Here is a 57,253-nt window from a genome sequence, read left to right as displayed (position 1 = left end):
AGCCCGGCCAAAAGCACCAAAAACATAGAACGGCATCCTGCGCTTGGCGCGTTCGGCGAGGTATCCCACCGGCAGCTGCGGCAGAAGCCATCCCAGCCGCAGCACGGCGCTGGCATAGCCGACGGCCAGCGCGCTGCCTGTCAGCATGTGGGTCAGGCTGGCTACAACTGTTGCGCTGTCCACTGCCGCGGATCCGCCCTGAAAAGCCGCGCCCGCACCGGCAATCCGCCAGAACCCCCGCCGGCGTACGGCTTCTTGCGCTTCATGGCCCGGCATTGCCTGTCTCCGCCTTTACACGGGCATGGCGGATGTCGAGACCCGATTGCCAAAGCACAACAAGCCCGATGCCGACCACAAGAATAATCGTGAGGATATAGCTGAAAAGGATCATCAGAAGCGCAGGCTCGTCAGCAACCCCAAGCGCCTTGAGCGCAAAGCCCGCACCGAACACAAAGCCCGCCGGGATCCGCACGAACCGCCCGAGGACCATGGCAAAGCCTGAGAATACCATCAGAAAGAGGTAGTCCCAGGGCCTCAGGAGCACTCCCACCGCAAGTCCCGCCCAAAGGAAATGCGTCGCCGCCACCAGCTTGCCCGCGACGGCCGCGATGATAGCCGCGATGCGCCGCGCGCGCGCCCTTGGCCAGACGATGCCCGCGCCTAGCGATGCCCGCAGCCCCGGACCGCTCGCGCCCATGCGTTCGGTGATCCAGTCGAAGAGACGGCAGATCAGCGGTTCCTCGCGGTTGAAGAGGTCACGGAAACGAAAGAGCACCCAGAGCAGCCCGCCGAAGAGCAGCAGATTCAAGGCACCCGCAACGCTAAGACCGAGGCGCAGATCCCCCTCAATCTGCGGAATGCGCCCTGCGGCAGCCACCGCTCCGGCAAAAAGCGCGAACACGACTCCGTCGAGAAACCTGGCGATGACTGCTGTCGAAAGCACCGTGGCCATTTTTAACCCGTGCAGGCGCGCGACCAGCCAGGCCCGCACCAGCGGGCTGACGCCCAGCGGTACAAGCACGTTCACGCCGTACCCAGCGAGCAGCGCACCTGTCAGTGGCAACGAACCGACCGGTTTCACATCAAAGAGGATTTGCCGCCACTTCCAGCCGCTTAATACCTGTTCAAGCAGGATCGTGGCCGCCAGCACAGATAGCCAAACCGGGTTGGCCTGGCGCAGCCCGTCAAGGAAGCGTGCGAAGTCAAGGCTCCCGTACAGCCGGAAGATCAGCCAGAGCGCCAGTGCTGCACCCAAGACAGGAAGAAGCCAGCGTTTGATGAAAGGTCCCATGCAAATCCCGCTTGCCGGATATGCTACCCTCTGTATCATGGTACGGAGTCAATGGTTGATCCTGAGAGGAGGCTGCCATGGCAACTCTGACGATTGGAAAAGCCGCTCGTTCGGCGGGGATCGGAGTGGAAACTATCCGTTTCTATGAGCGCAAGGGGTTGATCCGCCAGCCGCCGCGGCCAACCGCTGGCGGTCCGCGGGACTATGGCGGCGGAACGCTGCAGCGGCTCAGGTTCATTGCGGGGGCCAAGCGGCTCGGCTTTTCGCTGGCAGAGACCGCCGGCCTGCTCGCGCTTCTGGAAGCGCCCGGCGCGAGCTGTAAGGACGTGCAGGCGCAGGCAAAAGCCAAGCGCGGCGAAGTTCAGGCCAAAATCGAAGGTTTAATCCGCATCCGGGATTCGCTTGACCGCCTCCTTGGTGCTTGCCCTGGAAAGGGAAGTCTTGCGGACTGCGCGATCCTCGAGGCGATTGAGAGTGCTGAGAACTCAGGAGGCACTTCCTGACAAGAGTACAAGTTGATGACGATGGTATGATAACTGGCTGTCAGGGACGGAAGCAGCTTCGCTGCCGCAGCGGATGAGTGCTTTCGTCAATGCCGTTCTCTGCCCGCCCTTTCCTGAATATGTTGACGGATAACCTAACTGGTAGAACAAAACGTTTTGAGGACTATGAGCGCCGCCCATCGGCTTCGTGCCGGAATGGGTGGCAATGCGCTGTGCAATGAATACATACTTCAGCATCAATATGCCTGCCTGGAAATTTGTCCGCAACACATTGGTTGTCAGTTGTGCAGGCCTGTTTCCGCTACTGCTGCTCTATATCGCCCTCACGCCGGGCTTCGGGGCATTGCTTTTGGAAAGTGGGCCCGCGTTCAGCCGGTTTCTGCGGCAGGTCGTGACAAATGGTGTACCTGTTGTATTTGCCGTCAACTACGTGAGCTTCTTTCTTTTTGCCGTAAGTACCGCCAAGCAGCGTGAAGCAGCCATGCAGGCCCGTATCCTCCTGATCGACCTGCCTGCAAGGGTCGTCATTTTCGTCCTGTTGCATGGAGTAATATATTTCATTTCGGCTGACTGGTTCGGCTCGTTCGGAGGGGATCACTGGCAGGCGTTGCAGGTGGTTGGGCCCACACTTGTCCGGTCCGCCTTCTTTGAGAACATTTCCGGTGTTTACCTTTACGCGACGCTGGTCAGCGCCTTGCCCCTATACGCAACAGTGATCGACAGCAGTCTTGAAAGGTGCTCCAGGCGATGGGAATGGCTGCGCGGCTTGGTATGCAAGCTGCCGGGCAAGCTCGGGCCGATCCTGCTTGCGCTGGTTTTCTTCGCAATATTCACGCTTGCTTTGACGGGTGCCGCAGCGGTGATCATGAATCTGCAATCGGTTTGGATCTGCAGCGGATGAGACCCGTGGCGCTATGGCGGGCGGGGCGGGCCCGGGCGGTGGCGGGCAATACTGCAACGGCTGGCAGCGCCGCCGCAAATGTGAACGCCGCGCTTGATGAGTGACCCGCCCCGAGTTTGCCTGTGGCAGCGGATCAGCGGCGCGGCGTTCATGCCCCGAAACCGGAATTTCGGGGCTTCTGGCGCGGCTTCAATGCCGCGCCGGTCAATTCGGCATGATGGCACCGATTGCGTACATTCCGTCAGCGCCCTTGAACAGCATAAGGGTGACTTTGTCGCCGGGTGCGACGTCTCCCATGATCTGCGCGCCGGCCTGCAGTGGCAGGTCCATCGTCATGCCGGGCCAGCCGATTTCGGGAATCGGGTCGTGGCTGACATTTGCGGAACCCTCGCTGATCGCGTTGAGGACGGCGGTGGCGTGTACTGCACCCTCGATCTGGCTCTCGCTCATGTGCATGCCGGAGTGATCCATGCCGTGGGTTGTTTGCGCGAAAGCACCGCTGGCGCAGAAGGCCAGGACAATGCTGGAGAAGGTGAGGTTCTTCATTGGTTTTCCTCTCATGGGTCAGAATTTGGTGCGTTTCATTCGGCCGGAACGGCCGCTTCGTCTGCTGCTGGAGGGGCGCTGATCTCACGATTGACGCGCCGCAAGGCCAACCGCTTCCAGATGACGAAGATTGCGGGGATGACGAAGAGCGTCAGCAGCGTCGCCGTGACCATGCCTCCGACCATCGGCGCCGCAATGCGCTGCATGATTTCCGATCCGGTGCCGTGGCCGTACATGATCGGGATCAGGCCGGCGAAAATCGTCGCAACCGTCATCACCTTGGGACGGACGCGCAGCAGTGCCCCTTCGAACACGGACTCCTCGATGTCGAATGGCGTCAGGCTTCGGTTTTCCGAGATCGCAAGTTTCTTCCTCTTTTCCCAAGCCAGGTTGAGATACAGGAGCATCACGATCGCAGTTTCGACGGCGACACCGGCCAGCGCAATGAAACCCACCAGCACGGCGACTGAAATGTCGAAGCTGAGGTACCACAGGAACCAGACCCCGCCTGCCAGAGCCACTGGCAGCGCGGCAAGGATGATGCCCACCTCGATCACGCGGTTGAATGCCAGGAACAGCATCAGCGTGATGAGCAGAAGTGTGGCAGGTGCCACCAGTGTCAACCGCTCTTGCATCCGCTGAATGTATTCGTACTGGCCCGACCAGGTGATAGAGTAACCTGGCGGGAGCGCTACCTCATCCGCGACGCGGGCGCGTGCCTCAGTCACGTAGCTGCCAAGGTCTCGGCCAGCGATGTCGATGAAGACGAAGCCGGTGCGCCGGGCGTTTTCGGACCGGATCATGCCCGGGCCGTCAACGATGCGGACCTCGGCAAGGGCACCAAGGGGGATGTGCGCCCCCGAGGGAGTCACAACCGGCAGACCCTGAAGGCGTTCAGGGCTGTTTCGCCATTCCTGCGGATAGCGCAGGTTGATCGGGAAGCGTTCGAGGCCCTCGACCGTTTCCGAGACCTGCATGCCCCCGATCGCTGTCTGCACGACATCCTGAACGTCACGCACGCTCATCAGGTAACGCGCGGCGGCTTCGCGGTTGACATCGATTTCGATGAAACGCCCGCCCACGGGCCGTTCGGCATAGGCCGATGCCGTGCCCTCGATCCCGGTCACGGCACGTTCGATTTCAACCCCGATCCCTTCGATGACAGAGAGATCCGCACCCGATATCTTCACCCCCACAGGGGTCTTGATACCGGTCGCCAGCATGTCGATCCGGTTCTTGATCGGCTGAATCCAAACGTTTGTCACCCCCGGCACCTGAACCGTGCGGTCGAGTTCCTCGCGGATCCGTTCCATCGTCATTCCCGGCCGCCATTCGGACTCCGGCTTCAACTGGATTGTTGTCTCGATCATTGTCAGGGGCGCGGGATCGGTCGCCGACTCGGCGCGGCCCAGCTTGCCGTGGACCGTCTTCACCTCGGGCACCGTTGCGATCAGCCGGTCTGTCTGCTGCAGGATCTCGCGCGCCTTGCCGATGGACACGCCCGGATACAGAGACGGCATATAGAGGAAGTCGCCCTCGTTGAGTTCCGGCATGAATTCGGTGCCTATCCGCTGAAGCGGCCACCACATCGAGGCGACCAGCGCCACCGACAGCAGCGTTGTTGCCCAGGGCCAGGCAACCGCGGCGTCGAGAAACGGGCGATAGGCCCAGATCACCATGCGGTTAAGCGGGTTTTTGTGTTCCGGCATAATCCGCCCGCGCACGAAGTACCCCATCAGGACCGGAACCAGAGTAATCGACAGGATCGCCGCCGCGGCCATAGCGTAGGTCTTGGTAAAGGCCAGCGGTTTGAAAAGCCTGCCTTCCTGGCTTTCCAGCACGAAGACCGGGAGGAAGCTTACAGTGATGATCGCCAGAGAATAGAACAGTGCAGGCCCCACTTCGGACGCGCATTCGCCGACGATTCGCCATCGGTTCTGATCGGTCAGCTTTTCCCGTTCCAGCCTGCGGTGCATTGCCTCGATCATCACGATCGCTGCGTCCACCATGGCGCCGATGGCAATGGCTATGCCGCCCAGAGACATGATGTTGGCATTAACGCCCTGCAGTTTCATGACAATGAAGGCCGCGAAGATCCCGAGAGGCAGAGACAGCAGGATCACCAGCGCCGAGCGCAAGTGCAGCAGGAACGCCGCACAAACGAGCACGACGACGATGAACTCCTCGGTCAGCTTGTCCTGCAGGTTGTCAATAGCGCGCTCGATGACGCCAGCGCGGCTGTAGGTAGTCACCAACTCGACGCCTTCAGGCAGGTTCGGGCGGATCTGCTCAATCCGCTCCTCGACGTTTTTGATCGTGGCAAGCGCGTTGCCGCCCCAGCGCAGGATCACGACGCCCCCCACGGCGTCGCCTTCTCCGCCGAATTCGCCAACGCCGCGGCGAAGCTCTGGGCCAAAGCGGATATCGGCGACATCTCCAAGTGTGACTGCCGCGCCTCGCTCGTTCACCATTAGAGGTGCGCGAGCGAGATCCGCCAGTTCATCGACATAACCGGTCGAGCGCACCATGAACTCGGCTTCGCCCATTTCAATGACACTGCCGCCGGTTTCCCGGTTCGCTGCCTGAATGGCGCCCCGCAGTTGCGGAAGTGTGATGTCGTAGGCACGCAGCTTGTCCGGGTCGACCACGACTTGGTACTGACGGACCATACCGCCGATGGTGGCGACTTCTGACACGCCATCGACGGTCTGCAGTTCGTACTTCAAAAACCAATCTTGCAAGGTCCGGAGCTGTGCCAGATCGTGGTTTCCGCTCCGGTCGATCAGTGCGTACTGGTAGATCCAGCCAACGCCGGTCGCGTCGGGGCCCAGCTGCGGAGACACTTCTTCAGGCAGGCGGGATGCGATTTGCCCGAGGTATTCCAGGACGCGGGTCCGCGCCCAGTAAAGGTCGGTGCCGTCCTCGAAGACAATGTAGACATAGCTGTCGCCGAAGAACGAGAAGCCGCGCACATCGCTAGCGCCAGGGACGGCAAGCATCGCGGTGGCAAGCGGGTAGGTGATCTGGTCCTCGACAACCTGCGGCGCTTGCCCAGGGTATGGGGTGCGGATGATCACTTGGACGTCCGAAAGGTCGGGGATGGCATCCACCGGGGTTTCGCGGATCGCCCATACCCCGGCAATTCCGATCATCACAGCAAGCGCAAGGATCATGAACCGGTTGACCAGGGAAAGACGGATGATAGCGGGTATCATTAGCTCACCTCCGGCACAGCTGTGATGCCGACCAGCGTCAGCGAGAAATCGGGGTTACGGCGGAACAGAAGGCCTACTCTCTCGCCGATCGGCAGGGTTGCCTGATCCAGGGTCTCATCCACCGCGAAATCCATGGTCATTCCCGGCATCCCGATCTCGGTCATGGCGTCATGGGTGATGTTCACCATGCCCCGCTCCGGATCCGCCGAGTTGATGGTGCCTGCGACTTTCATCGGGGCGATGACAGGTTCGGCATTCGCCAGCACCAGCGTCATCCCGTCGGGTCGGGCAAAGGTTAGGGTCATCTCGGTCCCAGTGGCCAATGCCGCCGGTTCCAGCTCCTCGGAGATGGGAAAGTCCATCGTCATGCCGGGCATCCCGAGTTCGGTCATCGGGGCATGGCTTATCGTCGCCGTGCGTTCAGCGGGGTCGACGGCGTCGATGGTGCCGCTGACGACGATTGGTGCCGCTGCCGCCATCTCGGTTTTCCCGGACGCCGGCGCCGCAGTGGCAGCTTTTTCCCGGACCGCGATAATGCTGAACATGCCCGCGTCGTTCTTGGCCAGATCGAACTCGACTGGTCTGTCCAGAACGACCGCCTCGGGATCCAGCCCGGCCACCTCGAACTCCATTTCCATTTCGGGCCAGCCAAGCGCCGGAATCGGATCGTGCGACACGGTCAGTGTGCCGTCCGGGTTCACCTCGTGGATCGTGCCAGTCCCCGTGGCGGCAATCCCGTCATCGGCACCGATCTCTATCAGTGCAAGAAGGTTATCCGCGCCCCGGGCAACCGTGAAAGCGATCCCGGAATCTTCGGCCAGATGATCAAGCGGCACATCTGCCCGCACTGGGAAAACGGAGGTCATTGCCGGCCAGTCGAGGCTGTCGAGGGGGCCGTGCTTGATCGTCGCCAGCCGGGTTTCGTGGTCCAGCGTGACAAGCCTGCCAGCGCCGTGCGCGGGCTCTTCGTCTGTTGGCGCCATGCGCATTAGACCGGCGCTGAGCGCGCTTTCGCTGTCAATCAGGAACTGCGCCGACGCGACGACTTCCTCACCCGGCGCGAGCCCTTGTACGATTTCAGTCCGGCCGCCCTCACCGAAACTGTCGCGCAGGCCGGATGTAACCAGCCGCGGTTTGAAGGTTCCTTCACCGGTCTTCAGAATCACGCGCTCGGCCGAACCGGTCCGGATGACCGCCTCGGACGGCACGGTCAGCGCTGTTCGTGTCCGGGACGGAACAAGACTGACGGTTCCAAACATGTTGGGCCGCAAAAGCCCCGCAGAGTTGTCGAACTTTAGCCGAACCGGCAGCGTGCGGGTTTTGGGGTCGAGTTCGGGATAGATATAATCGATTTCGCCTTCGAACGTGCGCCCGGCCAGATGCTCGAAGCGGGCGACCGCGCGCATGTCTTCGCTGAGCCGCGCGATGTCCCGCTCGAATACGTCAACGATCAGCCAGACAGTTTTCAAGTCGCTAAGTGAAACTGCAAGCGTTCCCGGCTGAAGGTACATGCCATCGGCAGCCGAAAGCGAGATCACGACGCCGTCTTGCGGAGCTTCGATCCTGATAGTCCGTGCAAGCTCGCCGCTAGCTTCGATCTCCGCAATCTGAGCCTCCGACATGCCGTGGCTAAGAAGCTTGTTCCGGGCGGCGTCGAGGATCCTGGCGTCTCCGGCCTTGACCGCGCGGACCAAATCTCCGGTCGCCGCGCTGATCACTGGCGAGAACATCTCGAACAGGACATCGCCTTTGAGCACGCGATCGCCGATGGCTCGGGTTTTTAGTTTCTCAATCCACCCGTCTGCACGGGTATGGACATGGCTCGTGCGATGCTCGTCGTACCGCACGAAGCCGACGGTCTCTATCCTCGACGATATGTCCGACATCCGTGAAACAGCGGTGCGTACACCGATTGCGTTGACCTCGGCCGGTGAGAGCGACACTTCAGCGGGATCACCTGCGGGCTCATGGCCGGCATAGACAGGGATCAGGTCCATGCCCATCGGCGATTTCCCGGGCTCGTCGCGCCGGTAGTTCGGATCCATCGGAGCAACCCAGTACAGGATCTCCGGGTCGCCCGAGGTCGGGCTTTCAGTGAGGTTGAGATATGTCCGTTCCAGAAGAACCCCGCCCACCGTTCCTGCGGCAAGGGCAAGGATGCTGAGCGCTGTGTAACGTCCGCGCATGATATCCTCCAGGCTGATCTTCCCGAAGCAGCCTACATAGTTGACAAATTACCGGCGCGTCTCATGAGCTCCGCCGGAAGCGAAATTTGTCAAACGTGCTTTGGAGGCCGGACCGGCGGCGGTGTTTCCAGGTGAACACCGAAATTACCCGCACCAGCTTTCAGGTGGAGCGAGGAGGCTGTCTGGGCTGCAGACGGGATGGCCGCGGACGGCAAGTCGGAGCTGAAGCATGAGCTGCCGATGCAACGGGAAGAAACCTGATCGTTTGCACAGCATGCAAGGTCAAGACTTTGCGATGGAGCCGCCAGGTGCAGGGAATGACCGGACCCGGAATGTGATGAGGGACTGGCTTCTTCCGCGAGGCTTTCCTGGTGCGGCATGTGCATGGCCATCGCTGACGTAAAATTCGCCGCAAAGGAGAAAGCCAGTGCGACGAGAATGATGGTCACGCGCCGTGCCAGACATATCAAGAATCTTCTGCCCACTGTCTGCATATAGCTGCGCTTTGTCTGGTTGCCAAGCTGTCCCGCTAAGGATCCTGTCTCCCAGAGTGCCGACCGCTGTCACAAACCGAGCGGCAGTTCACTTCGCGCTCTTCCAATGGGATGTGTTTCGTGAGTTGGAGCTGCTGGGGAACCTGGCGTGAGTTAGAGTGAGAAGAGGCCGCGCAAGGAACGTACCGGGAAGCTCGGTCAGATTTTGGAAGCTGGGCGTCGAGGCAAGAGTCCTTTCATTGTTACGAACAAAGCATCGGGTGCCCGCTTTTAGGATTTCGGTTTGCGCGATCCGTGATTTTCTATGCCTTTTGGGTTTGCCGTCGTTTCGTGCTGAGACTACGTGGCCTTAACGATGTGTGGGTGGAACGGGGTGTAATCTCCTCGTATGGATCTATCCGCTCGTGGTACAGGTGTTTCGGGTTTGATTTCGCTCTGTGGACACTCTCGGTGCATGCTGGAGCTGCGCAAACACCTCGCGGCTGCGACGACCATGTTTCCGCTCTCCTTCGAACCAGATCGGGCCAAAACTCGCCAGTTTGTACGCCGCCCGCAGCAAGGCCATGGATTCGCTGCCCTGGCAGGCTTTCGCACCGCTGCTTTCTCCCCCATGACCTGTTGCGCGTTGATGCGGCTCCAAGTATTGCGCTGGTTCAGCCACCGTTCACAACGTGGCACTGTCTACTTCCCATTCCGCTTTTCAGAGTTCCGCTTCGGTCTGGGTTTCGCAGAAAACCCGAAAGTGCTCTTCATCGTCCCAATCGTCTGCAACAAATTGCACCAACGAGCTCAGGTTGTCGGGATCCTGCACTGCGTCCAAGAGTATCTCAAAAGCTTCAGGGCTCTCGGCGGCATTGTAACGGGTCAAATAATGCTGGTCATTTTCGGCAATGTCTGAAGAAATCGAGACACCCCAGTTCACCTCCATATCACCATCGCTGTCTGCTTGTACGATTTTATCGACAAACAGGAACTGGGTGGACAGCCTGGCGATGGCAGATTCACGGCTACCGCACTCCCATACGTATTCAGAGAGTGCTTCCTCGCAGACCAGGTGGAGAAGATTTTCCGCGCGCATGATGCGGACAAGGTTTTCGTTCATCTGGTGGTTCACCTTTCATCCTGAATTTAGACTTGGGAGTAATGTGGGCGATGAGGTCGAAAATCCAAAGAGGCATTTGTCAGTTCTCCACAAGTCACGGGAGACATGAACCGCAGCCCCCGTTAACCTTCGAGGATCCCGCGCCGAGACCTGCTGCTGTTGCGGCAAGACCAGGGCAGGCTGCCTTTCAAGCCGGCCATTGCCCCCAGATGGCGCTTTCCCTTCTGTTCAACACAGGCATCAGGGCTCGATTAGCATGCAGGTTCCGTTACATCTTTGAAAACATTTGGTGATTGTCTTTATTTCATTGGCCGCCATACACCGAGGAGCTTGAAAATGCGATGTTCCTACCGCAGGCGGGGGCAGTGGCTCTGAAAAAAGTCATTTAAAATCAACGATGTAACGGTGTTACGCTGAGCGTTACACGCCTGTTACGGGGTTAAGTTATTGAAAATACTGGAAGTTTGTATGTATGTCTATGTATGTAACAAATAAATAGTTATATATATAAAGAGAGAAAGAGATATCCTGCCGGAGAGAGTAAGAGGTATACACTCTCCCCCGCCGTTACAGGCGTTACGGCGTTACGCTTTGTCTAAGCCATTGAAATTATTGAGGCGGTCCGTAACGCTCCAGCTCGATAAACATGAACGTAACCCCTGATATGTAACGCGGGGGTAGCTTCCCGCTGTACCGTGGCGACCAAATCACCGCCCTTCATGCACAGAGGGGATTGCGGATGTTTCCCAAGACGACGGAAGGCAGTTCTTCTGTCATCCGTACCAAGCGCACACTGCTGCAGACGCGGCATTCCCGGGTCGCCTTCCCGGAAGCGGAGGCCCGGTGAGGCGGTACAGCATACTTTGATGCTGTCGGCTGCAATGGCGTCAGCGAAGCGCAATAGGCGTGCATTACATGGTCCAGGCGCAAGTACCTATCTGCCGAAGCGCTTGCAGCGATGGCCTGCGGTTTCCACTATCGCCAGGGGATAGTCTTTCGTCTCCATGTGCGGCCTTTGGAATGCGGTTTGGTGATTTGGCGACTCTCATTGCGACCGGAGCAGGGGAGGGAATCAAATTTAGATCGATTGCCGTGAACATTGCGCGAACACGGCTGCACGGATTTTGCACGTGAATCACGTGCAGTTCCGCAAAGGTTCCCTGAAAACCGGGGAAACTCCCTGTTTTGCTGGCGCGGAAAAAAATTGAAAAAACGCCTTGTTTCTCTGGGTTGCGGCACATATACGGGTCAGCGGAGACGTGGCCGAGTGGTCGAAGGCGCTCCCCTGCTAAGGGAGTAGGCGGGAAACCGTCTCGTGGGTTCGAATCCCATCGTCTCCGCCATTACCCCGAAATTTGAGATGGCTGAATAGGTGAGTCCTGGCCCCGCAAGGGTTTGCGCTTGGCCTGAATCACAAGGGCTCCACTTGGGGGCGGCCGGCCGCGGTCGGCGGCAGGCCTTGGCTTGGCACCCTTGCATTCGACTGCCTGCCTGGCGGAAGGCAGTCTCGCATATTCACCCTTTGGGTTCAGAAGCGCAGGGACAGGCAGGACATGCCTCCGTCCAATTTGGCGCACTCGGAGTTGTCGATCTCCGCGATCTCAAAACCTGCCTTATCCAGCATTTCTGCCGTGCGCGGGAAGCCTGCGGCCATCAGCACCAAATTGTTGAAGCGGATGGCGTTGGCCGCGGCTTCCTCGCCTTCGGGCACATGCATTACCTTGTAACCCTCAAAACAGCCGGAGGCGTCCAGGCGTGTCGTGGACAGGATAGTCTCCGCATCCATCAGAGAGCAGTCGGTCTTGAAGTGGAGAACGCCCTCGGGAGTGAAGACTTCGCGCAGGGAGTGGCCCCATTCGGCGGCGATCTCGGCCAGCTCCGCGACACCTGCGGCATCGGTTCGGTCAGAGCGGCCGACAAGGATCTCCTTTCCAGTCACCAGAATGTCGCCCCCTTCGATGTGGCCGGGTCCGGTGATTTCTCGCACATCGCCATAGCAGGCCCGCAGGGTGGGGGCCATTTCCGCCACTTCGCCTAAACGGGACGGCGCGCCGGGGCGCATCAGGATTGCACCCTCGGGCAGGCAGAGGGCAGTGTCCTCTACGAACTGAGCGTCAGGGAAGGCCTCCAACGGTTCCAGCTCAATCACCGCCGCGCCAGTGCTGCGCAAGGCGGAAACATAGGCTGCGTGCGCCTTCAGCATTCCCTCGAGACTCGGGTTACCGATGTCCTCGGCGCGCAAGCCCTGCGCGATGCTGGACGCAGGACGTCGGGTGATGGCGCGGGTGAATTCAAAGGTGGGGTTTCGCATGGGGTTACTCCTGTCCCTGAGCGGGTCCGGTGATTTCGATTTCGACGATGGATGGGATGCCGCTGAGGCTGGCCTCGCTAAGGGCAGCGGCAACCGCTTGCGGGTCCATCGGAATGCGGGTGTAGGGAATGCCGAAGGACGCGGCGGCGGGACCGAACTCCGGCGGGGTAGGGTCGCAGCCAACGACGGGGACATTGACAGCTTCCATTGAGGTGGCGATTTCACCGTAACCGCGGTTGTTCCAGATCACGAAGGTGATGGGCAGCTTCTCATCCGCCGCGGCCATGATCTCGGGCAGGGAGAATTGCGCGCCGCCGTCGCCGGCGATGCAGATCACCGGAGTGTCCGGGGCCGCAATGGCGGCACCGATAGCGGCGGGGATGCCATAGCCGAGAGCGCCGTAGCCGGTGGCGGCATTGAACCAGCCGCCGGGGCGGTCGTGGTCGTAGTAGAGGTTGCCGGCATAGATCGGCTGGGTGGAATCCCCGACCATCAGCGCATCCGGCACAGCGTCGCGCATGGCGTTCAGCACCTCGACCTGGCCGCGGTAGTCCGCGCCGATCTCGTCAAAAGCAGCAGCGCGGGTGCGGTCTGCGCGGGCCGCGCCTTGGCTATCTTTCGGGTTTGCGGGCAGGGCCGTGAGCAAGGCGGCGATGGCTTCAGCGGCGCGGGCGTGAATGGCGAGCTGTGTCTCGTGGCGGGCCAGTTGGTCCTGGCAGATGTCCACCCTGATCAGCCCGGTCATGGCTGCCATGCTGCCAGTGGCGTACATGTCGTAGTCCGTCGGCCCCAGCTCCGTCCCAAGTGCGAGAACGCAATCGGCTTCCTCGATCAGTGCCCGGATGGCTTGCAGGCTGGGGCTGGCAGGAACGGTCAGCGGGTGGCCGTGCATCAAACCGCGGGCGTTGACGGTTTGCACCACCGGGGCGTCAAGGCGTTCTGCGAGCGTCCGGAGGTCCTGGCCGGCAGTCTTGGCGCCCCCGCCGGCCAGGATCACCACCTTGTCTGCTTTGGTAAGGCGGCTCGCAGCCTCGGAGATTTGGTCTGAGTCAACCGGCGGCTGTTCGGCAGCAGGCGCGGACGGGCCGTCCTGTGAAGCGGTGCCCGCCACATCCAGCGGGATTTGGATGTGGGTGGGGCCGGGGCGGCCGGCAGAGAAGGGTGCGAAGGCATTATCCAGCGCGGCTTCAAGTTCGCTGGGCCGGGCGACGTGTTCCGAAGTGAGCGCAACAGTCTTGGCCAGCGCGTGCTGGTCCGGAAGTTCGTGCAGGTGGCCGTGGCCTTTGCCGAGCGTGGCGCTTTCGTTCACTCCGGACACCACAAGCACCGGCACCGAATCCGCGCGGGCCTGGGCCATCGGGGTCAGCGTGTTGGTGAGGCCGGGGCCGGTGATGACAAAGGCAACGCCAGGCTCGCCGGACACCCTTGCGTAGCCATCTGCCATGAAGCCCGCGCCCTGTTCGTGGCGGGGTGTAACATGGCGGATGCCGGAGTCTGCGAGGCCGCGGTAGAGCTCCACCGTGTGCACGCCGGGAATGCCGAATACGCAGGAGACGCCGCGCGCCTTCAGCCCTGCGACCAGAGCCTCGCCAACTGTCTTGCGGGTCATGCTGCGCCTCTTGCCTTGGAGTTTGCGTGCGCCACGATCCGGTCGAGGGCGGTGGCAAAGCTGGTGTCATCTATCGTCAGGGCGACGCGCACCCAGTCCGTGAGGCCCTCGCCGAAGGCTGAGCCGGGCATCACGGCAACCCCGCTGTTCAGCAGGTCCCAAGCATATGCGTCGCCGTCCATTCCGGTTGCGGATACCTCAATCAGGGCAAACATGCCTGCCTCGGGGCGGTGGACGTGCAGGCGGGTCTCGCCATGCAGGCGCTGTTCCAACAGGGCAGCACGGGCGGCAAATCGGGACGCCATGCCCGCGGCCACCGAGGAGCCCTCGCGCACCGCCTTTTCGGTCATGTCGGCGATGAAGGGCTGATTGCCAAACAGCATCGTTTCCGAGACCGGCAGAAGGGCTGTGCAGAAGTCTTCTGGCCCGGCGCACCAGCCGCTGCGGAAGCCTGGCGCGGCGTGGGATTTGGAGACCGAGGAGACTGCGATCACCCGGTCCGCCAGTGCCGGATCGGAGAGCGGAGAGACGAATTCCGCGCCCTCGAATACCAGCTGCTCGTAGACCTCGTCGGAGATGATCCAGAGATCATGCTGCACTGCCAGTTCGCCGATCTCGCGAAGGTCTTGCGGGGTGAGGATGGCGCCGGTGGGGTTGTGCGGCGTGGTCAGGAGGATGGCGCGGCTGCGCGGGGTAATGCGGGCGGCGATGTCGCTGGCCTGCATCCGGAACCCGGCCTCGGGCCGCAGCTGCACCGGTACCATTTCAGCGCCCGAGGCGCGTATCACGCCTTCGTAGGTGGCATACATCGGGTCGCCAACCAGCACTTCGGTGCCGGGTTCGGCCACGCCCTGCAACACCGCATAAAGCGCGGTCTGGGTGCCGGGGAAGCAGAGGATGTTCTCCGGTCCGAAATGCCGCCCGCGGCTGGTGGTGTAGGCCTCGGCCAGGGCGGCGCGCAGGCGCGCCTCGCCGCGGCCGTCGGAATAGCCGGTGCGGCCGGCATGCATCGCTTGCGCGGCGGCCTCGATCAGCTCCGGCGGGGTGGGCACGTCCGGCTCGCCGATGGTCATTTCCACCAAGTCCGCGCCGGCTGCGGCCATTTGCCGTGCTTTTGCGTGCACTTCCCATTTGCCGCCGCCAAGTCCGGCCAGCCGTTCGGTGATTGCTGTCAGCCTCATGCCGTTTCAGCCTCCTGCTCCAAATTCAAACCTGTGATTGCGGCAACCGACTGCCGTCCGATTTCTGCCAGCTCACCTGGCGCAAAGGCGTCCGGAAGGGCGCCGCCCTCCAGCCACAGCCCGTCGATCACCGCGTTGCAGGCGATAGCCAGCTGCCGCAGCCGGGCAGGCGCGGCGGGGCGGTTGCCTTCTTCCAGCGCGTCGGCGATCAGCCCCTCCAGAAAGTCGCGGAAGTAGCCATAGGTGCGTTCGTGAGTTGCCTTCATTTGCTCATCCTGCTGCACCTTGTTCAGGAAGCTTGCCCAAAGCGCGATTGATCGCGGGTCCACCACCGGCGGCGTCAGGGAGGCGTTCACGAAGGCGGTGAGCCGGTCCAGCGCCGTGCCATCCACTCCTGCCGCGGGGGCAAAGGTCTGATCGGTCATGGCGGTCATATGGTGTTCGTAGGCGGCGGTGATCAGCTCTTCCTTGGAGCTGAAATAGTGCCGGATCAGACCCTGGGTGACTTTGGCGCGCTCGGCAATGCCCCGCACCGTGGCCCCGCGCACGCCGTTCTCGGCCACTAGCTCCAGCGTGGCGAGAATCAGCGCCTCTTTCCGGGCCTCGGCGGATTCGCGTTTGAATTTGCGGCGCTCGTCGGTCACCTCAGCTCCTGTTTTTTACCTGGCGGAGAAATTATACACTTGCATAATTACGCGAGTCGCGGCTTACTGCAATCGGAAATTTCAGGGTGACACAACAATGGACACAGCCACTGCTGCCGCTTCCGCCAGGGAGACCGATACGCGCCGCGAGGCGATACGGGTGGAGAATCTGCACAAGTCCTTTGGCAATCTTGAAGTGCTCAAGGGTGTGGATCTAACGGCGCGGCAGGGGGATGTGGTGGCGATCATCGGCGGCTCCGGGTCCGGCAAATCCACCATGCTGCGCTGCATCAATTTCCTTGAGACACCAAGCTCCGGCAAGATCGTGATCGGCGGCGAAGAAGTGACGATGCGCGGCGATGGCAGCCCGGCCAACCAGAAGCAGATCGAGCGCATCCGCACCAAGCTGGCGATGGTGTTTCAGCAGTTCAACCTGTGGACCCACCGCACCCTCTTGGAGAACGTGATCGAGGTTCCGGTGCATGTGCTGAAAGTGCCCAAAACTGAAGCCACCGACCGCGCGCGCGAGCTTCTGGAGCGGGTTGGACTCGGCGGCAAGGAGGACACGTTTCCTGCTTATCTGTCCGGCGGCCAGCAGCAGCGGGCGGCGATTGCCCGGGCGCTGGCGGTGGACCCGTCGGCGATGCTGTTCGACGAGCCGACATCGGCGCTGGACCCGGAACTGGTGGGCGAGGTGCTTACGGTGATACGCGATCTCGCCGCCGAGGGCCGCACAATGCTTCTGGTCACCCACGAGATGAAATTCGCGCGCGAGGTCGCGAACCACGTTGTCTATCTTTATCAGGGCCGCATCGAAGAGCAGGGGCCGCCTGCCGAGGTCTTTGGCAATCCGCAATCAGAGCGTCTGAAGCAATTCCTGAGCTCGGTCGCCTGATCCACTACCACCACAATAAAAAACCAACTGGGAGAAGAAGATGAAACTGAAAGCACTGCTTGCCGCAGCCACCGCCGCTGCTGCCCTCTCCGCCGGTGCCGCCGCCGCGGAGCAGGTCAAGATCGGCATCGCCGCAGAGCCCTATCCGCCGTTTGCCTCGCTTGACAGCTCCGGCAACTGGGTCGGCTGGGAGGTCGAGGTGATCGGCGCGGTCTGTGCCGCGGCTGAACTGGACTGCGTTATCACTCCGGTGGCCTGGGACGGTATCATCCCGTCGCTGACCGGCCAGCAGATCGATGTCATCATGGCCTCCATGTCGATCACCGAAGAGCGCCAGAAGACCATTGATTTCTCCGATCCGTATTACAACACGCCGGCGGTGATCGTGGCGGACAAGTCGATGGACATCGAACCCACACCGGAATCGCTGGCGGGCAAGATCGTCGGCATTCAGGCTTCGACCATTCACCAGGCTTACGCTCAGGAATACTTCAAGGACGCCGAGCTGAAAGTCTATCAAACCCAGGATGAAGCCAACCAGGACCTGTTTGCCGGCCGCATCGACGCGACCCAGGCAGACAGCATCGCGATGGCGGATTTCGTAGGCTCCGACACTGGCGGCTGCTGTGAGATCAAGGGCGCAGTGGCAGATGACCCGGCGATCCTGGGCCGTGGCGTTGGCGCAGGCGTGCGCAAGGGCGACGATGACCTGCGCGAGGCGCTGAACAAGGGTATTGCGGCGATCCTGGCCGACGGCACCCACGAAAAGATCACCGCCAAATACTTCACCACCAGCATCTACTAAGGCGCTGACGTGACCGGACTGCTTGAACTACTGGGCCTCGGCGCCAGCGCAGAGCTGCTGTCGCTGTCGGGCTGGGGAGGCAACCTGCTGCGCGGGCTTGCCAACTCCCTGCAGATCGCCTTTGGCGCCTTTGGGCTGGGACTGGTGATCGGGCTGTTCGGGGCCTATGGCAAACTCTACGGCGGGAAGGTCACACGTGACCTTCTCGCCATTTATACCACGGTGATCCGGGCGGTGCCGGAACTGGTGCTGATCCTGATCCTCTATTACGTGGGCAGCGATATCATCAACAAGATCTCCGAGGCGATGGGCGGCGGCCGGGTCGAGATCAACGGCGTTGCGGCGGGCATCTGGGTCCTGGGCGTGGTGCAGGGGGCTTATGCCACCGAAGTGCTGCGCGGCGCCATCAAGGCGGTTCCGGGGGGACAGATCGAGGCCGCGAAATCCTATGGCATGCCAGCCTTCATGATCATGCGGCGGGTGACGATCCCGGCGATGATGAGCTTTGCAGTGCCCGGCCTGGCGAACCTGTGGCTGATCGCCACCAAGGATACGGCGCTGCTGGCGGTGGTCGGGTTCAATGAGCTGACTCTGGAAACCCGCCAAGCGGCAAGCAGCACGCGTGCCTATTTCACCTTTTTCCTGGCCGCCGGGTTCCTGTACCTGATGGTGACCCTGTGCTCCGGCGCGGTCTTTGCCCGGGTCGAGAAATGGGCGCGGCGCGGCCAGCCCTCGCTGAAGGGGGGCACGCGATGATCGGCCTGAAGGACCTGATGCAGCCGCATCGCATTGTGATGATGCTGGTGTTTGCGGCTATCGTGATCTGGTGCGCCTTCGCGCTGCGTTGGGACTGGATCCCGAAATACGCGCCCCTTGCGCTGGAGGGGCTGTGGACCACAATCTGGATTCTCGCGGTCTCGACCTTCTTCGGCTTCTTCTTGGCGGTGCCGCTGGGTTTGGCGCAGGCCGTCGGCCCCTGGTATCTGTCGATTCCGGCGCGCACCTTCTGCACCATCATCCGCGGCACGCCGCTGCTGCTGCAAATCTGGCTGCTCTATTATGGGCTGGGATCTCTGTTTCCGCAGTTTCCCTGGATCCGCTCGTCAGAGCTGTGGCCCTACCTGCGCCAGGCCTGGCCCTATGCGGTGCTGGCGCTGACCCTGTCCTATGCGGGCTATGAGGGCGAGGTGATGCGAGGTGCGTTCTCCGGTGTGGCCAAGGGGCAGCTGGAGGCGGCAAAGTCCTTCGGCATGCCGCGCTTCACCATGTTCCGCCGCATCTGGCTGCCGCAAGCAGTGCGCAATGTGCTGCCGACTTTGGGCGGGGAAACCATCCTGCAGCTGAAGGCAACGCCGCTGGTGGCGACCATCACGGTGGTGGAAATTTACGCGGTGTCCTCCCGCGTACGGTCCGACACATTTATCGTCTATGAGCCGCTCCTGCTGCTGGCCGTTGTCTATATGGCCATCGCCGGGGTGATTGCCCTGGCATTCCGGAAGCTTGAGAAAGGCTGAGGCCGCAAAGACTTAGGGTGTTTTACGGCAAGTTTACGAATGTTCCGGAATTTCAGGTTTATCTGACATACATCAAATAACGGCACTGAAGTTCCCTCTAGTGTCAGCGGCAAATGCAGCAAGAGAATCTTGTAACAGATGCCGCGCACACTTTTCATATCTTCCGCCTTCCGCGCCGGGTTTGCCCGGCGTCTGGCGGGGATTTGCGCGGTTTTCATGCTGGTGCTGCAGGTAGCTCTTCCCGGTGCGGGGCAAGCCGCGGCTGGCGGCGAATGGATCGAGATCTGCGGCGAGTTCGGCGCGGTGGAAATTCAGGTTGCCGGCGGCGACAGCGAAGACAAGCAGGACTGCCCCAAGTGCAGCACCTGCGTCCTGTGCGCGGCTGAGAATGGGGCCGGGCCGGTAGGGCTGCAGCCATCCAGCATCACCCGTGCGGCGGACTGTGCCGTGCTGCTGCCCGCGGGAACCGCGGTGCAGCCGAACCCGGCGCAATACTGGCACGAAGGCCGCGGGCCTCCGCTGGTGACCAAGATAGAATCCGTACGCGCCTTGCGCGCGTCCGTGGCAGCCACTCAAGATAAAGGAGAGGCGCCATGGTCCTGATACGCGCCTTCCGGGGCTGGCTGACAGCCCTTTTGATGACAATTACCGCCGTATTTGCCGCGGTGACCGCGGAGGCAGACAGCCTCGACTCTTTCCTGACAGAACTGACACCTAGTGATCTGGTCCCCGGCGCCGATGCGTTTGGCCCTGTGCGCAGCGATGTACCGGTGGCGCCGGTGCTGAAGGCGGGCGAAACTGTCGCATACGCCTTCCTGACCTCTGATTTCGTCGGCACCACCGGCTACAGCGGCAAGCCGATCCATGTGGTGGCAGCCATTGACACCGATGCAGAGCTGACTGGCGTGAAGCTGGTCAAGCACTCCGAGCCGATCGTGCTGATCGGTATCCCGAACTCCAAGATGGTCAAACTGACCGAAAGCTATGCCGGGCTGGATCTGAAGGCCGAGGCGGCGGCAGGCGGCGATGCCCATGACCTCGACATCATCTCGGGCGCGACGGTGACCATCATGGTGATCGACGACAGCCTGGTGCGCGCTGGCATCAAGGTGGCGCGCGCGCTGGGCTTAGGCGGTCTGTCGCCGGTGCAGCCGGACGGGCCGAAGCGCGAGGTCGATATGGCCCGCGAGGAGACTGCGGACTGGACCACGCTGGCGGGCGACGGCTCTGTGCGGCGGATGACGCTGGACGTGGGCCAGATCAACGCGGCCTTTGAGGCCACCGGCGACCAGCGCGCGATCCGCCGGCGTCAGCGCGGCGCGCCGGACGACACCTTCATCGACATGCATATGGCGCTGGTTTCGGTGCCGTCCATCGGCAAGTCGCTGCTGGGCGAGGCGGAGTACCGGAACCTCAAGTCCTGGCTGAAAGAGGGCGAGCACGCCATCCTGGTGCTGGGGCGCGGCAGCTACAGCTTCAAGGGTTCGGGCTATGTGCGAGGCGGCATTTTCGACCGGATCCAGATGATCCAGGGCGATGCCTCGGTGCGGTTCTTCGACCGCCAGCACAAGCGGCTGGGCGGGCTGGCGACGGCAGACAGCCCCAGCTTTACTGAGCTGGACCTGTTCAAGATTCCGACCGATGCGGAGTTTGATCCGGCTGAACCCTTCCGCCTGCAGCTGCTGGTTCAGCGCTCCGTGGGCGCGCTGGAGCGGGCGTTCCTGACCTTTGATCTGGGCTACAAGCTGCCGGAGCAGTACCTGCTGCCCGCCGCGCCTGCGCCCAAAGTGGTGGAGGATGACACGAGCGAGGCCGCCGCCAAGGCCGCCCTGTGGCAGCGGATCTGGAAAGACCGCACCGTCGAGATCGGCGTGCTGGCCGTAATGCTGCTGGTGCTGACGGGGGTGTTCTTCTTCCAGTTCCAGGCGACTGTGAATGCGCGGACCTTCTACTGGTTTCGCATTGGATACCTGACTGTCACTTTGGTCTTCCTGGGCTGGTACGCCAATGCGCAGCTGAGCGTGGTGAATCTGATGGCGCTGGCAGGCAGCTTGCGCAGCGGCTTTTCCTGGGATGCGTTCCTGCTGGACCCGCTGGTGTTCATCCAATGGTTTGCCGTTGCCGCCGCGCTGCTGTTCTGGGGCCGCGGTGCCTATTGCGGCTGGCTTTGCCCGTTCGGCGCGCTGCAGGAGCTGACCAACAAGATCGCTCGCGCATTTAAGGTGCCGCAGATCACCCTGCCGTGGGGCCTGCATGAACGCCTTTGGCCTGCGAAATACATGATCTTCCTCGGCTTGTTCGGCGTCTCGATGGTGTCGATCCCGCTAGCCGAAACCTACGCCGAAGTGGAGCCGTTCAAGACCGCGATCATCCTCAAGTTCGTGCGCGACTGGCCGTTCGTGGTGTTTGCCGTGGCGCTGCTGCTGGCCGGTCTGTTCATCGAGCGTTTCTACTGCCGCTACATGTGCCCGCTGGGCGCGGCGCTGGCGATCCCGGCGCGGGTACGGATGTTCGACTGGCTGAAGCGCTACCACGAATGCGGCCACCCCTGCCAGACCTGTGCCAACGAGTGCCCCGTTCAGGCCATCCACCCCACCGGTGAGATCAACCCGAACGAATGTGTGAACTGCCTGCATTGCCAGGTTCTGTACCAATCCGAAGCCAAATGTCCGGTTGTGATCAAACAGCTGAAACGCCGGGCCAAGACCGGCAGCCCGGCCCCAGACGTCACTCTGGGCCGCCCGCCTGCCAATCACCCCAACGCGAACAGGACAAAAGTTTCCTGAAGGAGGACATCATGTCTGAAGACCTGAAAAACAAACTGCCCGTCACCCGCCGCGGCCTTCTGGGGGCCACTGCCTCAGGTGCCGTGCTGGCGGCCACCGGCGCCGGCTCCGCTCTGCTTGGCGCCAAGCCTGCACAGGCGGCCGGCGTCAACCTGGCGCCGGGCGAACTGGATGAATATTATGGCTTCTGGTCCTCGGGCCAGACCGGCGAGCTGCGCATCCTGGGCGTGCCGTCCATGCGCGAGCTGATGCGGATCCCGGTGTTCAACCGCTGCTCCGCCACCGGCTGGGGCCAGACCAACGAGTCCAAGAAGATCCTGACCGAGGGCCTGCTGCCGGACACCAAGGAACTCCTCGCCGCCAACGGCAAGGAAACCTATGACAACGGCGACCTGCACCACCCGCATATGTCGTTCACCGACGGCACCTATGACGGCCGTTACCTGTTCATGAACGACAAGGCCAACACCCGCGTTGCCCGGGTGCGCTGCGACGTGATGAAGTGCGACAAGATCATCGAGATCCCCAACGCCAAGGACATTCACGGCCTGCGCCCGCAGAAATTCCCGCGCACCGGCTATGTCTTTGCCAACGGCGAGCACGAGGCACCGCTGGTCAACGACGGCCAGATCCTGGATGACCCGTCGCAATACGTGAACATCTTCTCTGCCATCGACGGCGACACCATGGAAGTCGCCTGGCAGGTGATCGTCTCGGGCAACCTGGACAACACTGACTGCGACTATCAGGGCAAATACGCCTACTCCACCTCCTACAACTCGGAAATGGGCATGACCCTGGCCGAGATGACCGAGAACGAACTGGACCACGTTGTCATCTTCAACATCGCAGCGATCGAAGCCGCCATCGAAGCCGGTGAATATGAAGAGCTGAACGGCGCGAAAGTTGTCGACGGCCGCAAGGGCGCGCCCGGCAAGCTGACCCGCTATATTCCGATCCCGAATTCGCCTCACGGCATCAACACCGCGCCGGACAAGAAGCACGTCTGCGTCAACGGCAAGCTGTCGCCGACCGTCTCGGTGATCGACGTCGAGAAGCTGGACGCGCTGTTTGACGCCGATGCCGATCCGCGCTCGGCCATCGTGGCGGAACCGCAGCTGGGCCTTGGCCCGCTCCACACCGCCTTCGACAACCGCGGCTATGCCTACACCACCCTGTTCCTGGACAGCCAGGTGGTGAAATGGGACATCGCCAAGGCGATCGAGGCCTATGCGGGTGCCGACGTGGACCCGATCCTCGACAAGGTCGATGTGCAGTACCAGCCGGGCCACAACTCCACCTCCATGGGTGAAACCGCCGAGGCGGACGGCAAGTGGCTGATCTCGATGAACAAGTTCTCCAAGGACCGGTTCCTGAACGTGGGCCCCCTGAAGCCCGAGAACGAGCAGCTGATCGATATCTCCGGCGACAAGATGAAGGTGGTGCACGACGGCCCGACCTTTGCCGAGCCGCATGACTCGATCATCGTTCACCGCTCCAAGGTGAACCCGGCCAGCATCTGGGACCGCAACGACCCGATGTGGGAAGACGCGCGCAAGCAGGCTGAGGCGGATGGCGTCGATCTGGACGACTATCAGGACACCATCATTCGCGACGGTGACAAGGTACGGGTCTACATGTCCAGCCAGGCGCCGAATTTCAGCCTTGAGAAGTTCACCGTCAAGCAGGGCGACGAGGTCACTGTCTATGTCACCAACCTGGATGATATCGACGATCTGACCCACGGCTTCTGCCTGTCGAACTTCGGCATCGCGATGGAGGTCGGGCCGCTGGCGACCGCCTCGGTCACCTTCATTGCCGAACGTCCCGGCGTGCACTGGTACTACTGCCAGTGGTTCTGCCACGCGCTGCACATGGAAATGCGCGGCCGGATGCTGGTCGAGCCGCGGAGCGCCTGAGCCATGAAACGGCTCCTGCCCATATCCCTGGTTGCGGCCTTTGCCAGCCTGACGCCGGCCTGTTTGACAGCAGCCTGGGCGGCGGATTGGGATGTGCCCAACCGGGCAGGGGCCATCGCTGAAACACTGGCGCGGGCGGCGGATGGCGACACCCTTCGCCTCGCCGCCGGCGAATATGCCGAAACCCTGGTGCTGGCCAGGCCCGTCACCCTTGACGGGCAGGGCCACGCCACACTGGACGGCCGGGGGCTGGGGTCGGTCATCACGGTGACCGGCCCCGGCGTAACCGTACAGAATCTCACGGTTGTTGGCTCCGGCTCTTCGCATCAGGAAATTGACAGCGGCATCAAGCTGACCAAAACGGCGATTGCGCCGCAAATCCTGAACAACGTGCTGCTGGGCAACCTGTATGGGGTGGACATACACGGTGCGAAGGACAGCCTCGTGCAGGGCAACCGGATCGAGGGGCGCCTGGACCGCCACATGAACACCCGCGGCAACGGGGTCTATGTCTGGAACGCGCCGGGTGCGGTGGTGGACGGCAACGACATCCGTTTTGGCCGCGACGGGATTTTTGTGAACAGTTCCAAGAAGAATGCCTTCACTAACAACGTGTTCCGCGATCTGCGGTTCGCCGTGCATTACATGTATGCCGACAATTCCGAGGTGTCGGGCAACGTCTCGATCGGCAACCACCTGGGCTACGCGGTGATGTTCTCCAAGCGGGTCAAGGTGACCGGGAATGTCTCTCTGAATGACCGCGACCACGGGGTGATGTTGAACTACGCCAACCAGGGCGAGGTGCGCGGCAACTATGTGAAGGGGGCTAAGGACAAGTGTACCTTTCTCTATAACGCGCACAAGAATGACTTCTCCGGCAACTGGTTCGAGGGCTGTGGCATCGGAATCCACTTCACGGCCGGCAGCGACGGCAACCGGATGGTTGGGAATGCCTTTGTCGGCAACCGGCACCAAGTGAAATTCGTCTCCTCCAAATGGGCGGAATGGAGCGAGGAGGGCCGGGGCAACTACTGGTCCGACTTCGCAGGTTTTGATGTGGACGGAGACGGCATCGCCGATGCGCCCTACCGTCCGAATGACAGCATGGACCATGTGCTGTGGACGCAGCCCGCGGCGAAACTCCTGATGGGCTCGCCTGCGGTGCAGCTGGTGCGCTGGTCGCAATCGGCGTTTCCGGCGCTGCTGCCCGGCGGGGTGATCGACAGCCACCCGCTGATGCGGCCAGAGCGGCCCGTGGCCGCCAGAAAGGTTGAACAGGATGGATAACTCTCCGCTGCAGATCCGCGCGCTGGACAAGTTCCGCGGTAAGACACAGGTGCTGCATGGCATCGACCTGGAAATCGCGCAGGGCGAGCGGTTGGCACTGTTGGGCCACAACGGCGCGGGCAAGTCGACGATGATCAAGGCGGTGCTGGGCCTGATCCGGCATGAGGGCGGCAGCATCCGCATCTGCGGTGCGGACCCTGGCAGCGCAGCGGCCCGGGCGGCCACGGCTTTTCTGCCGGAAGCCGTCAGCTTTCACCCCGCGCTGACCGGGCATGAGCAGCTGTCGCTGTTTGCCCGCCTTGCCGGCGAAAGCGCGGACATTGGGGGCCTCTTGGAACGGGTTGGCCTGGGGGAGGCGATGCACCGCCGCATCGACGCTTATTCCAAGGGGATGCGGCAGCGGCTGGGGCTGGCGCAGGTGCTGCTGGGCCGCCCGAAACTGGCACTGCTGGACGAACCCACCAGCGGGCTGGACCCGATCTCGCGGCAGGACCTTTACGCGATCATCAACGAACTGGCCGAACAGGGCGCGGCGGTGCTGATCGCCTCCCACGCGCTGACTGAGGTGGAGGCGCGCACCGACCGTATCGCCATCCTGCGCAAGGGGGTGAAGGTGGCGGATGATACGCTGGCGGGCCTGTCGGCGCAGGCCGGGCTGCCGGTCAAGCTGCGGGTGCAAGCCAGCGGCACGCACGCCGACCGGATCGCGACGGAAACCGGCGGGCGGCGGATCAACGGCGCTTCGGTCGAGATCCTGTGCTCGCCGCAGGACAAGATGGCCGAGCTGCGCAAGATCGCCGCCATGGGCGATGCAGTGGCCGATATCGACATGGTGCCGCCGCGGCTCGAAGACCTTTACCGCCATTACTCCGGGGAGGACCGCAAATGAGACGTGCCTTTGCCATTGCCCGCGCCGAGATGCTGATCCTGCGCCGCAACCGCTGGCTGTTCATGGCCACTCTGATCATGCTGGCCTTTGCGCTGGCTCTGTCCTTTGCCGGATCAGCGCCGACCGGGACGCTGGGAGTGGACATGCTGACGGTCTCCGTGGCCTCGATGACCACGCTGTCGGTCTACCTCGCTCCGCTCCTGGCGCTGATGATGGGATTTGATGCGGTAGCAGGCGACCGCGACCGCGGCAGCCTTGCCCTGCTCCTGGCCTATCCCGCGAGCCGGGCAGAGATCCTACTGGGCAAGCTGATGGCGCATTTGGCGGCCTTGGCGGTTGCCATGTGCATCGGCTTTGGCGCGGCGGGTGCTGTTGCCGCTTGGTTCGGCGGTGCCGACACGGAGAGCCTGATGGCTCTGGGGCGGCTGGTGCTGACCTCAATCCTGCTGGGCGCAGTGTTCCTGGTGCTGGGATACGCTTTGTCGGCGCTCAGCAGCGGGGCAACAGCCGCGGCGGGTCTGTCTGCGGGTGTGTGGCTGGTGTTTGTAGTTCTCTACGACCTGGGCCTTCTGGGGGCCGTGGTGATGGACAGCGGCGGGGTGTTCACTCAGAAGGTCTTCCCCTGGGTGATGGTTGCCAACCCGGCGGATGCGTTCCGGCTGTGGAACGTGGCGGCCTCTGAAAGCGTGGCCTTGTCCAGCGGGATGGCGGGCGCCGCCAATGCGCTGCCCGGTTGGGCTGCACCGCTGTCGCTTCTGCTGTGGCCTGCGCTCGGGTTCCTGCTCGCCTGTGCAGCCTTCCGGAGGGTGGAGCCATGAAACGCCTGATCCTTGCTGCCGCGCTGGTCCTGTCCGCCTGTCAGGAGGAAGAGGCCAAGGCCCCGCCCGCACCGGTGGAGCTGACGGAAACGGCGCTAAGCTACTTTTGCCAGATGAATGTCGCTGAACACGGCGGACCTAAGGGGCAGATCCATCTGGACGGCTTCCCAGCGCCCTTGTTCTTTGCCCAGGTGCGCGATCTGGCGGCCTATGTGAAAAGCCCGGAGCGGGACGCGGAGATCACCGCCATCTATGTCAGCGACATGGGCGCGGCGGCAAGCTGGGAACAGCCTGGCACCGACAACTGGATAAATGCCAGCGAGGCGCATTTCGTGGTCGGTTCGAATGTCGCGGGCGGCATGGGTGCGCCGGAGGTTGTGCCCTTTGCCTCCCCCGAGGCGGCCGCGCGTTTCACACAGCGCTATGGCGGAACGGTTGCCGGCTTCGACGGCATCCCGGATGACGCCGTGCTGGGGCCAGTTGACTTGGACCAGCAGCTGGAGACGCCGTCCTGAGCGCGAAGCAGCTTCAGACCGCTTCACGCAGCAGCCGCATCTCAGCGGCGATGGCGTGGCCCTCCATCCCTTCCATCCGGCTGATCCGGGCGGTGCGCTGGGCCAGCTCATGCGAGGCGGCGGCGTTGCAGCGCTGCCAGGTGACGGTCTTGGTGAACTTGTGCACCGACAGCCCGCCGGTATAACGCGCCGCGCCGCTGGTCGGCAGCACGTGGTTGGGGCCTGAGGTCTTGTCGCCGAAGGAGACTGTGGTCTCCTTGCCCAAGAACAAAGAGCCATAGGCGGTGAGGCGGTCCAGCCACCAGTCGAGATTTTCAGCCTGCACTTGCAGATGCTCCGGCGCGTAGCGGTCGGCCATCTGCGCGGCTTCTTCTCGGGTGTCGCACAGGACCACCTCGGCGCGTTCGTGCCAGGCGCGGTGGGCGGCAGAGAGGTTGGGTTCTGGAAGCCTGTCGATCAGCGCCTGCGCGCGGGCCATAACGCCCTTGGCCAGGCTCTCGCTGGTGGTGACCAGCCAGACCGGGCTGTCGGCGCCGTGTTCGGCCTGGCTGACCAGGTCCCAGGTGACGGTCTCCACATCTGCAGTGTGGTCAGCGATGACCAGAGAGTCGGTGGGGCCTGCAAACATGTCGATGCCGACCTCGCCGAACAGCATCCGCTTGGCCTCAGCCACATAGGAATTGCCGGGGCCAACCAGGATGTCGGCGGGCTGCGACCCGAACAGGCCTTGGGCCATGGCGGCAATGCCCTGCACCCCGCCCAGGTTCAGGATCAGATCGGCACCGCACAAGTCCATGGCATAGATGATCGCATCGGGAATGCCGCTGCCGGGCCGCGGCGGGGAGACCGCGGTAATATGGGGCACGCCAGCCACCTTGGCGGTGGTGATGGTCATCAGCGCACTGGCGATATGGCTGTAGCGTCCGCCCGGCACGTAGCAGCCGGCGCTGGAAACCGGGATCTGCTTCTGGCCCGCGATAAGGCCGGGGATTATCTCTACCTCGCATTCCCCCATCGTGGCTTTCTGCGCCTCAGCAAAGCGGCGGATGTTGGCGTGTGCGAACTGAATGTCTTCTTTGAGCTGATCGGAGACCCGGTTGCAGGCCGCGCGGCGCTGGGCGTCGGTCACCACAATGGGTCCGGTCCAGCCGTCCAGTTGCTCCGCATAGCGGCGCACGGCATCTTCGCCCTCGCGCTGGATATTGGCGAGCATGACGGCGACGGTGTCGCGGATATCGCTGTTTTCGGCGGCGGGGCGCGGCTGGGCCTGTTTGAGGTAGGTAATTGCCATTGGGTCAGCTCATTTTCCGTTTAAGGGCCGCCGGATGTGCAAGGGAAGGCCCGGCGCGGGTTGCGCTTAAGACAGCGTTCCCTATGGCAAACGGTCAAGCCGTGCCCCATTGGTTTCGAAAAACACGGATGTTTGTTTCGAATTGCCCTGCGCGCCTAGGCGCCTTTTGCCGGCAGCGTCCGGAACTCCTCTGCCAGCCAGGGAAAACGCTGGCTGATCGGATCTGTAAAGTGATGGCGCAAGGACTTCTGCAGCGCCTCGTGGATCAGCTGCGAGGTGGCCGCCGGATAGACGCTGGAGGTAAACAGCGACACCGTCCGCGCAAAACTCTTGCCTGGAAAACGCACCACCTTGACCTTGTCGTGGAAGCGCTGGGCGCGGTGGTAGCTGGCGGCGGTTGTGACCGTCCAGCCGCTGCTTTCGGCCACCAGGCCGATGATCGACTGGTTGCACTCCAGCTCGAACCGGTTTGGCAAGGATATCTTGAGCCGGGTCAGCTGGGTCTCGATCTGCTTGCCGATGGTGTGGTCGCGGGAATAGCGCAGGAATGGCAGCGGTGCTTCCGGTTTTGTCAGCTCCTCGACACTGCCGGTGTATCCCGAAGGCACCACCAGAATGAACGGATCGCGCATCAAGGGATACTCGATCAGATCCGGCAGCAGCCCGGCCGGGCGGGTGGCAACGCCCGCATCCAGTTTCTGTTCCTGCAGCTTTCCGATGATCTCATGGCTGGGCCGCGTATAGTGGCGGAAGTTGCAGCGGGGCAGGGCGGTGGACAGGAACTGAAAAAGCTCCGGCCCGACCTCGTTGTCGAAGTCATCCAGCAGTGCCATCCGCAAATCGGTGGCGTGCTGCCAGCTGCCGGAGCGGATTTCCGCCTCGCCGCGCCTCAGGGTCATCAGCCCTTCGTATACGTAACGCGCAAAAACCACGCCGGCCGGTGTCAGCCCCATCGGGCGGCGGGTGTGGTCCACCAAATCAACCCCCAGCGCGCTTTCCAGGCTGCGCAAGTGATTGGAGACGGTGCTGATCGACAGCCCGGTTTCCGCAGCGACCTTCTGTATCGACCCGGATTTTGAGATCAGCTGGAATACTTCCAGCCAGCGCAGACTCAGCGTCTTTTGCATAGGCAGCCCTCCCTTGCGCTCTGCTTATGCTATCCACAGAATTGCACCATTACATCCGAAAAAATCGAAACTAGGTTTTACTTTCGCTGCAAGAGTAAATTTATTCTACAGCGAAATCTCTTCCCGGATATGGTTTGCCGTGCAAAAATCAAAGCCTTAAGGCCTGCACAGAACGGGCCCGGCGTGACAACTGGGAGAACCATTAATATGATCAAAAAGTATCTGCTTTCAACAGCCTGTGCGGTTGCTGCCGCGATTTCCGCGACTGCCGCGTCAGCGCAGGACGAAATCACGGTGGCCTATTTCCTTGAATGGCCGATGCCTTTCCAGTTCGCCAAGGCCAATGGCACCTATGAGGAAGAGATGGGTGTCAAGATCAACTGGGTGTCCTTCGATACCGGCACGGCGATGTCTGCGGCGATGGCTTCGGGCGACGTTCAGATTGCCGTAAGCCAGGGCGTGCCGCCGTTTGTGGTCGCCACCTCCGCCGGGCAGGATCTGCAGGCGGTGGACGTCGCGGTGAGCTATTCCGACAACGACAACTGCGTGGTGGCCGAAGCGCTGGAGATCGACAAGGACAGCGCTGGAGAGCTGAACGGCAAGAAGGTCGGTGTCCCGATCGGCACCGCGGCGCATTACGGCTTCCTGTCGCAGATGGCGCATTTCGGCGTTGACGTCAGCTCGATGGAAATCGTCGACATGGCCCCCGCCGATGGCGCAGCGGCCTTTGCCCAAGGCAATCTGGACATGGTCTGCGGCTGGGGCGGCGCGCTGCGGCGGATGGTGGAGCATGGCAACGTGCTGCTGACCGGTGCGGAGAAGGAAGAGCTGGGCATCCTGGTGTTTGACGTGACCAGCGCGCCAGCCGGATTCGTCGAGTCGGAAGGCGAGTTGCTCAGCAAGTTCCTGAAGGTGACCGCAGATGCCAATGCGATGTGGAATTCGGGCGATCACAAGGACGAGATGCTGCCGGTGATTGCCAAGGATGCCGGTATGGATCTGGCCGATGCTGAGGCTACCATCGCCACCTTCAGCTTCCCCTCTGCCGAAGAACAGCTGTCAGAGAAGTGGCTGGGCGGCGGCGCGCAGACCTTCATGAAGGGCGTGGCCGATATCTTTGTGAATGCGGGCAGCATCGAAGCAGCCCTGGATTCCTACGACGGGGCCGTAAACAGCGGCCCGCTGGCAGCCGCGCAGAACTGAGCCGTAGCAGCTTGAGCATGTCGAACGGCCCGGGTCCCGGGCCGTTTGCATCCAGGGTTTCTGGCGAATGCCGCAAGGCCCTAACAGGAAGGGGAGAAGATGTCGGGACTGGACATCAAGAGTGTCTCCATGCGTTTTGACCTGCCCAATGGCAGCTCGGTCCAGGCGCTGAAGGACGTTTCATTGAATTTGCAGGCGGGAGAGCTGTTGTCGGTGCTAGGGCCGTCGGGCTGCGGCAAGACCACGCTGCTGAACATTCTGGCAGGTTTCCTGGCCCCTACCGAAGGGACGGTAGAGTTGAACGGCCACGTGGTGACCGGCCCGGATGCGGAACGCGGTATGGTGTTCCAGAAGGGCGCGCTGTTTGAGTGGATGAACGTGCGCGACAACGTGGAATTCGGCCCCCGCATGAAGGGCATGGGCAAGGCGGAGCGGGAGAAGATCTCCGACCATCTGCTCGAAATCGTCGGTCTGCAGGACTTCAAGGAAAAGGCGGTTTATGAGCTGTCGGGCGGTATGCAGCAGCGTGTGGCGCTGGCCCGTTGCCTTGCGAATGAGCCGGACGTGATCCTGATGGACGAGCCGCTGGGCGCGCTGGACGCGCTGACGCGGGAGAAGATGCAAGGCCTGGTGCTGAAGCTGTGGAAGGAGACCGGCAAGACCATCATTCTGATCACGCACTCGGTGGAGGAAGCGCTGCTGCTGGGTGAGCGGCTGATCGTGATGGCGCCGCGGCCGGGCCGTATCCACCGCGAATACCAGCTGCCCTTTGCCGAGCGCGGGGTGAATGCCGATCTGCGCGACGTCAAGAAATCCGAAGGCTTTGCCGAGACCCGGGATGAGATCCTCTCGATGATCTGGGAAATGGAAGAGGAAATCATGGGCCGGACGGAGCAGGTGGCATGACAGTCCTGATTTTCTATATCGCGCTGTTTGCAGGCGCCTTTTTTCTGGTGCATCTGATCCGCCGCGGAATGCAGTCGCGCCATGATTTCACCAGCCTGAAGACCGTGACTTTCGGCGACGAAAGCGCCGTGAGCCCGGACCGGGCGGCGTCAATCATTTCGGTGCTGGTGATCTTTGTGATCTGGGCGGCGTTCACTGGCTCCAAGCTGTTTCCCCTCCATGTGCCGGGGCCGTTCAGCGGTGAAACAAGTTTTACGTACACGCTGGAAAACGCCGAAGGCAGCACCGACGATGCGGAGGTCGCGGTGCGCGTGGCCGGATTCGGCGAGGAAAGCCCCAAGTTCGAGGTGGACCCGGGCAACGGTTTCGCCAAGAACGATGCAATGGCGGCGCAGGCCGGGCGGTCCACCACCCTGATCTTCGACCGCAATGACGAGGCCAAACGCAAAGAAGGCGCCAAGGTTGTGGCCATCAACGGTGAACCGATCGGTCCAGGCACGGCTGTGGATACCGGCGATGGCACAGTGACGCTGACCGGCAAGGGTGCCATCAGTTTTACCCCCAGTGCTGGAATGCAGATGAACCCGATCTGGCTGCCGGCCCCGGAAACTGTGGTGGCGCGGTTCTTTGAAATTGCTTCCGAAGGCTATCAGAACTTCTCGCTGTGGCAGCATCTGGGCTGGTCACTGGCGCGGGTGATTGCCGGGTTCGTGACCGGTGCGCTTGTCGGTATTCCGCTGGGCTATGCGATGGGCCTGTCTGGCTGGTTCCGCGGCTGGTTCGACCCGATCGTGGAGTTCATGCGCCCCGTGCCGCCGCTGGCGCTGATCCCGCTGGTGATCATCTGGTTCGGTATTTGGGAGACTGGCAAGATCGTCCTGCTTTTCCTGGCCGCACTCTGGATCATGACCATTGCGGCGCGGGCCGGGGTGTCGGGAGTAAACATCTCCAAGATCCACGCGGCCTACTCGCTGGGCGCCTCCAAGTGGCAGATCATGCGCCATGTGATCGTGCCGAACTCGCTGCCGGAAATCTTCACCGGCGCGCGGGTGGCAATGGGGGTCTGCTGGGGCACGGTTGTGGCAGCCGAACTGGTGGCCGCACAGAAGGGCGCGGGTATGATGATCATCGCGGCGTCCAAGTTCCAGCTGACCGATATCGTGATCATGGGTATCGTGCTGATCGGCATCATCGGCTATGGCATCGACATCCTGATGCGCAAGGCTGAGAACTGGCTGGTGCCGTGGAAAGGCCGCAGCTGATCCGAGCGCTGTCAGGCAAAGAAAGCGCCCGGGGAATTTCCCGGGCGTTTTGGTTTTCAGGTGTCTGAAAGTGAAGGAAGTAACTGCGGGGAGCGCCCTCTCGTCGGGAGGGGCGGGCGCTGCCCGGCCTGTTGGCCGGGCGAAGAGTTATCCTCGGATCCGGGCAAATTCCGGGTCATAGGGAGAAGGGGCGATGACTGTTGCACCGACCAGATCGCCGCAGAGGTCGAGCTGCATGGTGCTGCCTTCCGCGGCCAGTGGTGGCTCGACAAAGGCATAGGCCAGGTTCATCCCGACCCGGTGGCCCCAGTCACCCGAGGTCACGGTGCCCACGACTCTATCTCCCTGCATCAGCGAGGCTCCGCTGTGGGCAGGGGCATGGGTGGCGTTGACTTGCAGTGTGACCAGCTTCCCGCGCGGACCCTCGGCATGGCGCTTCCGCAGCGCTTTCTTGCCAATGAAATCACCCTTCTCCAGCTTCACAAACCGCTCCAGCCCGGTCTCGAACGGATCAAACTCGGTAATCAGGTCGGCTTTCCAATGCAGGAAGCCTTTTTCCATCCGCATGGACTCGACCGCGCGGGCACCGAAGAGCCTCAGGCCATGTTTTCCCCCCGCCTTCCGCAGCGCCAGATAGGCAGCATAAAGCGAAGCGTTGGGGACATGGATCTCATACGCCAGCTCGCCGGAGAAGCTGACGCCCATCACCGTGGCAGGCGTAAAGCCTATGAAGCATTCGCGCACCGACAGCCAGGGGAAGACATCGGACGACCAGTCGCCCCGGGCGCAGGCGGAGAGCACGTCCCGCGAGCGAGGCCCGGCCAGAACCAGAATGGTCTGCTCATTGGTGAGAGAGCGGATCTGCACGTCTTCTTCTGGCCGGATGTGCTGGCTGAGCCAATCCATGTCGTGGAACTCGCTGGCGGCGGCGGAACCGTACCAGATCCGCTCGGGCCCACGGTCCGAGACCGGGAGGTTGGCCACCGTGGCCTCGCCCTTGATCATGCCGTGATGGTTCAGCAGATACCCCAGCCCCACGCGGCCCGCGCGTTTGGTGACGCTGCCGCAAAACATGCGGTCGAGGAAGCTGTGCCGGTCCGTGCCGGTGATCTCGATCCGGTTGAATCCGTTGACCTCACAAAGGCCGACGTTGTCTTGAACGTTCTTCACTTCCGTGGCGACAGTGCCGAAGGCCTCGTCGAAGTTGAAGGTAAGCGAGGGGTGGAAACCTGCCGAGGGTTTGATGTAGTCCACCCGCTCCCAGCCATTCACCACGGTGAACTCGGCGCCCTCGGTGGCTAGCACCGGTGTCAGCGGCGTTGTCTTGGCCGGACGGCCCGCCGGGCGGTGTTCGTGCGGGAAATGGAAGCGGAATTCATTCTGGTAGTCTTCAATGGCTTTCAGTGCGGTCAGTTCCGCGTTGGCGTGGGTGGTGAAGCGGCGCGGGTCGAGGCACCAAGTGTCATAGCAGGCCTCACCATGCACAATCATCTGCGCCAAGAGCCAGCCGTGGCCGCCGCCTTCGCCTAGCCCTGCGCGCAAGCCGATGGCGCAGAAGGCGTTGCGCTTGCCCGGGATCGGACCAATCAGCGGCGCGCCGTCAATGGTATAGGTAATGGGGCCGTTGACGATGGAGCGGATGCCGGTCGCGCGCAGCGCGGGCATCCTTTCGAACGCGCCCTCCAGTACGTCCATCACCCGTTCCAGGTCGTCGGGGCAAAGGGCGTTCACAAAGTTCGGGTCGATCCCGTCCATGCCCCAGGTTTTGCAATCCTGCTCGTAGAAGCCGATCAGCAGACCGTTCTTTTCCTGGCGGCAATAGTAGTCCGAGATCGGGCAGCGGATAAGCGGCATCCTGTGGCCTGCCTCGATGATGCCGGGAATGTCCTCGGTCAGAAAATACTGGTGTTCCATCGAGGCGACCGGGTGGTGCACACCCATCATCGCCCCCACCTCGTTCACCCGGTAGCCGCAGGCATTCACGACGATGTCGCAGTCGATGTCGCCATGTTCCGTGTGCACGGTCCAGGTGTCGTCCTTGTGCTGGCTTAGGGCCATGACAGGCGTGTTACGGTAAACCTCGGCACCGGCTTTACGGGCGTGATAGGCCAAGGCCTGGCACAGCTGGGCCGGGTCGATATCGCCGTCCAGCGGGTCCCAAAGGCCGCCGATCAGGTTGTCCGTGGAAATCAGCGGGTGGCGGCGGGCACATTCTTCCGCGTCGATCACCTCGAAATGCACGTCCATTCCGCGCGCCATTGAGGCAAAGTGCCGGTAGCCCTGCATCTGCGCCTCGGAATTTGCGAGCCTGATGCCGCCGTCGCCGTGGTGGTAGTTGATCGGGTATTCCGGATTTTCGGCCAGTCCCTTGTACAGCTTGATCGAGTGGGTTTTGAGACCGACCATCGTCTGGTTCATGCCGAAGTTCGTCACCTGTGCCGCGGAATGCCAGGTCGTGCCGCTTGTCAGTTCGTTGCGTTCGACCAGGACGACGTCGCTCCAGCCTTCCTGAGTAAGATGGTAGAGGGTGGAACAGCCGGCGATGCCGCCGCCGATCACCACAACCTTGGTGCGCGATTTCATGACACTGAGCCTCCAGACAGATCTGAGGCGACTAAGCGCTCAAGGGCCAGCTGCGGCAATGCGGCTGGCCGCGTTTTTCAAAAATTCGAAAATTTACTTTAATAGTTTGGGAGACACAGCCTTTCAGTTTCCAGACGGTGTCCAATGCAAGAGGCCGTGAAAAGCGGGCAAAGGCCGCAAACGTGGCTTCGGCAAAGTACAGTCCAAATCCTCTGGACCGGGATGCGTCCTAAGCTCAGGAAATCAGCTTAAAGCGATCTGACAGCCAGGGGGCGGTTTGGTGCAGCGGTTTTATTGCGTGCTCCGTGATCAGCATGCGCGTCCGGTTGTCGACCAGATCCAGTATCGAGCGGGAGCAATCCGGTGTCGAGACGATGGCAAGTGTGCGGGAGAAGCTCTTGCCGGGGAACGCAACCATCTTGAGCTTGGATTGGAACCGCTTCGCGCGGGAGAACAGCAACGGTGTGGTGATGGTCCAGCCAGCACCCGCGGCGACCATGGCCATCAGCGTCTGATTGCTAGCGCACTCAAAGCGGTGCGGCAACGGCAGCCCCATGCGGCGCAGCTGGGTCTCGATCTGCCGGGCGATGATCTGGTTGCTGGTGAACCGCAGGAAGGGCAATCCGCTTTTCCCCTCGATTACCCTCTCCAGCCCGTACTCGTTGCCCTTAGGCACCACCAAGACAAAGGGATCCCGCAACAGCGGCGTATCTTTCAGGTCGCGGTGGCGCTCGGCTGGAGTGGAGATGATGCCCAGATCCAGCTGCCGGTCGCGCAGCATGGCATGTATCGCGTGGCTGGAGGCGGTGTGATAGGAAAATTCGCAACGCGGCATGGTACCAGACAGGAACACGGCAAGCTCCGGCACAATATCGTTCTCAAAATCCTCTATGGTGCCCAGCCGCAGGTAGCTGGCATCGGATATGGTGCCGGCCGAGGCCTCCGCCTTGGCCTTACGGATCGCGTGCAGCGCATTGTCGATATTTCGAAGAAACACCTGGCCCTTGGGTGTCAGCACCATGGGGCGGCGGCTGTGGTCGAACAGCTCCACCCCTAAATGTTCTTCCAGATTGCGCAGGTGATGAGAGATGGTGCTGACCGATAGTCCCGTCTCATCAGACACCTCCTGCAGCGACCCTTTGCGGGCGGTGATCTGAAACAGTTCCAGCGCCTTGAGGCTCAGGTCCTTGCGGGCGGTTTGGCTCGGCATGGGGCTCCTTCCCGTTTAGCGGCTGCCTCATGAGGTTTCGCAGAAACTGGGAACAATGGAAGTAAAAGCTGGGCGCTGCAATTGTTTTACTCCACGGGCATCCCTTGGGGGCCGTCGGGTGGCAGCCGTGCAGCTGTGGCGTTGGCCATCTGACCGGTTTCTGGGTTCCGCTGCCTTCCGATTTGAAGAGGGAACTCCGTTGACGGGTCGCCCCGGCAAGCGCAGACTGCCGGGAGGACGGTGGACTTGAGGCCTTTGAATATGCCGCAAAATGCTGCTCATTGTTCCGAAACTGGCACCATGAAAGGTAATTTGACTGTCAATCTGGCCTTATCAGTTTTTTAAACTGTCACTGTTGGAGACTTGCTAGCCTTCGCAAGGTTTCACCGTTCATAAAAAAAAGAAAAATGAACATCAGTCCAAAGGGAGAAATTTTCAAATGACTGTAAAGGCGAATGTTTCACGCCGTGCGCTGCTGAAGGGTGCAGGCGCTGCGGCTTTGGCGGCGCCGCTTTATTCGAAAAGCGCGCTGGCGTCGTCGGGAGAAATCAACATCCTGATGTGGTCGGACTACCTGCCGCCGGAGTTCATCTCCGGCTTTGAGGCTAAGACCGGTATCAAGGTGAATTACACCGGCATCGGCTCCAATGAGGAAATCATCAACAAGATGAAGGCCACCAAGGGCCAGGGCTTCGATATCGTGTCGCCCACCAACAACCGCTCGCTGCAGTGGGGTCCGCTGGAGCTGTTGAAACCCTTTGACATGAGCAAGGTGAACATTAACGCGGTGAACCCGGCGATGGCCAAGATCGGCACCGATGCCTGGAACTTCGGCGGCGAAGGCGTGCACTGGCTGCCGCATATCTGGGGCACCGAGGGCATCGCCTACCGCACCGACAAATGGCTGCCCGCGGGCGATGCGCCGTCTTACGGCGATGTCTGGAGCGAGGAAAACGCCGGCAAGACCATGGGCCGGGCGCATTCGATGATGCTGGGCGCAGGGCTTTACATGGAAGCCTCGGGCGAGATGGAGCCAGGCTCGATCTGGGCGGCTTACGAGGACGAGGAAACCATGCGCAAGGTCTGGGGCCAGGTCACCGACTGGTGCGTGGCGCGCAAGGACCGGATCAAGCTGATCTGGAACGATGCCGACACCCAGAAGAACGGCCTGCTGAACGAGGGCGTGGTGGTCGGCCAGACCTGGGACGGCCCGCCGCTGGCGCTGAAATCCGCAGGCGAGCCGGTGCATTACCAGGCGCCGGTCGAAGGCGCGATGGCCTGGGTTGACGGCATGTCGATGCCGGTCGGCGCCCAGAACGAGGAGCAGGTCTATGCCTTCATCGACTATGCCTACCAGCAGGAGCCCGCAGGCAAGGCGATCGACAGCCACGGCTACAACTCGCCGGTGCTGGGCGCCGACAGCCACTCCGGCGACGTCTACAAGAAGAACTTCGCCGAGGCCTATCCGGGCGACAGCCTGGCCAACCTGAACCCCTGGCCGGCCGAAGCGCCCTGGTACGCCGACGTGCGCACCGAGTTCGTCAACAAGTTCAAGAGCGCCTAAGCGCTGCGCTTGAGAAAATCTGGCCTCCGGGGCACATCCGGGGGCCGTCCGCGCATCTAGCGGCGCATTCACAAAAGAACAGATACGGGAAGCAGGTCTTGCGGGGCCGGTGGCATGCCGCCGGATGGCTGCCTGTACCCTGGGGAGAAGCCAAATGAGTGCTGGGGTCGGCGTTGATCTCGAAAACCTGTGGATCCGCTTTGGCGACTTCGTCGCCGTGCGGGATGCCAATGTGAACATCAATGGGGGGGATTTCTTTTCCTTCCTGGGGCCGTCGGGCTGCGGCAAGACGACGATCCTGCGGGCGGTCTCCGGGTTCCTGGAGCCAAGCGATGGGCGCGTGCTGATCGGCGGCAATAACATGAAAGGGATCGGGCCGAACAAACGCCCGACAGCGCTGATCTTCCAGAATCTGGCGCTGTTTCCGCTGATGAAGGTTTGGGAGAACATCACCTTCTCGATGGAAATCAAGGGCGCCTCTGCCCGCGAGCGCCGCAAACGTGCGGATGAGCTGCTGGACATGATCGCGCTGCCCGGCCAGGGCGACAAGCTGCCATCGGAACTGTCGGGCGGCCAGCGCCAGCGGGTGGCGATCGCGCGCGCCCTCTGTGCAGAACCCGATGTGCTGCTGTTGGACGAGCCGTTGTCGGCCTTGGACCTGAAGCTGCGCCAGCACATGCGCACCGAGCTGCGGGAGATCCAGCAGCGGGTCGGCATTACCTTCATCTATATCACCCACGACCAGGGCGAGGCGCTGACCATGTCCGACAATATCGCAGTGATGAAGGCGGGCGTCATTGACCAGATTGCCGATGGCAAGACCATCTACAACGACCCCTCAACCGCATTCGCCGCATCTTTCGTGGGTGAAAACAACGTCTTCCGCGGCAAGATCAAGCGCGTCATGGGCAATGAGGCGCTGATCGCCACCAACCGCTCGGGCGACCTGGTGGCGCGGATCTCCACTGCGAACCAAGGCAAGATGAAAGAGGGCGATGAGGCGATGATGTTCATCCGCCCCGAGGCCTTTGCGCTGGCGCCGCAGGGCGCCGCGGGCGACCACTTCGTAACGGCCCGCGTCAACCACGAGGAGTTCGAGGGCAATGTCTTCAACATCTTCATGGAGGGCGAGGGCGGCAAGGAGCTGAAAGTCTCGATCCCCAACCTCGGCCAGTCGTTCGAGGACCACACCGGCCAGAACATCACCCTGGAATACGAGACGAACAATGCCGTCATCGTGCCCGCGGGTGAGCTGGCGGCGGAATAAGGGAGGCCTCTAGCCATGCCAAGCTTCCTAAGGGAGTTCTTCAAACGCAACGGCACCGGCATGGGCAGCCTGATGCTGGGTCTGGTCCTGTTCTGGACCATTGGCCTGATCATCCTGCCGCAGCTGTCGATGCTCGACTTTTCCTTCCGTCCCAACCTGCCGCCGCCGGAAATCGGCGGGCCCAAGGACGTCTACACGCTGGAGAATTACAAATACCTGGTCTACGGGCCGGAAGGCGGCAGCCAGGACTATAACGCGGTCGACCTCAAGGTGTTCTTCCGCACCCTGGTGGCGGCCGTCTGCGTCACCGTCTTTAACCTGATCCTGTGCTACCCGATCGCCTATTACCTGGCTCAGACCAAGGGCGACCACATCCGCATCTTCGCGCTGATGCTGATCATCCCCTACTGGATCAACGAGATCCTGCGGGCCTTTGCGCTGCGCATCATCTTCGGCGAGACCGGGGTTTTGAACAACGCCTTGGTGGGCTTGGGGATCTTCGACACACCCTTCGACTTCATTCGCAATGACATCGCGCTTTATGCGGGTCTGGGGTACGCCTACATCCTGTTGATGATCTTCCCGATCTACAATGTGATCGAAAGCCTGGACCGCAACCAGATCGAGGCGGCGCGCGACATGGGCGCCAGCTGGGCCAAGATCCACCAGCGGGTGGTGATCCCTTATGCCAAGCCGGGCATCTCCTCGGGCTGCACCATGGTGTTCATGCTGTCGGCGGGCGCGCTGGCCGCACCCCAGATCCTGGGCGGGCCGTCATCCTTGTGGTTCACCCAGCTGATCTATCAGCAGTTCAATGACAACTCAGACTGGCCGCAGGGCGCGGCCTATGCAGTGGTGCTGCTGGTCACCTGTATCCTCTTGGTGCTGGCGGTGATGCGCTTGTTCAAGGTCAACATGGGGGATATCGGCAAATGAAGAGCTTCTCCTTTATGCGCCTGAGCCTCTGGGTCTATCTGGCCATCTTCTTTGCCTATCTCTTGGGCCCGCTGGTGATCATGTCGGCGACCGCCTTCAACTCGCCCTCCTTCCCGCGGATGACCCCCTGGGAATGCCTGACGTTCGAGTGGTTTTCGGCCCTGTTCCGGGACGAACGGATCCTGAACGGCATCTGGAACTCGATCCTGGTGGGGGCGGGCACGGTGGTCTTGTCGGTGGCCATGGGTCTGGCGGGGGCGCTGATGCTGACCCAGATCTGGCCCAAGCTGCGCGCCACCTACTACACCATCATCATCGCGCCGATCCTCATTCCCGGCGTCGTGCTGGGGATCTCGACCCTGGTGTTTTGGGACCGGATCAACCGGATGCTGGGGCTTGGCGCCGACAGCTGGCTCTCGAACGGTCTGTTTCTGACCATCATCGGCCAGTCCACCTTCATCGCCAGCTACTGCATGCTGGTTCTGGTGGCCCGTCTGCAGCGCTATGACGTGGCGCTCACGGAGGCGGCGCTGGACCTCGGCGCCAGCCATGCCCAGGCCTTCCGCAAGGTGCTCTTGCCGTTCATGCGGCCCGCCATTGCCTCGGCGGCGGTGCTGGCGTTTCTCGCAAGCTTCGAGAACTACAACACCACCACCTTCACCTTCGGCGAATACCCGACGCTGACCATCGAGCTGGCCCAGAAGGTCCGCTACGGCATCACCCCCGCGATCTCGGCGCTGGCCTTCATCATCGTGGTGCTGACGGTGATTGCGGCGCTCGCCAACGAGGCCTCGATCCGCCGCAAGGAGCTGGTCGCGGCGGCGCGCAAAAAGGCCACGGTGGAAGAGCTGGAAAGCGGCAGGCTGCGGCTGCCCGGTTTCTTGAGCTCCAATGCCGCGGCGGTGGCGCTGGTGGTGGTCGCCTGCGCCACGGTGGCGGTGGTGGGCACGGCATCGGTCTACAGCCCGGCCCAATGCATCGCCGATGTGCAGGAGCAGAAGCGCCTGGAGACTGAAGAGCGCATCCAGGAGCTGCGCCGCCAGCGCGAGTTGCGCCGCCAGGAGCAGCTGGAACAGCAGGGCGAAGCGCCTGCGCCAACTGCGCCCTCGACCGGCGGCAGCTCCGGCTTCGGTGGCGTCTTTGCACCGGGCAACCTGTCGGGCAGCAGCGAAGACGGCGCAGAGACGGAGCAGGAACCGCAGGGCAATTCCTCCGGCTTCGGCAACGTCTTCGATCCAAACGCCCTGTCCGGCGGCGGCGAGGACAACTCAGGCAACTGACCTGGCAAGGAAACTAGAAAAGGCGGCCTAAGGGCCGCCTTCTTCTTTACCGGTACCAGCTGGTCTCAGGCAGCTGAGCCAGCCGGGTGGCGGTCTGCGTAATATTGTTTTCGGAAGGCCTGCGGGCTGGTCTTGTACTCGCGCTTGAACCATTCGGTCAGGCTGCTGCGCGAGCCAAAACCGGTGGCGGCGACGATCTCGGCCAGCGGCAAGGTGGTATGCAGCAACAGCTGGCGCGCCTTCTCAATCCGCAGCTTGCGGTAGGCGGCCAGCGGGCTGGTGCGGGCCTTCTGCTGGAAGCGGCGCTCCAGCTTGCGCGGTGAGACCCCGGCCTGTTGGGCGATGTCGCGGATCAAAAGCGGCTCTTCCAGGTTCTGCTGCATCAGGTCGAGGATCTTGACGATCAGCGCATCGCCCCCGGCGGTCTGGCGCAGCTGCAGGGAGACCTTGGACTGCTCCGACACAGGGCCAAAGGCGAGGCCCAGGTAGTCGCAGACCGCATCGGCAATAAAGGGGCCGCGGTCATCGCGCAGAAAGCCTGCCAGCACGCGCAAGGCGGCAAAGCTGCTGACGGCGGTGCTGATCCGGCCCGAGGTGGCGGTCAGGGTGCCAGCCGGGGCGCAGGTCAGCTGTTCCTCCGCTGCGGCGGCGGCAAAGTTTGCGTGCACGGCACTTTCAACCGCTGCATTGATCCCGGTATTGGGCAGCAGGAAAATGGCGCTGCCGGCAAACAGGCAGCGCTGCGCCTGGCGGCAGATCCGCTGCAGGCTGGCCTTTTCACCGGAATTCAAGGGCCAGCGGCTGGCAATGCCGCCGAGGAAAATCACCGTCTGCGGCTTCCATCCGGCGGGAACCGCGCGCATCTGCGAACTGAGGTTGCGCACGGCGGTGCGGTAGCCGCTGTCGGGGAACAGGTCGTTGGCGGCGCGGAACACTTCGCAGATCATCTGAGCCGCGGCGGGGGGCTCCGACTGCGGCAGAATGATTTCGACGTCGTGGAGGCGGGCCTGTGCCGCGCTGTCAGCGGATCGCCGGGACGCTGGCACGGTCAGCGGTTCGAGACGGGACATCATTCTCTCCTCTGAGCGGGTCATGCGGGGATGCAGCGCCATGGGGGCTGCAGGGGTGCCCCGCCGGGCAGGCCGGCGGGGCGGGAGGCCTGAGGGATCAGGCTTCGCTTTCTTCGTAGTCCGACATCGGCGGGCAGGTGCAGACCAGGTGACGGTCGCCATAGGCGTTGTCGACCCGGTTCACCACCGGCCAGTACTTGTCGACGCCGAGGTTGCCCGGCGGGAAGCAGGCCTGTTCGCGGCTGTAGGGGCGGTCCCATTCGCCCACCAGGTCGCGCACCGTGTGCGGCGCGTGCTTGAGCGGGTTGTTCTCGGGATCGATCTTGCCGTCGATGATGTCCTGCGCCTCCGAACGGATCGACAGCATGGCGTCGCAGAAGCGGTCCAGCTCATCCTTGGGTTCGGATTCGGTCGGCTCCACCATCAGCGTGCCCGCCACCGGCCAGGACATGGTCGGGGCGTGGAAGCCCGAGTCGACCAGACGCTTGGCGATGTCGTCCACGGTGACGTTGCCTTCCTCCGCCAGCGGACGGGTGTCGAGGATGCACTCATGCGCAACCCGGCCCGTTTCCGAGGTGTAGAGGATCTTGTAGGCCTCTTTCAGGCGCGCCGCGATGTAGTTGGCGTTCAGGATCGCCACGCGGGTCGCCTGGGTCAGGCCCTCGCCGCCCATCAGCAGGCAGTAGGCCCAGCTGACCGGCAGGATCGAAGGCGAGCCGAACGGAGCAGCCGAGACCGGACCCACGGCGGTGCCGTATTCCGGGTGGCCCGGCAGGTGCTCTGCCAGATGCGCCTTGACGCCGATCGGACCCATGCCGGGGCCGCCGCCGCCGTGCGGAATGCAGAAGGTCTTGTGCAGGTTCAGGTGGCTGACGTCGCCGCCGATGTCACCCGGACGCGACAGGCCCACCATGGCGTTCATGTTGGCGCCGTCGATGTACACCTGGCCGCCGTGCTCATGGGTGATGTCGCACACTTCCTGCACGGTAGTCTCGAACACGCCGTGGGTGGACGGATAGGTGATCATGCAGCCTGCAAGGTGGTCAGAGTGCTTCTCTGCCTTCTCGCGGAAGTCGGCCAGGTCGATGTTGCCTTTGTCGTCCGCTTTGATCGGAACCACTTTCCAGCCCACCATCTGCGCCGATGCCGGGTTGGTGCCGTGCGCGGAGGTCGGGATCAAGCAGACGTTGCGGTGACCTTCGCCGCGGGCGGTGTGGTAGTTGCGGATCGTCAGAAGGCCCGCGTATTCGCCCTGCGCGCCGGAGTTCGGCTGCTGGGAAATCGCGTCATAGCCGGTGATCTGGCACAGCTTGTCGTTCAGATCGGCGATCATCTGGTGGTAGCCCTGCGCCTGATCTTCCGGGCAGAAGGGGTGCAGGTTGCCGAATTCCGGCCAGGTGACCGGGATCATCTCGATGGTCGCGTTCAGCTTCATGGTGCAGGACCCCAGCGGGATCATCGCACGGTCCAGCGCCAGGTCGCGGTCGGCCAGCCGGCGCATGTAGCGGGTGATCTCTGCCTCGGCCCGGTTCTTGTGGAAGATCGGGTGGGTCAGATATTCGCTTTCACGCAGCGCGTAGTCGGGCAGGCGGTAGGCGCGGTTCTTGACGCTGTCGTCCTTCTTTTCGATTCCGAAGGCACCCCAAACAGCTTCGATGGTCTCAGCGCGGGTCTGTTCGTCCAGCGAGATGCCGATACGGTCTTCGCCCACCTTGCGCAGGTTGACGCCGCGGGCAACAGCCGCTTCCATCACTGTTTTCTGCAGCGGGCCGACCTCGACGGTGATGGTGTCGAAGAACACTTCCGGCTCCACCTTGAAGCCGTGCTCCTCCAGACCCGCGGCCAGGCGCGAGGTCTTGCGGTGCACCGACTGGGCGATCGCCTTGATGCCGTCGGGGCCGTGGTAGACCGCATACATCGACGCGATAACGGCCAGCAGCGCCTGCGCGGTGCAGACGTTGGAGTTGGCTTTCTCGCGGCGGATGTGCTGTTCGCGGGTCTGCAGCGCCAGGCGGTAGGCCTTGTTGCCGCGGGCATCAACCGACACGCCGATGATGCGGCCGGGCATGGCGCGCTTCAGCTTGTCGGTGGTTGCCATATAGGCTGCGTGCGGGCCGCCATAGCCCATCGGAACGCCAAAGCGCTGGGTGGAGCCGATGGCAATGTCCGCGCCCATTTCGCCGGGCGACTTCAGCAGCGCCAGCGCCAGGATGTCGGCGGCCACAACGGCGATGCCCTTGTGCTCGTGGATGGCTTCGATTTCCTTGGTGAAATCGCGCACATGCCCGTAGGTGCCGGGATACTGGAAGATTGCGCCAAAGACTGCGCCCGGGTCCAGTTCGTCCGGATCGGCAACCACAACGTCGATGCCCAAGGGCTCGGCGCGGGTCTGAATCACGGCGACGGTCTGCGGGTGGCAGTTCTTGTCGACGAAGAAGGCTGCGTTGTTCGCCTTGGAGCGCGAGCCGCGGTGCGCCATTGCCATGGCTTCGGCAGCGGCGGTTGCTTCGTCCAGGAGTGACGCGTTTGCGATGTCCAGGCCGGTCAGGTCGCTGACCATGGTCTGGAAGTTCAGGAGCGCCTCAAGACGGCCCTGGGAGATTTCCGGCTGATAGGGGGTATAGGCGGTGTACCAGGCCGGGTTTTCCAGGATGTTGCGCAGGATCGGCGCCGGCGTGGTGGTGCCATAGTAGCCCTGGCCGATCAGCGAGGTCAGCACCTTGTTCTTGCTTGCCACCTGCTTCATGTGGAAAAGCGCATCGCGCTCGGTCATCGCCGGGCCCCAGTCCAGCGCCTCTTTCTGGCGGATGGCTGGCGGCACGGTGGCGTCGATCAGCTCGTCTAGGGTTTTGAAGCCGATCACCTGCAGCATGTCGGCCATTTCGCGCGGCGAGGGGCCGATGTGGCGCCGGTTGGCGAAGTCGTAGGCTTCGTAATCGGTAAGTTTGAAGGCCATTTAAAGCGCTCCTGTATGAAGGTCACGCCCGGCCGGGACTGCGGGAGCCTCCGGCGGGGATATTTTTAGCCAGATGAAGAGCGGATCCGGGCGGGTTGCGGCGGATCCGCCAGGGCATTCAGCCGATCAGGGCCTTGTAGCCGTCCAGATCCATCAGATCGTCCAGCTGGGAGGCGTCGGAGATCTTGATCTTGTAAATCCAGGCATCGCCTTCCGGGCTTTCGTTCAGGGCGCCGGGATTGTCGGCCAGGGTTTCGTTCACCTCGACCACTTCGCCGTCCAGCGGCGCGTAGATTTCAGAGGCGGCCTTCACCGACTCGATGACGCCGATCTCGCCGCCCTTTTCGAATTCTTCACCGGCTTCGCGCTGCTCGACAAAGACAACTTCGCCCAGCTGGTCGGCGGCGTGCTGGGTAATGCCCAGGGTTGCCACGTCGCCTTCGACGGTGATCCATTCATGCTCTTCAGAGTAATAGGTGGCCATGTTGACTCTCCTGATGATGTCTTAGCGTTTGTAGTTCTGAGTGACGAAGGGCAGGGCAACGATTTCAGCCGGCTGCGCCTTGCCGCGGATAATGAGGTTCACCTTGGTGCCCGGCTGGGCATGGTCTGCCGCAACATATCCCATGGCGACCGGGCCGCCGACGGTGGGGCCGAAGCTGCCCGAGGTGATGGTGCCGAGAGTATCGCCGCCTTCGCTTTGGACTTCCACACCCTGGCGGGCGGGGGCACGGCCTTCGGGCTTGATGCCGACCAGTTTCTTCGACGGGCCCTCGGCCAGTTCCTTCTGGATGCGGGCGGCACCGGGGAAGCCGCCCTCTTCCTTGCGGCGCTTCTGGATCGCCCAGGAGAGCGACGCCTCAATCGGCGAGGTCGACTGGTCGATGTCGTTGCCATAGAGGCAGAGGCCGGCTTCGAGGCGCAGGGAGTCGCGGGCGCCGAGGCCTGCGGGCTCGCAGTCTTCATGGACCAGGAACAGTTTGGAAATGCGGATAGCATCGGCTTCCGGGATCGAGATTTCGTAGCCGTCTTCGCCGGTGTAGCCGAGGCGCGAGATGCGGCATTCGACGCCGTCGATGTCCGCCACGGTGGTTTCCATGAACTTCAGGTCACGGGCGGCGGGGCACAGATTGCCCACAACGTCCTCAGCCTTGGGGCCTTGCACGGCAACCAGCGCGCGGTCGAAGATCTCGGTCACTTCGACGCCGTCCAGATTGGCCTGCATATGCGGGATGTCCTGGTGGCGCAGCGCCGCATTCACCACGACAAAGTAGTGGTCGCCGGCGTTGGAGACGATCAGGTCGTCCATGATGCCGCCGTCTTCGTTGGTGAAGAAGCCGTAGCGCGCCTTGCCTTCCTTCAGGGTGGCATAGGCCTGCGGGCAGAGCGTTTCCAGCTTCTCGCCCACGTTCTCGCCGCGCAGGATCACTTGGCCCATGTGGGAGACGTCAAACAGCGCGGCCTTCTCGCGGCACTGCTTGTGCTCGCCCATGATGCCCATGGGGTACTGGACCGGCATTTCCCAGCCGGCGAAGTCGACCATCTTGCCGCCAAGCTCGACGTGCAGGTCATAAAGCGGGGTGCGTTTGGGTGCGTCGGTCATCCTGTGCAGCCTTTGAATTACTAGGGTTTCGGGGTGGAGGAGGGCACAGGGCGCGCCCTCCCGGAGAGCTTATTCCGCAGGGTGGCGGGCTTCTTCCGATTTGCCGCCGGTGGCAAAGAACTCTTTCGTCACCTTGAAGACGATCGGGCTCAGCAGGGCCAGTGCAATCAGGTTCGGGATGGCCATCATCGCGTTCAGCGTGTCAGCCAGCAGCCAGATAAAGCCCAGGTCAGCGGTGGCGCCAAAGTAGATCGCGACGATCCACAGGATGCGGTAGGGCAGCATTACCTTCACACCGAACAGGAACTCCATGCACTTCTCGCCATAATAGGACCAACCGAGGATCGTGGTGAAGGCAAAGATCGACAGTGCGATGGCGATCAGGTAGCCGCCGAAGCCGGGCAGCGAGGTCTCAAATGCCAGTGAGGTCAGCGCCGCACCGGATTCACCCGAGGTCCAGGCGCCGGAGGCGATGATCGCCAGGCCGGTGATCGAGCAGACGATGATGGTGTCGATGAAGGTGCCGAGCATTGCGATCAGGCCCTGGTTGACCGGACCTTTGGTCTCAGCCGCCGCGTGAGCGATCGGGGCGGAGCCGAGGCCTGCTTCGTTGGAGAACACGCCGCGGGCCACACCAAAGCGGATCGCCGCCCAGACCGCCGCACCGGCAAAGCCGCCTTCGGCTGCCGAGGGGGTGAAGGCATGGGTGAAGACCAAGCTGAAAGCGGTGCCGATGGCGTCCGCGTTGACAACCAGAACGATGAGGCCTGCGATGATGTAGCTGACCGCCATGAACGGAACCAGCTTGCCTGCCACCGCGCCGATGCGGGTGATGCCACCCAGGATCACGGCGCCGGTCAGCACCATCAGCACGATGCCGGTGATGGAGGTGTTGAAGCCGAAGTTGGTTTCCAGAACCTGCGCCACGCCGTTGGCCTGCACGCCGTTGCCGATCCCGAAGGCGGCGATGGAGCCGAACACGGCAAAGGCCACGCCCAGCCAGGCCCATTTCGCGCCGAGGCCGTTCTTGATGTAATACATCGGGCCGCCGACATAGTTGCCTTCTTCGTCACGCTCGCGGAATTTCACCGCGCAGACGGCTTCGGAATATTTGGTGGCCATGCCGACCAGCGCGGTCATCCACATCCAGAACAGCGCGCCGGGGCCGCCGAGGAACACGGCGGTGGCGACGCCTGCGATGTTGCCGGTGCCGATGGTCGCCGAAAGGGCGGTCATCAGCGCGTTGAAGGGGGTGATCTGGCCTTCGCCGGTGCCTTCACGGCCCTTGAACATCAGGCCAAAGCCCATGCCCAGTTTCCGGATCGGCATGAACTTCAGGCCGACCTGAAGGAAGAAGCCGACGCCGAGAATGAGGACCAGCATCATCGGCCCCCAAACCACGCCGTTTACGGCTCCTACAATTGAATTTAACGCTTCCATGGGTCTCCTCCCGCTTGCGTTAAGGTTAAATGCCCTTTGCCAAGGCCATCTGACGGGCCTTTTTCAGGGCGGCAAAATCTTCATCCGCGTGGAACGAAGAGCGGGTCAGCGGTGTCGCTGACACATGCAAAAATCCCTTGGAGCGCGCGATCTGTTCCAGCTGCGCGAACTCGTCTGGCGACCAGAAACGGTCGATCGGATGGTGTTTGGGGGTGGGCTGCAGGTACTGGCCCACGGTCAGGAAATCGACCTGAGCAGCGCGCAAGTCATCCATCACCTGGCGCACGTCCTCCAGCGTCTCGCCCAGGCCGACCATGATGCCGGACTTGGTGAACAGCTGCGGGTTGGCGCGCTTGGCATCATCCAGCAGCCGCAGCGAGGTGTAATAGCGCGCACCGGGGCGCACACGGGGATAGAGGCGCGGCACGGTTTCCAGGTTGTGGTTGAACACATCCGGCGCCGCCGCAAACACTGCCTGCGCCGCTTCGCCCTTGCCCAGGAAATCCGGGGTTAGAACCTCGATGGTGGTGCCGGGGTTCTGGTGGCGGGTGGCACGGATGGTCTGGGCGATATGCTCCGCCCCGCCGTCTGCCAGGTCGTCCCGGTCGACGGAGGTGATCACCACATGGCGCAGGCCCAGCTTCTTGACCGCCGCCGCAACCCGCCCCGGCTCAAACGCATCCAGCGTGTCCGGCTTGCCGGTGGTCACGTTGCAGAAGGAACAGCCGCGGGTGCAAACCTCGCCCATGATCATCATGGTGGCGTGGCGCTTGGACCAGCACTCGCCGATGTTGGGGCAGGCGGCCTCCTCGCAGACGGTGGCCAGATTGTGCTCCCGCATCAGCTTGCGGGTGTCGTAATACTCCGCGCTTTCGATCTTCTTTTTGCGGATCCATTTCGGTTTGCGCGGGATGGCGCTGGCGGCCTTGTGGGCCTTTTCCGGATGGCGGGGACGCAGCTGGATTGTCATCTGACAATTTCCTCCAGATCAGGTGTGAATTGCGCGGCCAAGCGCGTCGAGGCAGGCTTCCTTCACCGCCTCGCCCATCGCCGGGTGGGCGTGGCAGGTGCGGGCAACCTCTTCGACGGTGGCACCCTTGGTCATCGCCAGCACCAGTTCGGCAATCAAATCGCCGCCATGCGCACCGCAAATATGCGCGCCAAGGATCATGCCCTCGGGGCTGGCCAAGACCTTCACCGCACCGTCGGTCTCGCCGGTGGAGCGGGCGCGGGAGTTGGCTATGAAGGCAAACTTGCCGGTGATGTACTCGGTGCCGGCCTCTTTCAGCGCTTCCTCGGTCTGGCCGACGGAGGCAACTTCCGGGTCGGTGTAAACCACGCCCGGCACGGTGTTGTAATCCACATGGCCGTGCTCGCCCGCCATGATTTCCACACAGGCAACGCCGTCTTCTTCTGCCTTGTGGGCCAGCATCGGGCCGGGCACGCAATCGCCGATGGCATAGATCCCCGGGACGGAGGTGGAGAAGCGCTCGTCCACCTCGATGAAGCCTCGGGTGTTGATGGACACACCCAAGCTTTCCAGGCCCAGACCGCGGGTCACCGGGCGGCGGCCGATGGCGACCAGCACCTTGTCCGCCTCAATCTGCTCTTCCTTGTCCTTGCCCACGCGGTCCAGAGTCAGGGTCAGGCCGTTTTCACCCTTTTCGACGGTCTTCAGCGCCCGGGCCAGCTGAAATTTCAGTCCGCGCTTGCTCAGCGCCCGCTGGGACAGCTTGGCGATCTCGCCGTCAATGCCGGGCAGGATGCGGTCGAGGTATTCCACAATCGTCACCTTGGAGCCGAGGCGTGACCAGACCTGCCCGAGTTCCAGCCCGATCACGCCGGCGCCGATCACCACCAGATGCTCTGGCGCGGCATCGAGGGCCAGCGCACCGGTGCTGCTCAGCACGTCCACCTCGTCGATCTCCACGCCGGGGAGGGGGCTGGGTTCCGATCCGGTGGCAATCAGAATGTTTTTGGCGGAGTAGGTGTCCTCGCCGACCTGTACCTGGCCGGGCGCTGGAATGCTGGCCCAGCCTTCGATGTGGTCGACGCCGTTCTTCTTGAACAGGAAGGCGATGCCTTTGGTCAGGTCGCCGACAATCTTGTCCTTGCGCGCCATCAGCGCACCCAGGTCCAGGCTGGCGCCCTCGACGGCGATGCCATGTGCGGCCAGGTGCGACAGCTCGGCATATTTGCCGGAGGACGTCAGCAGCGCCTTGGAGGGGATGCAGCCGACGTTGAGACAGGTGCCGCCCAGCGAGCCGCGGCCTTCGACGCAGGCCACCTTCATGCCCAGCTGCGCCGCGCGGATTGCTGCGACATAACCGCCCGGCCCAGCCCCGATCACAATCAGATCATATGCGCTCATGTGGTTTCTCCTCCGAAAAGCGGTCCAGGACCGGCACGTATGCTGCCGTATACGACGTTTCGTCTCCTATAGGAAACTTTTTCCCTCTTGCAAACAAAAAGTGCAGTCACGGAAATTTTGACCCGCGAATACATCAAAGCTAAGCTGTTTTCGGATCAGGAGAATTCGCAGAAATGGAACCAATTCCCTTAGAAGAAACAGGACTGGGCCCCGAGGCCATGGAGGCTCCGGACGGGGAAGTCCTGGGGAAAATGATTCGCGACGCCCGTAAGGAGAAGGGGCTGACGCTGGAGGAGGCGGCCAAGGCTGCGGCCATCGGGCGCTCGACTTTGTCGAAGATCGAGAACAACCAGACCCGCCCCAGTTTCGAGATTATCCGCCGCCTGATGCAAACGTTGGAACTGGAAACCCCGCAGCTGTTCCTGCAGTCCGGGCAAAGCGGTGTTACCGGGCGGCGGGACTTCACCCGCACCGGCGAGGGCGAGCACAAGGAAACCACCACCTATGACCATGAGCTGCTGTGCAGCGAGCTGACCAGCAAACGCATGGTGCCCTACATCAGCACCATCAAAGCACGTGATGTCACTGAGTTCGACAATTGGGTGCGCCACCAGGGCGAGGAGTTCATGTTTGTGCTGAGCGGCGAGGTGATCCTTTATACTGAGCATTACCGGCCGCTGCGCATGGGACCCGGCGACTCGGTCTATTACGACAGCGGCATGGGCCATGGCTGCGTGTCGGTCAGCAAGGACGACGCCAAGGTGCTGTGGGTGTCGCTGGAAGTGTGACGGGGATGCCGCCCGCCGCGCTGCAGATTCGGGCGGCCGCCTAACCTGCTTTTCCGTGCAGGCCGCTTGGCATACACCTGCTGTATAGGAGGCGCGCTGCCATGAAACTGGACCCGGTTGATATCTCGAAAACGGCCTCGGCCTCGGCAGTTGTGTTCGAAGCGCTGCGCAAGGCCATTGTCGAGGGGCGGCTGGCGGAAGGTGAGCCGCTCCGTCAGGACGAGATCGCGCGCCATTTCAAGACCAGCAGGCTGCCCGTGCGTGAAGCGATCAACCGGCTGGAGGAGCACGGCCTGGTCCGGACCCAGCGGTTCAAAGGGGCCGTAGTCGCGGGCCTGTCGGCGGATGAGGCCGCCGAGATATTCGAATTCCGTGCGCTGCTGGAACCGGAGATCATCCGCGATGCAGTGCCGCGGATGTCGCAGGAGCTGCTGGCACAGGCGCGCGCCGATTTTGCCGCTTTCGATGCCTCAAAAAACCCGATGGAATGGGGGGTGCTGAACCGGGCGTTCCATGACGGATTGTACAGTGCCAGCAGGCTGGCCTTTTTCCGCGAAGCGGCCAATGGCGCGATGGACCGGATCGACCGCTATATCCGGGCGCAGCTGGTGATGAGCAACGGCATGGAGCGTGCCGGCCGCGAGCATCTTGCCATCCTGGAGGCCTGCGAGGCGGGTGATGCCCGGCTGGCCTCCGACCTGACCAGAGCGCATATCCTGGAAGCCAAAGCCTCATTACTGGCGCATTTCCCGGTACTGACGGGCGCCTGACAACCGCGGGGCACCGGGCCTGCTCTGCCCTGACGCGGGGGGGGAGGACGGACCGGGGCTGGTCTCCCTGCACGCCTGCTGCCGCAAGACGGGAAACATCGTCAGGCTGATTTTTGCGTCTGGCTGTTTTCAAGGCTGACGACAAACCGGATTGTCGTGCCGGAATCCGCATGCGGGTCGCACCAGATTGTCCCATTGTGGCGTTTGGCGATTTTGGCGCAGGTCGCCAGTCCAAGCCCGGTGCCAGGCTGCGTGCTGCCGCGCTGCAGCCGCTTGAAGGGCTCAAAAATCTTTTCCCTGTACTCCGGCGGAACCCCAATGCCGTTGTCCGCTACAGAGATCATCACGCCTGAGCCCGCGGGCTCGGCGGACACCGAAATCTCGGGTGTTCGCCCGCCACTATACTTGATCGCGTTGCCAATCAGGTTCTGCAGCAGCTGAACGATATCGGGAGGAAAGCAAAAGACGCTCAGGCCGCCGGACTGCCATTCGATACGGGCGCCGGACTCCGCAAGGTCCTGCGCCAAAACGGCACGCAAGCTGTCGAACAGGCTCTCGACAGTGACTTGCTCGGCGGTCCCAGTGCTGTGCGGGTTGATGTGGCTTGCCAGCCGTTCAATCAGTTCGGAGGTCTTGCGGACGGATTTCTTCATCAGCTCCAGCTGCCGGGTCACTTCATCGAATTCGCCATCCTGGTAATCCTCCTCAATCTGGTCGCTGAGAAATTTGATCGCCCTGAGCGGCGCCCGCATGTCATGCACCAGCACATCGGAAAACAAGCGCAGTTCATTTTGCTGTTCCTGGATCCGCCAGCGCATTTCAGCGACCTTCAGCCCGTTTGCAATCATCCGTTGCAGGGCTTCGGCGGTGATGGCGGATTTGGGAATATAGTCGCTGGCCCCGGCCAAAATGACGCTCTTGGCGATCTCTTCGTCGCCTTGGCCGGTGGTCATGAACAGAACCGCCCGCGGCCAGCTGCCGGTTAGCTGCGCGATAAGGTCTAGCCCGGTTCCGTCCGGCAGGAGATAGTCCAGAATGATCACGTCAACTGGCAGGCCAGCTTGAGATAAGGCGCTTTTCCCGCTGTCCGCCTCGGCCACCTTGGCGTCGGGGTGCAACTGCAGCAAAAGCCTGCGCACCAGTTTCCGGTCGCCTGCGTCATCATCAATGATCAGGATGCTGAGAGCCGTCATCGGATACCTTTCTGATGTGTATTTCGGGCAATTCAACGATGCGCCAATAGTGATCGAGCGTGGCCATGAGATCGACAAACATGTCGCCGGCATTGGACTTGAGAATGTAGCCGGCCACGTTGTTTGCGTAGGCTGCAGAGATATCCCTTTGGTCTTCCGATGTTGTCAGCACGATGAACAGGATCTTGCGCAGAACAGGATCAGCGCGGATTTCCTCCAACAGTTCTATGCCGCTTTTCCGGGGCATATTGATGTCGCTCAGCACGACGAAGCTGGGCGGCGGCACCTGACTCATCTCGCCCCGCAGAAAGGCCAAGGCCTCGACGCCATCGGTAAAACGCTGAATCGGATTGGCGATCCTTGCCCGGCTGAAAGCGCGGCGAAGGGCCTTGGCGTCGCCGTCATCATCCTCGACAAGAACGATGTTCAGGGCAGGGCGGCTGGCGGCTCGCGTGTCGGGTGTCATGCTGCTTTTTCCTTGTTCCGGAAAGGCCAGCGGCCGGGGCGGGCGGAACCGGGTTCCACTGGACCGGCGGACTGCAATGCAGCCACACCACAAGCAAGCTTTCGCGTTTTCCCGCGATGGCAGTCCTGTGGCGCAGCCTGCAGAGAAGGCCCTTGGCCATGGGGGCCGGAAGGCTTGGAGATTCGCGGGAAGGATTTGCTCCGGAGCTCCGGTCCCGCCGGCAAATTCGGCTGGCCGTTACTGCAGCAAATTGGGGGATACTTTGGCGGTAAACTCCCGGGTGTCGTCGATCACGCTGTCCAGGTCATCCATGAACACAACCAGATCCTTGCAACTGCGTTCCAGCATTGAGACATCTGACAAAATGGGGGGCGGCAGGCTGCCATCCTGACGCGCCTGCGACTTGATCACGCGCACCCCGGCGAGCGTTCTGCTCAAAAGCAGCCGGAGATCGGGGCCGCAGCCGACGATGAAACGCTGGAAAATCCGCCTCAGCTCCTTTTCTGAAGCGCGTGCGCTCGACAATTGCCCGTAAAGCGCCCGGCGCTCAAGCGCAGAGGCGATGGATTTCATCAGGGAATCCGTTGTCAGCTCATCCTTGACAATATAGTCCGCGCAGCCCCGGCGCATGGCCTCGACAGCGATATGATAGTTGGTTGCGCTTGTGAGCATTATCGGAACAGCCTGAACCTGATCTTCGTGAGACACCAGCAGTCTCAAAGCATCCAGCCCTGTTTCCATGCCCAGGTTATGATCGAGGAACACCAGATCAAACTGTTCGTCGTCCAGACGCTGGCGCATTTCTTCCAAGGTCGCGGCCTCGTGGAATTCGGCCGTCATCCCGGCCTTACGGCACAGCTTATTCAGACGCAGCCTGTCGATCTCATCGTCGTCGACGGAGAGGATGTTCAAATTGACCGGCTGCAGAACCGGCGGGGCACCCCTGTTGGAGAACTGAGTATTGCTCATTCTGTTACCTTTTAAACTACGCTGCACCGGGAGCGGCTGTCCCGGCGCTCACTTTAGGTGGATTTGCTGTCAGTCGATTTCACGCATGGGGTCATTATCTTGAGGTATTTGATTAAGGAAAACTAAGCGCTGGATACGGCAGCCGGGATTTTACGTTAAGGAAACGTTGGGCAAATACTATTTGCGGAACCCTTGCGCTTCATGGTGCCGGGCGGGCAGCCTGGAGCGCTTGGGCTGGCGCATATTCTGAATGGCCTTTGCCGGATCGCGCGCCCTGAAAGCGCTGAGCGGGCCGGGACCCATCAACTTTCCGTGGCAGAGAGGCTGGACGCAGCACAGTTTAGCTGCGAAGGCGCTGCGGCAGAGCCGTGGCTTCCGCGCGCTCCATTGTCATGGCTTAGTCCGGGGCGCCATTACGGAAAGGAAGCGGCGTGAAACCCTGCTGCTGAGACCAAGCGGAACCGGGGAAAGTAATCCGCGTCATGCGCCGTCAGAGACAGTGTTTTACGGCCCGGAAACGCAGTCTGGCGGCTCGAGCAGGGGGCGGATGATGCGCTGCGGTAATTGATCCGCGGCGAACATGCGGCCGCCCCTTGCCGCTTGGGTTTCCAGTCAGTCAGGATGCCGGAAAGCCGTCAGGTCGAGAACCGCCGCTTCAGCCTTGCCAGGAGGCGGCGGCCGGCTCCGCGCCTTGTGCCCTGGCTTGGCTCAGAAGTCCTGCCATTTGCCTGCCCCGCCGGTACCTGTTGCTGCAGGGCGAAGGGGCTCTTCGTTCCAGAGTTCATCCGCCACCTCATGCACAACCGCACCTGACTTGGGCACACCGTGCTGGTCTGGGCGGGATGCAGTCTGCCCTTCAATCGTGAAATGCGACACAAGCTCTGCCAGCTTGGCAGCATCCGTGTTCAGCATGTGGCCTGCCGCGGTGGCCTCCTCCACCATGGCAGCGTTCTGCTGTGTCACCTGGTCGAGCTGGGTCACGCCTGTGTTGATTTCGGCCAGCCCTGTGGACTGCTCTGCGGCGCCCTCGGCAATGCCGGAGACCAGCTGCGAGATATGGGTGACCCGTTCGACGATGCTTTGCAGCGCCTCGCCGGCCTTGCCGACCAGATCCACCCCGCGCTCCACCTGTTTGGAGCTGTCGCCGATCAGGGTCTTGATCTCCATTGCCGCATCCGAGGAACGCTGCGCCAGCGCCCGCACTTCGCTTGCGACCACGGCAAAGCCCTTGCCGGCCTCGCCTGCCCGTGCGGCTTCAACCCCGGCGTTCAGCGCCAGCAGGTTGGTCTGGAAGGCGATGTCGTCGATCACCGAGATGATCTGGCTGATGTGGTTCGAGCTCTGCTCAATCTCGGTCATGGCCGACACCGCGCTCTGCACCACCTCGCGGTTGTTCTCCGCTTCGGTGCGCGCCTCAGCCATGGTGGCCTCAACACTGCGGGCGCCTTCAGCCGCGGATTTCACCGATGCGGTCAGCTCATCCAGCGCCGCGGCGGTCTCCTCCAGCGTGGCAGCCTGGCTTTCGGTGCGGTGCGAGAGGTCGTCGGAGGCCTGGCTGATCTCGGCGGCACCGTTGCGGATACTGCC

Annotated in this window: 47 protein-coding genes and 1 tRNA gene (1 of these 48 cut by a window edge); 23 read left to right on the top strand and 25 right to left on the bottom strand. The window is 62.3% G+C overall.

Features of this window, described 5'->3' with window-relative positions; genetic code table 11:
• A protein-coding gene (locus AC4HIX_RS16320; RefSeq protein WP_206539695.1) for an MFS transporter crosses the window boundary here: on the bottom strand, positions 1–183 show its beginning. It extends 1,008 nt beyond the left edge of the window; only the first 183 of its 1,191 coding nucleotides appear in the window; its start codon is at positions 181–183; its stop codon lies off the left edge, out of view.
• Positions 184–262: 79 nt separating this feature from the next.
• Entirely contained in the window at positions 263–1,291 is a 1,029-nt protein-coding gene (locus AC4HIX_RS16315) for a lysylphosphatidylglycerol synthase transmembrane domain-containing protein (protein WP_027236576.1), read from the bottom strand.
• 77 nt (positions 1,292–1,368) lie between these two features.
• Between AC4HIX_RS16315 and AC4HIX_RS16310 the strand changes: the two genes are divergently transcribed.
• Together AC4HIX_RS16310 and AC4HIX_RS16305 are read left to right on the top strand one after the other, a co-directional pair.
• Complete coding sequence (locus AC4HIX_RS16310; protein WP_027236577.1) at positions 1,369–1,794, top strand: MerR family DNA-binding protein; 426 nt, start codon at positions 1,369–1,371, stop codon at positions 1,792–1,794.
• 217 nt (positions 1,795–2,011) lie between these two features.
• Positions 2,012–2,695 (top strand): hypothetical protein, encoded by a 684-nt coding sequence (locus AC4HIX_RS16305; protein ID WP_027236578.1) that lies wholly within the window; start codon positions 2,012–2,014, stop codon positions 2,693–2,695.
• 204 nt (positions 2,696–2,899) lie between these two features.
• On the opposite strand, the gene AC4HIX_RS16300 is transcribed toward AC4HIX_RS16305, so the two are convergent.
• The 4 genes from AC4HIX_RS16300 to AC4HIX_RS16285 form a co-directional block, all read right to left on the bottom strand.
• Positions 2,900–3,241, bottom strand: coding sequence for a copper-binding protein (locus AC4HIX_RS16300; RefSeq protein ID WP_027236579.1), 342 nt, complete (start codon positions 3,239–3,241; stop codon positions 2,900–2,902).
• 35 nt (positions 3,242–3,276) lie between these two features.
• The gene (locus AC4HIX_RS16295; RefSeq protein ID WP_027236580.1) at positions 3,277–6,456 is read right to left on the bottom strand and encodes an efflux RND transporter permease subunit; all 3,180 of its coding nucleotides are present in this window, start codon (positions 6,454–6,456) and stop codon (positions 3,277–3,279) included.
• Positions 6,456–8,642, bottom strand: a complete 2,187-nt coding sequence (locus AC4HIX_RS16290) for an efflux RND transporter periplasmic adaptor subunit (RefSeq protein ID WP_036797408.1) — start codon at positions 8,640–8,642, stop codon at positions 6,456–6,458. The genes AC4HIX_RS16295 and AC4HIX_RS16290 overlap by 1 nt, the downstream gene beginning before the upstream one ends.
• Before the next feature lie 1,194 nt (positions 8,643–9,836).
• Positions 9,837–10,250, bottom strand: a complete 414-nt coding sequence (locus AC4HIX_RS16285; RefSeq protein WP_259970816.1) for a hypothetical protein — start codon at positions 10,248–10,250, stop codon at positions 9,837–9,839.
• 1,241 nt (positions 10,251–11,491) lie between these two features.
• On the opposite strand from AC4HIX_RS16285, the gene AC4HIX_RS16280 reads away from it, so the two are divergent.
• Positions 11,492–11,581: transfer RNA gene (locus tag AC4HIX_RS16280), tRNA-Ser, on the top strand.
• A gap of 185 nt (positions 11,582–11,766) precedes the next feature.
• Here AC4HIX_RS16280 and AC4HIX_RS16275 read toward each other — a convergent pair.
• Genes AC4HIX_RS16275 through AC4HIX_RS16260 form a run of 4 tightly spaced genes read right to left on the bottom strand, consistent with a single transcriptional unit; the run spans position 11,767 to position 15,983 of the window.
• Positions 11,767–12,549 (bottom strand): dimethylarginine dimethylaminohydrolase family protein, encoded by a 783-nt coding sequence (locus AC4HIX_RS16275; RefSeq protein ID WP_490399759.1) that lies wholly within the window; start codon positions 12,547–12,549, stop codon positions 11,767–11,769.
• Between the two features lie 4 nt (positions 12,550–12,553).
• Entirely contained in the window at positions 12,554–14,158 is a 1,605-nt protein-coding gene (locus AC4HIX_RS16270) for a 5-guanidino-2-oxopentanoate decarboxylase (RefSeq protein WP_490399758.1), read from the bottom strand.
• Positions 14,155–15,339 carry a pyridoxal phosphate-dependent aminotransferase gene (locus tag AC4HIX_RS16265; protein WP_490399757.1) on the bottom strand — a complete coding sequence of 395 codons (1,185 nt, stop codon included), beginning with the start codon at positions 15,337–15,339 and terminating at the stop codon, positions 14,155–14,157. Before AC4HIX_RS16265 ends, AC4HIX_RS16270 begins: the two co-directional genes overlap by 4 nt.
• Positions 15,336–15,983 carry a TetR/AcrR family transcriptional regulator gene (locus AC4HIX_RS16260; protein ID WP_490399756.1) on the bottom strand — a complete coding sequence of 216 codons (648 nt, stop codon included), beginning with the start codon at positions 15,981–15,983 and terminating at the stop codon, positions 15,336–15,338. The genes AC4HIX_RS16265 and AC4HIX_RS16260 overlap by 4 nt, the downstream gene beginning before the upstream one ends.
• Before the next feature lie 97 nt (positions 15,984–16,080).
• On the opposite strand from AC4HIX_RS16260, the gene AC4HIX_RS16255 reads away from it, so the two are divergent.
• From AC4HIX_RS16255 to AC4HIX_RS16205, 11 genes are all read left to right on the top strand, one after another.
• Positions 16,081–16,878, top strand: a complete 798-nt coding sequence (locus AC4HIX_RS16255) for an ABC transporter ATP-binding protein (protein ID WP_490399755.1) — start codon at positions 16,081–16,083, stop codon at positions 16,876–16,878.
• A 40-nt stretch (positions 16,879–16,918) separates the two neighbouring features.
• The gene (locus AC4HIX_RS16250; protein WP_490399754.1) at positions 16,919–17,683 is read left to right on the top strand and encodes a transporter substrate-binding domain-containing protein; all 765 of its coding nucleotides are present in this window, start codon (positions 16,919–16,921) and stop codon (positions 17,681–17,683) included.
• Between the two features lie 9 nt (positions 17,684–17,692).
• On the top strand, positions 17,693–18,439 hold the full coding sequence (locus tag AC4HIX_RS16245) for an ABC transporter permease (protein ID WP_490399753.1): 747 nt from the start codon (positions 17,693–17,695) through the stop codon (positions 18,437–18,439).
• Positions 18,436–19,197 carry an ABC transporter permease gene (locus AC4HIX_RS16240; protein ID WP_490399752.1) on the top strand — a complete coding sequence of 254 codons (762 nt, stop codon included), beginning with the start codon at positions 18,436–18,438 and terminating at the stop codon, positions 19,195–19,197. The genes AC4HIX_RS16245 and AC4HIX_RS16240 overlap by 4 nt, the downstream gene beginning before the upstream one ends.
• 138 nt (positions 19,198–19,335) lie before the next feature.
• Complete coding sequence (locus AC4HIX_RS16235) at positions 19,336–19,800, top strand: hypothetical protein (protein ID WP_490399751.1); 465 nt, start codon at positions 19,336–19,338, stop codon at positions 19,798–19,800.
• The gene (locus tag AC4HIX_RS16230) at positions 19,791–21,983 is read left to right on the top strand and encodes a 4Fe-4S binding protein (RefSeq protein WP_490399750.1); all 2,193 of its coding nucleotides are present in this window, start codon (positions 19,791–19,793) and stop codon (positions 21,981–21,983) included. The genes AC4HIX_RS16235 and AC4HIX_RS16230 overlap by 10 nt, the downstream gene beginning before the upstream one ends.
• Positions 21,984–21,994: 11 nt before the next feature.
• Positions 21,995–23,902 (top strand): TAT-dependent nitrous-oxide reductase, encoded by a 1,908-nt coding sequence (nosZ, locus tag AC4HIX_RS16225; RefSeq protein WP_490399749.1) that lies wholly within the window; start codon positions 21,995–21,997, stop codon positions 23,900–23,902.
• A 3-nt stretch (positions 23,903–23,905) separates the two neighbouring features.
• A complete protein-coding gene (locus tag AC4HIX_RS16220; RefSeq protein ID WP_490399748.1) occupies positions 23,906–25,189 on the top strand; it encodes a nitrous oxide reductase family maturation protein NosD in 1,284 nt (427 codons plus the stop codon).
• Positions 25,182–26,078: an ABC transporter ATP-binding protein gene (locus AC4HIX_RS16215; protein ID WP_490399747.1), complete on the top strand. Its 897-nt coding sequence runs from the start codon at positions 25,182–25,184 to the stop codon at positions 26,076–26,078. The genes AC4HIX_RS16220 and AC4HIX_RS16215 overlap by 8 nt, the downstream gene beginning before the upstream one ends.
• Positions 26,075–26,896 carry an ABC transporter permease gene (locus AC4HIX_RS16210; RefSeq protein WP_490399746.1) on the top strand — a complete coding sequence of 274 codons (822 nt, stop codon included), beginning with the start codon at positions 26,075–26,077 and terminating at the stop codon, positions 26,894–26,896. Before AC4HIX_RS16215 ends, AC4HIX_RS16210 begins: the two co-directional genes overlap by 4 nt.
• The gene (locus AC4HIX_RS16205; protein ID WP_490399745.1) at positions 26,893–27,411 is read left to right on the top strand and encodes a nitrous oxide reductase accessory protein NosL; all 519 of its coding nucleotides are present in this window, start codon (positions 26,893–26,895) and stop codon (positions 27,409–27,411) included. The genes AC4HIX_RS16210 and AC4HIX_RS16205 overlap by 4 nt, the downstream gene beginning before the upstream one ends.
• Positions 27,412–27,424: 13 nt before the next feature.
• Here AC4HIX_RS16205 and hisD read toward each other — a convergent pair whose 3' ends face one another.
• Together hisD and AC4HIX_RS16195 are read right to left on the bottom strand one after the other, a co-directional pair.
• On the bottom strand, positions 27,425–28,702 hold the full coding sequence (gene hisD / locus AC4HIX_RS16200; protein ID WP_490399744.1) for a histidinol dehydrogenase: 1,278 nt from the start codon (positions 28,700–28,702) through the stop codon (positions 27,425–27,427).
• Between the two features lie 155 nt (positions 28,703–28,857).
• Entirely contained in the window at positions 28,858–29,829 is a 972-nt protein-coding gene (locus AC4HIX_RS16195; protein WP_490399743.1) for a LysR family transcriptional regulator, read from the bottom strand.
• A gap of 207 nt (positions 29,830–30,036) precedes the next feature.
• On the opposite strand from AC4HIX_RS16195, the gene AC4HIX_RS16190 reads away from it, so the two are divergent.
• The 3 genes from AC4HIX_RS16190 to AC4HIX_RS16180 all read left to right on the top strand — a co-directional run bounded on the left by AC4HIX_RS16190 (position 30,037) and on the right by AC4HIX_RS16180 (position 33,200).
• Positions 30,037–31,032, top strand: a complete 996-nt coding sequence (locus AC4HIX_RS16190; protein ID WP_490399742.1) for a taurine ABC transporter substrate-binding protein — start codon at positions 30,037–30,039, stop codon at positions 31,030–31,032.
• Positions 31,033–31,131: 99 nt separating this feature from the next.
• Positions 31,132–31,938 carry a taurine ABC transporter ATP-binding protein gene (locus AC4HIX_RS16185; protein WP_490399741.1) on the top strand — a complete coding sequence of 269 codons (807 nt, stop codon included), beginning with the start codon at positions 31,132–31,134 and terminating at the stop codon, positions 31,936–31,938.
• Positions 31,935–33,200, top strand: coding sequence for an ABC transporter permease (locus AC4HIX_RS16180; RefSeq protein WP_490399740.1), 1,266 nt, complete (start codon positions 31,935–31,937; stop codon positions 33,198–33,200). Before AC4HIX_RS16185 ends, AC4HIX_RS16180 begins: the two co-directional genes overlap by 4 nt.
• Before the next feature lie 147 nt (positions 33,201–33,347).
• Here the strand turns inward: AC4HIX_RS16180 and AC4HIX_RS16175 are convergent, their stop codons facing one another.
• Together AC4HIX_RS16175 and AC4HIX_RS16170 are read right to left on the bottom strand one after the other, a co-directional pair.
• The gene (locus tag AC4HIX_RS16175; RefSeq protein ID WP_490399739.1) at positions 33,348–35,783 is read right to left on the bottom strand and encodes a GcvT family protein; all 2,436 of its coding nucleotides are present in this window, start codon (positions 35,781–35,783) and stop codon (positions 33,348–33,350) included.
• A gap of 235 nt (positions 35,784–36,018) precedes the next feature.
• The gene (locus AC4HIX_RS16170) at positions 36,019–36,993 is read right to left on the bottom strand and encodes a LysR family transcriptional regulator (protein ID WP_490399738.1); all 975 of its coding nucleotides are present in this window, start codon (positions 36,991–36,993) and stop codon (positions 36,019–36,021) included.
• 439 nt (positions 36,994–37,432) lie between these two features.
• Between AC4HIX_RS16170 and AC4HIX_RS16165 the strand changes: the two genes are divergently transcribed.
• The 4 genes from AC4HIX_RS16165 (at position 37,433) to AC4HIX_RS16150 (ending at position 42,040) form a co-directional block, all read left to right on the top strand.
• Entirely contained in the window at positions 37,433–38,557 is a 1,125-nt protein-coding gene (locus AC4HIX_RS16165; RefSeq protein WP_490399737.1) for an extracellular solute-binding protein, read from the top strand.
• Between the two features lie 154 nt (positions 38,558–38,711).
• On the top strand, positions 38,712–39,824 hold the full coding sequence (locus AC4HIX_RS16160) for an ABC transporter ATP-binding protein (RefSeq protein WP_475047140.1): 1,113 nt from the start codon (positions 38,712–38,714) through the stop codon (positions 39,822–39,824).
• A gap of 15 nt (positions 39,825–39,839) precedes the next feature.
• Complete coding sequence (locus AC4HIX_RS16155) at positions 39,840–40,760, top strand: ABC transporter permease (RefSeq protein WP_490399736.1); 921 nt, start codon at positions 39,840–39,842, stop codon at positions 40,758–40,760.
• Positions 40,757–42,040, top strand: a complete 1,284-nt coding sequence (locus AC4HIX_RS16150) for an ABC transporter permease (RefSeq protein ID WP_490399735.1) — start codon at positions 40,757–40,759, stop codon at positions 42,038–42,040. The genes AC4HIX_RS16155 and AC4HIX_RS16150 overlap by 4 nt, the downstream gene beginning before the upstream one ends.
• A 65-nt stretch (positions 42,041–42,105) precedes the next feature.
• Here the strand turns inward: AC4HIX_RS16150 and AC4HIX_RS16145 are convergent, their stop codons facing one another.
• The 7 genes from AC4HIX_RS16145 to lpdA form a co-directional block, all read right to left on the bottom strand.
• Complete coding sequence (locus tag AC4HIX_RS16145; protein WP_490399734.1) at positions 42,106–43,110, bottom strand: helix-turn-helix domain-containing protein; 1,005 nt, start codon at positions 43,108–43,110, stop codon at positions 42,106–42,108.
• A gap of 97 nt (positions 43,111–43,207) precedes the next feature.
• Positions 43,208–46,066, bottom strand: coding sequence for an aminomethyl-transferring glycine dehydrogenase (gene gcvP / locus AC4HIX_RS16140; RefSeq protein WP_490399733.1), 2,859 nt, complete (start codon positions 46,064–46,066; stop codon positions 43,208–43,210).
• Between the two features lie 118 nt (positions 46,067–46,184).
• Positions 46,185–46,550: a glycine cleavage system protein GcvH gene (gcvH, locus tag AC4HIX_RS16135; RefSeq protein WP_490399732.1), complete on the bottom strand. Its 366-nt coding sequence runs from the start codon at positions 46,548–46,550 to the stop codon at positions 46,185–46,187.
• A 21-nt stretch (positions 46,551–46,571) separates the two neighbouring features.
• Entirely contained in the window at positions 46,572–47,669 is a 1,098-nt protein-coding gene (gene gcvT / locus AC4HIX_RS16130) for a glycine cleavage system aminomethyltransferase GcvT (protein WP_490399731.1), read from the bottom strand.
• Between the two features lie 69 nt (positions 47,670–47,738).
• Entirely contained in the window at positions 47,739–49,109 is a 1,371-nt protein-coding gene (locus AC4HIX_RS16125; RefSeq protein WP_490399730.1) for an alanine/glycine:cation symporter family protein, read from the bottom strand.
• A gap of 25 nt (positions 49,110–49,134) precedes the next feature.
• Positions 49,135–50,079 (bottom strand): lipoyl synthase, encoded by a 945-nt coding sequence (gene lipA / locus AC4HIX_RS16120; RefSeq protein ID WP_490399729.1) that lies wholly within the window; start codon positions 50,077–50,079, stop codon positions 49,135–49,137.
• A gap of 18 nt (positions 50,080–50,097) precedes the next feature.
• On the bottom strand, positions 50,098–51,480 hold the full coding sequence (lpdA, locus tag AC4HIX_RS16115) for a dihydrolipoyl dehydrogenase (protein WP_490399728.1): 1,383 nt from the start codon (positions 51,478–51,480) through the stop codon (positions 50,098–50,100).
• Positions 51,481–51,653: 173 nt separating this feature from the next.
• Here lpdA and AC4HIX_RS16110 point away from each other — a divergent pair, with 173 nt between their 5' ends.
• Together AC4HIX_RS16110 and AC4HIX_RS16105 are read left to right on the top strand one after the other, a co-directional pair.
• On the top strand, positions 51,654–52,268 hold the full coding sequence (locus tag AC4HIX_RS16110) for a helix-turn-helix domain-containing protein (RefSeq protein ID WP_490399727.1): 615 nt from the start codon (positions 51,654–51,656) through the stop codon (positions 52,266–52,268).
• Positions 52,269–52,369: 101 nt separating this feature from the next.
• Positions 52,370–53,038, top strand: coding sequence for a GntR family transcriptional regulator (locus AC4HIX_RS16105; RefSeq protein ID WP_490399726.1), 669 nt, complete (start codon positions 52,370–52,372; stop codon positions 53,036–53,038).
• A gap of 101 nt (positions 53,039–53,139) precedes the next feature.
• On the opposite strand, the gene AC4HIX_RS16100 is transcribed toward AC4HIX_RS16105, so the two are convergent.
• The 4 genes from AC4HIX_RS16100 to AC4HIX_RS16085 all read right to left on the bottom strand — a co-directional run.
• Positions 53,140–54,231 carry a sensor histidine kinase gene (locus tag AC4HIX_RS16100; RefSeq protein ID WP_475047117.1) on the bottom strand — a complete coding sequence of 364 codons (1,092 nt, stop codon included), beginning with the start codon at positions 54,229–54,231 and terminating at the stop codon, positions 53,140–53,142.
• Positions 54,203–54,697: a response regulator gene (locus AC4HIX_RS16095; protein WP_475047115.1), complete on the bottom strand. Its 495-nt coding sequence runs from the start codon at positions 54,695–54,697 to the stop codon at positions 54,203–54,205. The genes AC4HIX_RS16100 and AC4HIX_RS16095 overlap by 29 nt, the downstream gene beginning before the upstream one ends.
• A 237-nt stretch (positions 54,698–54,934) precedes the next feature.
• Positions 54,935–55,666, bottom strand: a complete 732-nt coding sequence (locus AC4HIX_RS16090) for a response regulator (RefSeq protein ID WP_475047114.1) — start codon at positions 55,664–55,666, stop codon at positions 54,935–54,937.
• Between the two features lie 708 nt (positions 55,667–56,374).
• The coding region (locus tag AC4HIX_RS16085; protein WP_490399725.1) for a methyl-accepting chemotaxis protein at positions 56,375–57,253 on the bottom strand (879 nt) is incomplete at its 5' end.

This window comes from Leisingera sp. (assembly GCF_982940295.1).
The sequence above is the reverse complement of the archived record's forward strand: the minus strand, read 5'-3'. Positions and strand labels throughout refer to the sequence as shown.

Excerpts from the sequence above, each read along its gene's own strand:
- hisD (WP_490399744.1), bottom strand. The coding sequence starts at position 28,702 with ATGGCAATTACCTACCTCAAACAGGCCCAGCCGCGCCCCGCCGCCGAA.
- AC4HIX_RS16250 (WP_490399754.1), top strand. The coding sequence starts at position 16,919 with ATGAAACTGAAAGCACTGCTTGCCGCAGCCACCGCCGCTGCTGCCCTC.
- gcvH (WP_490399732.1), bottom strand. The coding sequence starts at position 46,550 with ATGGCCACCTATTACTCTGAAGAGCATGAATGGATCACCGTCGAAGGC.
- AC4HIX_RS16290 (WP_036797408.1), bottom strand. The coding sequence starts at position 8,642 with ATGCGCGGACGTTACACAGCGCTCAGCATCCTTGCCCTTGCCGCAGGA.
- AC4HIX_RS16165 (WP_490399737.1), top strand. The coding sequence starts at position 37,433 with ATGACTGTAAAGGCGAATGTTTCACGCCGTGCGCTGCTGAAGGGTGCA.
- AC4HIX_RS16235 (WP_490399751.1), top strand. The coding sequence starts at position 19,336 with ATGCCGCGCACACTTTTCATATCTTCCGCCTTCCGCGCCGGGTTTGCC.
- AC4HIX_RS16155 (WP_490399736.1), top strand. The coding sequence starts at position 39,840 with ATGCCAAGCTTCCTAAGGGAGTTCTTCAAACGCAACGGCACCGGCATG.
- AC4HIX_RS16185 (WP_490399741.1), top strand. The coding sequence starts at position 31,132 with ATGTCGGGACTGGACATCAAGAGTGTCTCCATGCGTTTTGACCTGCCC.
- AC4HIX_RS16230 (WP_490399750.1), top strand. The coding sequence starts at position 19,791 with ATGGTCCTGATACGCGCCTTCCGGGGCTGGCTGACAGCCCTTTTGATG.
- AC4HIX_RS16240 (WP_490399752.1), top strand. The coding sequence starts at position 18,436 with ATGATCGGCCTGAAGGACCTGATGCAGCCGCATCGCATTGTGATGATG.
- AC4HIX_RS16095 (WP_475047115.1), bottom strand. The coding sequence starts at position 54,697 with ATGACACCCGACACGCGAGCCGCCAGCCGCCCTGCCCTGAACATCGTT.
- AC4HIX_RS16305 (WP_027236578.1), top strand. The coding sequence starts at position 2,012 with ATGAATACATACTTCAGCATCAATATGCCTGCCTGGAAATTTGTCCGC.
- AC4HIX_RS16145 (WP_490399734.1), bottom strand. The coding sequence starts at position 43,110 with ATGTCCCGTCTCGAACCGCTGACCGTGCCAGCGTCCCGGCGATCCGCT.
- AC4HIX_RS16215 (WP_490399747.1), top strand. The coding sequence starts at position 25,182 with ATGGATAACTCTCCGCTGCAGATCCGCGCGCTGGACAAGTTCCGCGGT.
- AC4HIX_RS16220 (WP_490399748.1), top strand. The coding sequence starts at position 23,906 with ATGAAACGGCTCCTGCCCATATCCCTGGTTGCGGCCTTTGCCAGCCTG.
- AC4HIX_RS16100 (WP_475047117.1), bottom strand. The coding sequence starts at position 54,231 with ATGACGGCTCTCAGCATCCTGATCATTGATGATGACGCAGGCGACCGG.
- AC4HIX_RS16205 (WP_490399745.1), top strand. The coding sequence starts at position 26,893 with ATGAAACGCCTGATCCTTGCTGCCGCGCTGGTCCTGTCCGCCTGTCAG.
- AC4HIX_RS16300 (WP_027236579.1), bottom strand. The coding sequence starts at position 3,241 with ATGAAGAACCTCACCTTCTCCAGCATTGTCCTGGCCTTCTGCGCCAGC.
- AC4HIX_RS16275 (WP_490399759.1), bottom strand. The coding sequence starts at position 12,549 with ATGCGAAACCCCACCTTTGAATTCACCCGCGCCATCACCCGACGTCCT.
- AC4HIX_RS16090 (WP_475047114.1), bottom strand. The coding sequence starts at position 55,666 with ATGAGCAATACTCAGTTCTCCAACAGGGGTGCCCCGCCGGTTCTGCAG.
- lpdA (WP_490399728.1), bottom strand. The coding sequence starts at position 51,480 with ATGAGCGCATATGATCTGATTGTGATCGGGGCTGGGCCGGGCGGTTAT.
- AC4HIX_RS16265 (WP_490399757.1), bottom strand. The coding sequence starts at position 15,339 with ATGAGGCTGACAGCAATCACCGAACGGCTGGCCGGACTTGGCGGCGGC.
- AC4HIX_RS16125 (WP_490399730.1), bottom strand. The coding sequence starts at position 49,109 with ATGGAAGCGTTAAATTCAATTGTAGGAGCCGTAAACGGCGTGGTTTGG.
- AC4HIX_RS16210 (WP_490399746.1), top strand. The coding sequence starts at position 26,075 with ATGAGACGTGCCTTTGCCATTGCCCGCGCCGAGATGCTGATCCTGCGC.
- AC4HIX_RS16150 (WP_490399735.1), top strand. The coding sequence starts at position 40,757 with ATGAAGAGCTTCTCCTTTATGCGCCTGAGCCTCTGGGTCTATCTGGCC.
- AC4HIX_RS16175 (WP_490399739.1), bottom strand. The coding sequence starts at position 35,783 with ATGAAATCGCGCACCAAGGTTGTGGTGATCGGCGGCGGCATCGCCGGC.
- AC4HIX_RS16295 (WP_027236580.1), bottom strand. The coding sequence starts at position 6,456 with ATGATACCCGCTATCATCCGTCTTTCCCTGGTCAACCGGTTCATGATC.
- gcvT (WP_490399731.1), bottom strand. The coding sequence starts at position 47,669 with ATGACCGACGCACCCAAACGCACCCCGCTTTATGACCTGCACGTCGAG.
- nosZ (WP_490399749.1), top strand. The coding sequence starts at position 21,995 with ATGTCTGAAGACCTGAAAAACAAACTGCCCGTCACCCGCCGCGGCCTT.
- AC4HIX_RS16160 (WP_475047140.1), top strand. The coding sequence starts at position 38,712 with ATGAGTGCTGGGGTCGGCGTTGATCTCGAAAACCTGTGGATCCGCTTT.
- AC4HIX_RS16170 (WP_490399738.1), bottom strand. The coding sequence starts at position 36,993 with ATGCCGAGCCAAACCGCCCGCAAGGACCTGAGCCTCAAGGCGCTGGAA.
- gcvP (WP_490399733.1), bottom strand. The coding sequence starts at position 46,066 with ATGGCCTTCAAACTTACCGATTACGAAGCCTACGACTTCGCCAACCGG.
- AC4HIX_RS16270 (WP_490399758.1), bottom strand. The coding sequence starts at position 14,158 with ATGACCCGCAAGACAGTTGGCGAGGCTCTGGTCGCAGGGCTGAAGGCG.
- AC4HIX_RS16180 (WP_490399740.1), top strand. The coding sequence starts at position 31,935 with ATGACAGTCCTGATTTTCTATATCGCGCTGTTTGCAGGCGCCTTTTTT.
- AC4HIX_RS16110 (WP_490399727.1), top strand. The coding sequence starts at position 51,654 with ATGGAACCAATTCCCTTAGAAGAAACAGGACTGGGCCCCGAGGCCATG.
- AC4HIX_RS16195 (WP_490399743.1), bottom strand. The coding sequence starts at position 29,829 with ATGCAAAAGACGCTGAGTCTGCGCTGGCTGGAAGTATTCCAGCTGATC.
- AC4HIX_RS16315 (WP_027236576.1), bottom strand. The coding sequence starts at position 1,291 with ATGGGACCTTTCATCAAACGCTGGCTTCTTCCTGTCTTGGGTGCAGCA.
- AC4HIX_RS16105 (WP_490399726.1), top strand. The coding sequence starts at position 52,370 with ATGAAACTGGACCCGGTTGATATCTCGAAAACGGCCTCGGCCTCGGCA.
- lipA (WP_490399729.1), bottom strand. The coding sequence starts at position 50,079 with ATGACAATCCAGCTGCGTCCCCGCCATCCGGAAAAGGCCCACAAGGCC.
- AC4HIX_RS16190 (WP_490399742.1), top strand. The coding sequence starts at position 30,037 with ATGATCAAAAAGTATCTGCTTTCAACAGCCTGTGCGGTTGCTGCCGCG.
- AC4HIX_RS16310 (WP_027236577.1), top strand. The coding sequence starts at position 1,369 with ATGGCAACTCTGACGATTGGAAAAGCCGCTCGTTCGGCGGGGATCGGA.
- AC4HIX_RS16255 (WP_490399755.1), top strand. The coding sequence starts at position 16,081 with ATGGACACAGCCACTGCTGCCGCTTCCGCCAGGGAGACCGATACGCGC.